Below are 55,783 nucleotides of genomic sequence, written 5' to 3' on the forward strand. Positions count from 1 at the left end.
CCGAGTACCACGAACCGGTGTGCTCGTCGTATTTCGACACCGCGTCCGCGAGGCCGATCGGGCTGGGCGGAAGAAGGGACGCGTCATCGACGAGCCCTGCATACAGCGGAGGCACCATCGTCGACACAAAATCGAACCTAATGGACGCCGGGAATTGTCTCCAGCCTTACTTTCGGCTGGTCACCACCAGCACCTCGGCGACCGCGGCGAGGATCATGCCGGTCACCAGGGTGGCGACCCCACCGACGCCGGCATAGACGAGCAGGAACAGCGGCGCCCCGAAACTCAGATAGACCGCCACGGCGAGCCTGCGGTTGCTCGACCGCAGCCGTCGCAGCACCACCCCGCCCGGTTCCGGCAGCCGGCTGCTGAACCAGATCACCACGGCACCGAACACCAGCACGCCGATCATGCCGGCCCAGACTCGCGAGATCCCGGCGCTGACCAGGGTCATCGCGGCGGTCAGCACGGAGACCACGAGGGTGCCGCCGGAGGCGTACTGGACGGTTTCGCGTACCGCGTCAGCGGATTCCTGGGAGACGTCGAGGACCTGGCGTGACGGGCGCGAGACGGGGAACGGATCGACGGATTTTTCCGGCTTTTTCGGTTCTTCGGGGTTTTCCCACGGTTCCGGGGTTTCCCACGGTTCTGGAGTTGCCGAAGCCTCTGGAGTTTCCGGTGGCACCCCTAGGGACGCCTCTTCGGCCAGGTCCTCGAGAGCGCGGGCCCATCGGCGGCGCTCGAACCGGACGATGCCCACCTCGCTGGCGGCATCACCGATCGTCGAGTCCAGTTCCAGCGCTTCCGCGTACGCCCTCTGCGCCAGATCGAAGAGCCGCAGACGCGCCGCCACGACGGCCAGGACCAGGTGCGCCTCGCCCTCCGAGGGAGCGACCCGGACACCGTTCCACGCGGCGTTCAGCGCCTCCTGCCCGTTGCGTGCCTCGCTGAGCAGGGCTGCGCCGGTGCGTTGAGCGTACGGATCGGTGGGGTGATCTCGCAGAATCGCCTCGGCGATCCGGGCGGCGTCACCGAACCGCCTGCTGTCGGTGAGCGCCATCGCCCGCACCACGAGCGAACCGAGTGACGGAGGCGTAGCCGACGCGGCCCGGTCGGCGGCGGCCAGAGCCTGGTCCGGCTGCTCCGCGGCAAGGTGAATGGTCGCGAGCGTGGTGAGCAGCTTGGCCTCCTGAGGCGCGCTGCTCAAACCGGCCGCGATCTCCTCGGCGGCTTCGTCGTAACGGCCGAGGTCGGCGAGGAGGAACGCCCTCTGCCGGTGCTCTTCAGGCGTGGTCTCGGGCTCCATGGGGGCGGACACGCTGCCGAGCGTAGGCGGTCTACCTGAAGATCACGTGAGTCGGGGTGAGCCGGCACACCACACGCACCACGTCCGCGCCGTCAGCGGTCCACGGCTCGTTCGCGTACTTGTAGCTCAACTCGCTGATCAGGTCACCCTCGTCGTCGACAAGGCTGACCGTGCCGTCGACGGTGAAGTAGGAGTACGGCTGCGCCGGGTCGTACCCGCAGATCGAGACCCGCGAATCCCGTTCCATGTTTCGGGTCTTCTGCCGTCCCCGCACGGTCGAGAAGACGATGTCCTCACCGTCGCGCTTCACCCAGATAGGCGTCGACTGAGGCGAGCCGTCCGCATTGATCGTAGTAAGCACCACATAAGTGGGATTGTCGATCAGCGCCCGGGCAGCTTCCGGCAGCACAGCGGTCATGCCAGTGATCATGCCCGATGACCCGCTACACCCACCCGTGACAAGCACCACCACCAAGATCCAAGCGGGGGAGCGCTAGGCGGTGGGGTAAACCATGGCCACCGCGATGCCGGCCAAGCCCTCGGCTCGGCCGGTCAGGCCCAGGCCGTCGGTGGTGGTGCCGGCCACTGTCACCGGGGCGCCGACCGCGTCGGAGAGAACCTTTTCGGCCTCGGCGCGTCGTTTGCCGATCTTCGGGCGGATGCCGATCACCTGAATCGACACGTTGCCGATCTCGTATCCGGCCGCCCGCACCCGGGACGCTGTCTCGGTGAGCAGCGCCACCCCGGCCGCGCCGGCCCACTCGGGCCGGCTCGTCCCGTAGTTGCTGCCCAGATCACCCAGCCCAGCCGCGGAGAGCAGTGCGTCGCAGGCCGAGTGCGCCGCAACATCAGCGTCGGAGTGCCCGGCGAGCCCGGGTTCCCCCGGCCAGCGCAGACCAGCCACCCAGCAGGGCCGATCGGCGTCAAAGGCATGAACGTCGGTACCGACACCAACCCGCGGAACGATCACCCCGCGAGCGTACGCGGCCCAACCCGACACCCGGGCTCCGCGGCAGCCCGCCGCTAAACCGCGTCCGGGTCGCTGACCGTCAGCAGGTGGGTGGCCAGTGCCAGGTCCATCGGCCGGGTGATCTTCAATGCCAGGTCGGACCCCGCGACACACCGCACCACGAGCCCCAGCTTCTCCACCGCCCCCGCGTCGTCCGTGTGCAACCCGGCCGCAGCCGCATGCGCCGCACGGAGAACGGACGCCCGGAAACCCTGGGGCGTCTGTACGGCACGCAGCACCGACCGGTCGACCGTCCCGAGCACGTCACCGTCCCCGGAGACCTCTTTGATGGTGTCGACCACCGGAAGGGCCGGGATGACAGCGTCGGAACCGGAGCGAACCGCCGCGGCGACCCGTTCAAACAATGAGACCGGGGCGAGGCAGCGCGCCGCGTCGTGAACAAGCACGATGCCCAGCGAAGGCGGCACGACGGCCAGCGCCGCGGCGACCGACTCCTGGCGCTCGGCACCACCGGCCACGACCACAACCGGGGCGATCGGAGCGAGCAGGGCACCCACGGCATCAACCTCGGCCGGCGGCGCCGCGACCACGATCATGGCGACCGACGGCGACGCGGCGATGCGGCGAATCGCGTGGACCAGAAGCGGCTCGCCGTCGAGCAGCCGCAGCGCCTTGGGAGCGCCGGGGCCGAGCCGCAAACCGGCTCCCGCAGCTGGAACGACGACCGCGACGTCACCGCGAGCACTAGGCTGCGCGGTCACGTCGCGGTCGTCGGACACAGTTTTGAGGAGTGTTTGCGTCGGGTGGATCAGGCCTCGGTGAGGACCTTGTCGAGAAGCACCTCAGCCTCGTCCTTGGTGCTCTTCTCAGCGAGGGCCACTTCACCGACCAGGATGTCGCGCGCCTTTGCCAGCATGCGCTTCTCACCTGCGGACAGGCCACGCTCACGCTCACGGCGCCAGAGGTCGCGGACGACCTCAGCAACCTTCAGCGGGTTGCCGGAGGCGAGCTTCTCCAGGTTGGCCTTGTAACGCCGCGACCAGTTGGTCGGCTCCTCGGTGTGCGGAGCACGCAAGACGTCGAAGACCTTGCCCAGGCCTTCTTCGCCAACCACTTCGCGCACGCCGACTTCTTCGGCGTTCTCAGCGGGCACCCGAACAGTCAGATCGCCCTGGGCGACACGCAGAACGAGATACTGCCTTTCAACGCCCTTGATGACCCTAGTCTCGATTGCCTCGATGAGTGCGGCCCCGTGGTGGGGGTAAACAACGGTCTCGCCGACACTGAAAACCATAGGTTCGAAACCCCTTTCGCTGTGTCTAGGGTAACACGCCCAGGCGGCAGTGTCTCGCCCTGGCGGTCACTGTTAGTGCAGCTCAGGGGGCCTGTGATGGGGCTTTCTCCCGCTTGACACCGGCGCGAGAAGCTGCCTGCGTGACTTAGAGTGATCGGTGCGTGACGGTCCACGCCAGCGAGTCGGAAATTCCGGACCTGATGGCTTTGTCAGATCAAGCTTATCGCTAAGGTCCGCAATGACGCACCACTGGCGATGCGGCCCCGCTTGCGGGACGCTGGACGAGAGTTCCCCGACCGAAGCAAGATCTGGTCGGCCAGGGGGGAGGTTGAGTCATGGCAGGCGCGAGCGACAACGGCGGCTGGCCGCCTGACGGCGGTGCCAACGGCGATCTTCCCGACCTCCCCGAGGAGTGGGGGGTCATCGTCATCCCGGACGACCTCTCGGAGCTTTCCGAGGAGGTCGAGGCGGTCCGGGCCGAGCTGGACACGGCCGCGCCCCTCACCGGCTGGCAGCGGTTCACCCGCCGCCCGGCGGTGCGCCGGCTGAGGCGTCTTGGCGCACTCACCATTCGCACTCCGGCCTTGATCATTTCGATGGCCGTCCTGGTCACCGTGGCCAGTCTGTTCGCTTCGGCATGGCCCGGCCCGGCGCGCCAACCGGCTACTCAGCGCACGGCCAGCACGACCACAACACCGTCCGACAAGTTGCCCGCGCTGGATCTCATCGGGACGAACGGGCAGGCGGTCTCGATTCGCAACCGACTACCCGCGGTAATCATCCTGACCGACGGTTGCGCCTGCGAGAGCCTCGTCACGGACACCATCGCCTCGGTCAAATCGGACACCGCGGTCATCGCCGTCGCGTCGGCGGCGCCCTCGGCCGCGCCGAGCACCGGCCTGACCTATCTGCCTCAGGCGCAGACCCCGCAGGCCGACGGCAAGTCGGTCAGCTTCCTGCGCGACCCGACCGGCAGTCTGCGGCGGCATTTCCATCTCGGCGCTCCGGACGGCACGGCGGCGGTCCTCATCGCCGACAAGTCCGGCAAGATCGTGCGGCTGCGGGACCGGATCGCGTCGGTCGAGGAGATCCGGCCCGACCTGGCCCGTCTGTAGCCAAACGACAGAACCCGCGACAACCGCCAGCTCAGACAATTCGACCAAGATCAAAAATACTTGGGTACGCACAAAGCACCCGGGCCCTCAAGAAACAACAGTCACCAGCTCAGCCGCTGAAGCGTGTACCGGAACACGACCGGCCCCGCCTCCTCCACGCTGATCCGCAGGTGGAGTTCGCTAGCCAGCCCGACACTGAACACCTCGGGCGTCCGCGACCCCGAGCACCGCATCCCCCGGCCGGTCTCGTCGGCACCGAGGCTCACCCGGACCCGGCTGCCGTCGTCACCGGCGCAGACCACCGAGACCAGGAACTCGCCGCTGCCGACCTCGGCGACCTCCTCGTGACCGTCGCCGTCAGCGAGCGCCAGAGTGCCCGCCATCTGCTGATCCCCGGACTCAGGCAGCAGCTGCTCGGCGACGAGCTGCCAGCCGAGCAGCCGCTCGTCGACCGGCTCGCGTGGGGTGGCTCGCCACCACCACGCCGCGCCTGCGATCAGGATCATCGCCGTCAATAGGTGCAATACGGCCCCGCGGCCCCGTTCCGCGCTCACGCTCCGAGAGTAGGGCCCTCCAGAAGAGTGACATAGAGCGTGAGCCCGGGACCAAACGCAAGCATGACGATTCGCCGTGGTGGATCTTTTCGGCGGCGCAGCGCGTCGAGGACGAGCAGCACGGTTGGTGAGGAGCAGTTCCCGTAGGAGGCCAGCACGCCCCGGGAGGCCGCCAGCGCCGCGTCGTCGAGCCCCAGTTGCTCCTGCACCACGTCGAGGATCTTGGGACCGCCCGGGTGGATCGCCCAGCCGTCGACGTCGGTCACCTGAAGGCCACGCCGTGCCAGCACGTCGTCGACGAGGTTCCGGACGTGTGCTGCGAGCACCACCGGTACCTGCGGCGACAGCCCCATCCGGAATCCGGCGTCGGTGACCTCCCACGTCATGTGATCAGCCGTCGTGGTGTCCGTGACGGCGGCGACCTCGCTGATCGCGTACCCAAGATCGCCGGAGGCGGAAGGGGTGACCACGCACGCGGCCGCCGCGTCCGAGAAGAGCGCGTGCGAGACGATCTGTTGAATGTCGGTGCGGGTGCCCGGCGGCTGCAGGTGCAGGCTGGTCAGCTCCGCGCAGAGGAGCAGCGCCGGCTTGCCGCGGGCCACCACGAAGTCGCTGACCGTCCCGAGGCCGGGCAGAGCCGCGTAACAACCCATGTGCCCGACGAAGAGCCGCTGCACGCTCGGCGACATGCCCATGTCCCGGGCCAGCAGGATGTCGAGTCCGGGCGTGGCGTAACCGGTGCAGGAGCAGACCGCGAAGAGGCCGAGCTCGTCCGCGGCGATGCCGGCGTCGGCAAGCGCGCGGCCGACCGCCGCTTTGCCGAGCGGGATGGCTTCCACCTGATAACGGCGCATCCGGCGCTCGGTTGACCAGCCGGAGACGTCCTCCAGCAGCGGGCTGATCACCGCCTGCCGGGTACGCACACCGGAGTTCGTGAAGATCCGTTTCGCCAGAGCCCGGCGTGCGCCGGTGTAGTGCTGCGCGAAATAGCCCTCCCAGAGGTCCTCCTGAACGGCCGACGGCGGCAGGGCGATGCCGAGCCCGCTGAGCCACGCGGTCACCATCGCGGGACCGCACCGTCGGAGTCGGGGTCGCCGCCGAGCGCTTCCACACCGAGCCAGTCGGCGCAGACGTCGCTGGTGGCCGGCTGCAGCGAGCCGGCTCGGGCATCCCGATAGAGCCGTTCCAGCGGATGACCGCGCCGCATGGCCGAGGCGCCGGCGGCTTCCAGCATCGACGCGGCGACCTCGGCCGCGGTCGTGCCGGCCAGCAGTTTCGCCCGCCACACCCAGCGGTTCGTCTCGGTGTCGCCGGGCGCTTCGTCGACGCGCCGGGCCGCTTCCTGGACCGCGAGAAGCGCGGCGGAGACGGAGGCGTCGGCCCGGCCGATCCGCGCCCGGACAGCGGGCAGATGGGATAAACCGCGCTGCTTGACGTGATCGACTGCCGCGTCCACGGCGGCCCGGGCGACACCCACGTAGACGGCGGCATACGAAGCCACCATCCAGTGCGGCGCCACCTGCACGGCCACCAGCGCCAGCCCTTCCAGGCCGCCGAGCAGCGCCGACGCCGGAACGGTCACGTCGATGTGCAGGTCGTGCGAGCCGGTGGCCCGCATGCCGAGCGCGTCCCAGGTCTGCTCGACGCGCAGCCCACCGCCCGACGGGACCAGAAACTGCGAGACCTGAGTGGGATCGCTCGCGCTGCGAGCGGCCACCAGGTACGCGTCAGCGTGCCCAGCCCCCGAACAGAACGACTTGGACCCGGCGATCCGATAACCACCGTCCACCGCTTCGTAGCTGGTGGTCAGTTCCGACAGCCGGGAGCCGGCGCCGCGTTCGCTCATCGCCACGGCGTACCAGTTGCCGCTCGCCGCCGCCTTGAGGTGGTTGTCGCGGGCATCAAGCGCCTCCTGCGGCAGGCCGAGCGCGTCGGCGAGGACGTCAGTGATCCCGCCGAGCGCGCCGGTCACCGAGGCGTGCATGTTGAAGACCAGCGCGGTGGCGCCGTTGCCACGAGCCAGTTCGTACGCGATCTCGGCGTACTCCGCGAAGCCGGCGCCGGCGCCTCCGAGCCGGGACGGGACCATCAGCCCGAAGAATCCGGAGTCGCGCAGGTCGGCGAAGTCGTCGACGGGGAAGGTGCCGTCTCGGTCGGTGGCGGCGGCACGGGCGGCGAACCGCGGTGCGAGCCGGCGGGCCTCATCGATCATGGCGGGTACCCACTCCTTGGTAGAGAACCGCTGTGGAGAAGGTCGGAACGATCTTTCCGGCGCTGGGATCACGTTTCAGCACCAGCCAGCGGAACAGGCCGGAGACCGTCGGCCGGACCCCGCGGGTCCGCAGGGTCACACCGTGCCGGGCGAACTCGGATCGCAGAAGGCCCGGCGGCACGAACAAGGCCGGGTCGTGCAGGCCGACCGGCGCGACGCCGAGCCGCTCCCCGAGCGTCACCGTGATCAACCGCGAGAGCACGGTGTCGTTGACCGTGTCGATCACCACGAGACCACCCGGGCGCAGCACCCGGGAGAGTTCGGCGACCGTGCCGGGCAGGTCGGTGACGTGTTCGAGGATCTCGCCGGCGACAACGACGTCAGCACTGCCGTCCTTGAAAGGCAGCCTGGTCACGTCGCCGTTGACGGGTGCGAGGCCGCGCCCGGACGCCTGGCCGAGACCGATCCGGCCCAGGTCGACGCCGACGTGCCGGTACCCCTTGTCGCGGACGTGCGGCGCGAGCAGCCCGCCGCCGCAGCCGGCGTCGAGCAGGACCCGCCCGGGCCCGGCCGCATCCGGGATCAGAGCCGCGCGAGCAGCGGCCAGCCAGTGCAGCACCTCGAAGTCTCCGCCGGGTCGCCACCACTCGCCGGCCAGGTCGTCGTACTGACGGGGGTCATTGCGCTGCATCGACAGCATGCGATCGAGACTGGCACGGGTTCGGCAGATCCACCACACTGCCAGTCATGTCACGCGCCCTCGCCCTGCTGCGGGCGTCGCATCCGGAACCGGGCGGCGCCGTCACCCTGGCGATGGCCCTGCTGGCGCTCGGTGCCGGGCACCGCGGGTGGCGGCTGGTCGCGGTGGTGCTCGCAGTGGCGTTCACCCAGCTTGCTGTGGGGTGGATCAACGACTGGCTGGACGCGGATCGGGATCGGCAGGCCGGTCGGCGGGACAAACCGGTGGCTTCGGGCGCTGTCTCCGCGCGTACCGTCGGGATCTTTGGTCTTCTCGCGGCGCTCGCGATCCCGCTGCCGGCGCTGGCGCTCGGCGCCGCGCCCACGATCCTGATCTGCCTGGTCGGGGTCTTCGCCCTGCTCTACGACTGGCCGTTGAAGTCGACGCCGCTCTCGGTGGTGCCCTATCTGGTGGCGTTCGGCCTGCTGCCGGCGTTCGTGGTGGTGTCGCTGCCGGGCAATCCGGCGCCGCCCGCCTGGCTGATCGCGGCGGGCGCGCTGCTCGGCGGTGGCGCGCACTTCGCCAACGTGCTGCCGGACCTCGCCGACGACGCCGCGACCGGCGTGCGGGGCCTGCCGCACCGCATCGGCGCGCGAGGTTCGCAAGTGGCCGCCGCGGTGCTCCTTCTGGGTGCGACACTCACGCTTGTGTTCGGACCACCCGAACGTCCGTCGTGGGCAGGCTGGGCGGCGGCCGCGGCCTCCGTCGTGGTCCTTCCCCTTGGTGTGTACGCGTCGAAGCGCGCGAACGGCCGGCCGGTAGCGCTGTTTCGCGCGGTGATGGTGGTGGCCCTGATCGACGTCGTGCTGCTGGTGCTCAGTGGATCTTCTTTCTGGTGACGCTTGATCTCCACAGGCACCGGATGGATGGGTCGGCGCACGCGGCCGATCGCCGCCCATTAGGCTGATCCAACACCTTGGTGTCTCTATTTGGAGGATCGTGATGCGTCCCCTGGGAACCCGTCGCGCCGGTCTGGTCGCGGGTGCAGCCACGGTCGCTGTGCTGGCGCTGGCCGGGTGTTCGGCCGGTCAGGTCGCCGAGACCGCACTGCTGGACACGCCCATCGGCGGCGTCGACTCGCAGACGACGGACGGCAGCGTCTACGTCCGCAACCTCCAGGTGGCGTACCCGGGGCTCGAGGGCTACAAGGCGGGTGCGAACGCTCCGCTGGAGCTGAGCCTTTACAACCAGACCAACGAAGAGGTCACCGTCTCGATCACGAGCCGCGCGATCGAGCAGAGCCAGGTCGTCTCGGCCAGCCAGGTCGGCGTGGTCAGCGGCGGCGCTCCGAGCGCCGGGGTTTCGTCGGCTCCCGCTGCCGCTTCGTCCGAGCACGCTTCCGAGGACCCGTCGGCGCACGCTTCGACCTCGGCTTCCGCCTCGGTCTCCGAGTCTGCCTCCGAGGCGCCGTCCAAGGCTCCTTCGGCCTCGCCGTCGCCGTCCGTCTCGGTGGCGCCGGCCCAGTTCAAGATCGGCGCGCAGGGTTCCCTCCTGTTCCGCCCGACCGACGCGGCGCAGCTGCAGGTCATCGGCCTCAGCGAGGAGCTGCTGCCGGGCGCCTCGGTCAACCTGGTCTTCGAGTTCAGCAACAACTCCGAGTCGCTTGAGCTCCAGGCGCCGGTCGCCAACCCGCTGACCCCCGGTCCGCGCGAGGAAGGCAACACCGAAGAGGAGCACTGAGCGGTTTTGTCGTACGCCTGGGCTAACTTGTCCGGGTGACGACCTCTCGCGCGACGGCCAAGGCACCCCGGGCCGCATACGTCTGTGACGCATGCGGCCACCAGCCACCCAAGTGGATGGGGAAATGCCCTGAGTGCGCCGAGTGGGGCTCGATCATCGAGTCCACCGTCTCCACGCCTCTGGTCTCCGGCCGGGTCGTCAGTTCCCGCATGCCGTCCGAGCCGGCCCGGCCGATCGCCCAGATCAGTGCCGCGCCGGCTCGTGCTGTCCCGACCGGGGTCAGCGAGCTCGACCGGGTCCTCGGCGGTGGCCTGGTCCCCGGCGCGGTGGTCCTGCTCGCCGGCGAGCCCGGTGTCGGCAAGTCCACCCTGCTGCTCGACGTGGCCCAGCAGTGGGCGGCCGGCGCCGGCACCCCGGCGCTGGTGGTCAGCGGTGAGGAGTCGGTGAGCCAGGTCCGGCTGCGGGCCGAGCGCCTCGGCGCCCTGCACGACAAGCTCTACCTCGCAGCCGAAAACGATCTTGGCACGGTGATCGGCCACCTCGACGCGGTCAAGCCCGGCATGCTCATCCTCGACTCGGTGCAGACTTTCGCCGCTCCCGGCACCGAGGGTGTGCCCGGCGGCGTGACCCAGGTCCGCGCGGTCACCGCCGCCCTCGTCTCGATCGCCAAGGAGCGCGGCATCGCCACGGTTCTGGTCGGCCACGTGACCAAGGACGGTCAAGTTGCCGGCCCCCGGGTCCTGGAGCACCTGGTCGACGTCGTCCTGCACTTCGAGGGCGACAAGCATTCGTCGCTGCGCCTGGTCCGCGGGGTGAAAAACCGGTTCGGTGCGGCCGACGAGGTGGGCTGCTTCGAGATGCACGAGGGCGGCATCACCAGCCTGCCCGACCCGTCCGGCCTCTTCCTCACGCGTTACCTGGAGCCGGTCCCCGGCACCTGCGTCACGGTGGCGATGGAGGGCCGTCGCGCCCTAGTCACCGAGGTCCAGGCGCTGATCGGCGCCGAGGTGCAGGGTTCACCCCGGCGCACGGTCTCCGGCCTGGACGGCGCCCGGCTCGCCATGGTGCTGGCCGTCCTGGAGCGCCGCACCAAGCAGCTCAAGCTCTCCAACCGCGAGGTCTTCGCGGCCACCGTCGGCGGCATCCGGCTCACCGAGCCCTCGGCCGACCTGGCGATGGCGCTCGCCGTCGCGTCCGGCGGCCTCGACCTGGCGATGCCGCCGACCCTGGTGGCGATCGGCGAGGTCGGCCTGACCGGCGAGATCCGCCGGGTCGGCGCGGTCGGCCGGCGGCTGGCCGAGGCTGCCCGGCTCGGCTTCCGGGTCGGGCTGGTCCCACCGGGCTGCGGTCCCGACGCGACCACCGGGGTGCCCAAGGGCATGCAGGTGATCGAGGTGGGCGACCTTCGCTCGGCATTGCAGAGCGCGGCCAAAGCGGCCGCCGACCACGGTTCTCGGTGACCCACAGTGACGATTCATCACGCTACGGAGCATTCATCGAACCACGCCTCGTTGGCGTGGATGACAGTCCGTAGAATGTCCAGGTGCCGCTCGACCGCGATGGTTCCAAGCCCGCCGCCAGTTCAACGCCGCGCGTGGGCGTCAACGGCCGCACTGTGACGCCACCGGCCGGCCCCGGCCTCACCGGCGGCGCCAGTGATCCGCTGCGCGCCAACCTGGCCCTGATGGCGCCCGGCACCGCGCTGCGCGACGGTCTCGAGCGCATCCTGCGTGGCCGCACCGGCGCGCTGATCGTGCTGGGTTACGACTCGGTCGTCGAGAGCATCTGCACCGGCGGCTTCCCGCTCGACGTGGAGTTCTCGGCCACCCGCCTGCGCGAGCTGTGCAAGATGGACGGCGCGGTCGTGATGTCCAGCGACGGCACCCGCATCGTCCGGGCCGCCGTGCACCTGATGCCCGACCCGTCGATCCCCTCCGAGGAGTCCGGCACCCGGCACCGCACCGCCGAGCGGGTGGCGAAACAGTCCGCCTTCCCGGTCATCTCGGTGAGTCAGTCGATGCACATCATCGGCCTTTATGTGAACGGTCAGCGCCACGTCCTGGACGACTCGGCCGCCATCCTCTCCCGGGCCAACCAGGCGCTTGCCACCCTCGAGCGCTACAAACTGCGCCTCGACGAGGTCTCCGGCACCCTCTCCGCCCTGGAGATCGAAGACCTGGTGACCGTGCGGGACGCGGTTGCCGTGGTGCAGCGGCTCGAAATGGTCCGCCGGATCGCCGACGAGATCTCGGGTTACGTCGTGGAGCTCGGCACCGACGGCCGGCTGCTCGCCCTCCAGCTCGACGAGCTGATGGCCGGCGTCGACGCCGACCGCACCCTGGTGATCCGCGACTACCTGCCGGGCGGCCGCAAGGCCCGCACCCTCGACGAGGCCCTGGTCGAGCTCGACCTGCTCACCGCCACCGAGATGATCGACCTGGTGGCCGTGGCGAAAGCGATCGGTTACCCGGGCGCTTCGGACGCGCTGGACGCGGCCGTCTCCCCGCGCGGTTTCCGGCTGCTCGCCAAGGTCCCGCGTCTGCCGGCCCAGATCGTCGACCGCCTGGTCGATCATTTCGGCAGCCTGCAGCGCCTGCTGGGGGCCACTGTCGAAGATCTGCAGGCCGTCGAGGGGGTCGGCGACGCCCGTGCCCGAGGGGTCCGCGAGGGCCTGTCCAGGCTGGCCGAGGCGTCCATCCTCGAGCGGTACGTGTAGTGAACTAACTCACTGCACTCACCGAGAGTGACCCGCTCAGGCGCTCGTGGACGGTCCGGTGGTGGGCGAGCAGCTCGTCGGTGACGGTGACGCCCAGCCAGAGGACACGGCCGACGAACTGGCCGACGAAGTCCATGCTGAGGGTGAGGCCCGGTACGCCCTCGACAGCCGCGACGACCGCTTCCGGGTCCATCCGATGTGCCGCGGCCAGCGAGACGGGCGGGCGGTGTTTCGCGTTGAGGGAGCCGAGGCTGGGGATGCCTTCGGCTTCGAGTGCCTGCCAGAGCGGGCGGATCCGGCGCGTCGCGTGGACGTCCAGGTACAGCTCGAGTGCGGCGACCAAATCTGTCAGGCGGCGATTGTCACGACGACCGGGGCGCTGATCAGCTGGCCGAGGCGGCCGCGCAGTTCGTAATCGCCGGCCGGCGGGATCGGGCCGGAGGCGACGTTGTTGGCGCACTGGCTGGACTCGCGGCCGTTCCAGGTGACCATGTACTCGCGCTCGGCGCCCGGTGCGAACGCGCGGACGTCGCCGCCCGTCGCGGCGCTGCATTTGTCGGACGACCAGAACTTCTGGGCGCCCTGCTCGACGTAGAGCTCCTGCGGCTCGGCGCCGACGTCACGGGTGCAGGTACGCGTACCAATGTTCTTGATCTTCAAACGGATCTCAAGGGGCACGCCGCGCTTGACCGTGGTCTTCGCCGGAATCGGCGTCACCGAGATCTCCGAGTCCGCACAGGCGCCACCGTCGGCGGGCACAGCGGCGGTGGTGGCAGTGTTGGCTGTGGTGGCTCCGGCGGCCGGAGGTGTCGTGCCCGTGTCCGTCGCGCCGGGCAGCAGATCGCCGTCGTCGGCCGGGTCCCGGGTAAGCAGGTCCGCCGGATCGGGCAGGGCCGGGCCGCCGGCCGGGGCACTGTCCAGGAACGAGGGTGTCTCCGCCGGCGACGCGGTGTCGGGTGCCGGTGTCGGGTATTGCGACGACGCGTTCTTGGTCTTCGTGTCCTTGTCGTCCTCACCGGAACACGACACGAACATCACGATTACGCCGAGCAGAACCGCGCCCAGCACGACCGCACGCCGACGCCAGTAGACGCCAGGTGAGAGGGGACCAACCGTCGCACGCATGATGCCGCTCACGGTAGACCTGTGCCGCCAGCGCCATGCACGCGACGCGCCGGTTATGCGACACCAACTCGCGAACCGTTCGTTAGAGATAGACCTTGCGCTGGTAGATGGCGTGCGCACCGGCGACCCGATCGAGGAACAACCTGCCGCCGCAGTGATCGATCTCGTGTTGCAGCGCTCGGGCCTCGAATGCGTCGGTCGTGATGGTCACGGGTTCGCCGGTGCCGGGTAGCTGCGCCTCGACCACGATGCGCGCGGCGCGTTTCACGTCGCCAGTGAGGTCCGGCACCGACATACAGCCCTCACGGCCCGGGCGCCAGCGGCTCGCCTCAATGATCTTGGCGTTGCAGAGGACGAACGTGCCGTTCGTGGTTACCGCTTTCGGGTGATCTGTGACGTCGACGCAGAAGACTTGGACGCCGACGCCCACCTGAGGAGCGGCCAGCCCGACACACCCCGGCGAGACTCGCATCGTGCTGACCAGATCGGCGGCCAGCGCCACGATCTCCGGGTCGGTCGGGTCGACCTCCTGGCCGACCGAGCTGAGCACGTTCGCGGGGGCGGTGACGACCGGGCGTACCTGGCCTTCCGGCCCGGTCCACTGCACACTCACAGGATCTCCGACTCGGCCCGTCGCAGCGTCACGTCGACACCCAGCTCGGAACCCGCCACGGCGAGTTGCTCGGCGAGTTGATCGGCGGCGCCGGGCGGGAGGTCCACTTCGGCGACCAGGACGTAGAGCGGGCCGGTGAGCCGGGTCGTCAGGTCGGTGATGTTGCCACCGGCGGCGGCGACAACCCGGGTGACCGCGGCGACGATGCCGAGGCGGTCGACGCCGTGGACGCTGAGGATATAGGGGTCGCCGGTTCCCGCTTTATCGCTCTCCGGCGCGATTTTTCGTACGGTAGCCAGCAATCCGACCGTTTGTAGAACGGCCTCTGCTTCTTCAACCGTCGGCCCGTTGCAGATCAGGGTCATGGCGAAGTGCCCGCGCAGACGGGTCATCGTCGAGTCGGTGAGGTTAGCCCCGACTCCGGCGAGCGCCTCGGTGATGTCCGCGACGATGCCGGCTCGGTCCGGGCCGATGACGGTGATGGCAAGCTCCTGCACCCGCTTACAGTAAACGGGCTATGACTCTCGCCGACGCAGCCATCGCCTGGTACGACACAAATGCCCGAGATCTTCCGTGGCGGACGCCATCCACTACCCCGTGGGGGGTACTCGTCAGTGAGGTGATGCTCCAGCAGACCCCGGTGATCCGTGTGGAACCGGCGTGGCGTTCCTGGATGACCCGCTGGCCCACCCCCGCGGCACTCGCCGCCGACCCCGCCTCCGAAGCGATCCGCATGTGGGGCCGGCTCGGTTACCCCCGCCGCGCCATGCGCCTGCACGCCTGCGCCGGCGCGATCGTGGAACGGCACGGCGGCCGGGTGCCCGACGATCTCGAACAGCTGCTGGCGCTGCCGGGCGTGGGGACGTACACCGCCCGCGCGGTGGCGACTTTCGCTTACGGCCAGCGTCACCCGGTCGTGGACACCAACGTACGCCGAGTCGTGTCCCGCGCCGTCGAAGGCAAACCGGACGCCGGCCCGGCAACAACAACCGCCGACCTGGTAGCGATGGCCGCACTCCTCCCCGAGGACGTACCCCGCGCCGCCCGGGCGAGCATCGCGTTCATGGAACTGGGCGCGATCGTCTGCACGGCCCGCTCCCCGAAATGCGTCGACTGCCCATTCCACGACGTCTGCGCGTGGCGTCTTTCCGGCACCCCGCTGCCGGAGGGCCCGAGCCGCAAACCACAGCGCTACGCCGGCACCGACCGCCAGGTCCGAGGCCTGATCCTCGAAGTGCTCCGGCACACCACCGGCCCGGTCCCCCGCCAACGCCTCGACCTGGTCTGGACCGACGAGGTGCAACGCACCCGAGCCCTGGCAGGCCTCCTGGAAGACGGCCTGGTCGAGCCGGTTGGCCCCGACAACTTCGCCCTCGCCGGCGACACCCCGAAAACCGAAGTCCAACAGCTCTTTTAGTACGCCTAATTCAGTGGCTTCGGCCGGTCAGCAGTGACGAACATGTGGGCGTGCGAGAAGTAAGAGCAACGTTCGATGAGCACTTTATCGTCGTTTATCAGGCTTATTCGGATGCCATTGCGGACGCGGCGGTGAGAGCGGGCCGTTTCGTCACCCCGTTCAAACGGGACCGGATGACCTGGATCAAGCCGTCATTCCTCTGGATGATGTACCGCTCCGGCTGGACCACCAAGCCCGGCCAGGAGCGAATCCTGGCCGTCTCGATCACACGCGAGGGCTTCGAGAAGGCACTGGCCGGGGCCGTGCACAGCAGCTACGAGCGAAACACATACCCATCCCGAGCCGACTGGCAGCACCAACTGAAGGCCGCACCGACAAGAGTCCAGTGGGACCCGGAACGAGACCTGCACCTGCGCCCACTACCCCACCGCTCACGCCAACTTGGCTTGAGCGGCGCAGCGATAAACAGCTACGCAGACGAGTGGACCATCGCGATTACCGACATAACTGACCTGGCGCGCAAAATCCACTCCCACCTGACCCAGAACAACGAGCCAGCAGCAAGAGCCCTGCTACCCCCAGAACGCCCCTACCCCCTCCCGTTTAGCCCATAACCCCGCGCATCGACCAAAAGCGCGAGCCGCACCGAAATCGACACCAAACGCCGCCGCTCCCAATTCTTGACAAAAGCACCCACCTGCGAAGAGCAACCATCCGCAGCCAAGAACATCCCTCGCGATCTTGAGTAATCCCACACCCCAGAACGTCCAAAATCGCTCAAGATCCGAACGGGGGACCGACCGCCGCGGGCAAAGCAACCACCCGACACAACCAGCCCGACGCCGCAGGCACCCGGCCAGCACCGCGCTCCGCCAAGCAGACTCGCCGGGCCCCACAAACGACCAGGCGCGCCGACCGGGTCCACACAGGCCCACGCCGACAGGCCCACGCAGACAGGCACCCAACAGGCTGCGGCAGGGCGCGGGCACGACAGCGCGCACTCCAGGCGCAGACAGAGGGCGAGCCGGACGCGAGGGCGCTCGATGGGCGCGAGGGCGCTCGATGGGCGCGAGGGCGCTCGATGGGCGCGAGGGCGCTCGATGGGCGCGAGGGGGATGGACCACGCAGGGATCAAGCCTGACCGCCCTGCGTGGGCCATCCCGGCCCCAAAACCGTCAGAGCCGGCAGCAAAAAACGGCCCGACCGCGGAAAGAACCGCGGCCGGGCCGGAAAGCACAAACCTCACTCCTCGGTAGTGGTAGCCCCGAGATCAGCCGGCACAGCATCCGGAACCGACACACCACGGTCAGCCCCACGGAACACCAGCTTCGACTTCTCGAACTGGGCCGGGTCGCCCTCGCAATCCACCACGACGATCTGGCCAGGGCGCAGCTCGTTGAAGAGGATCTGCTCGGACAGCGTGTCCTCCAGCTCGCGCTGGATGGTCCGGCGCAGCGGGCGGGCGCCGAGGACCGGGTCGAAGCCCTTGGCCGCCAGGTACCGCTTCGCGCTGTCGGTCAGTTCGAGACCCATGTCCTTGTTCTTCAGCTGGCCCTCGATGCGAGCCGTGAAGATGTCCACGATGTGAAGGATTTCCTTCTCACGCAGCTGGTGGAAGACGATGGTGTCGTCGATACGGTTCAGGAACTCCGGGCGGAAGTGCTGCTTCAGCTCGTCGTTGACCTTGATCTTCATCCGCTCGTACGACGACTCCTCGGCCTCGGAGGCCTGGAAGCCCAGCGAAACCGCCTTCGCCACGTCGCGCGTGCCGAGGTTCGTCGTGAGGATGATGACCGTGTTCTTGAAGTCGACGATCCGGCCCTGGCCGTCGGTCAGGCGACCGTCTTCCAGGATCTGGAGCAGCGTGTTGAAGACGTCCGGGTGGGCCTTCTCGATCTCGTCGAAGAGGACCACGGAGAACGGCTTACGACGAACCTTCTCGGTGAGCTGGCCGCCCTCGTCGTAACCGACGTAGCCGGGAGGGGCACCGACGAGACGGGACACCGTGTACCGGTCGTGGAACTCGGACATGTCGAGCTGGATCAGCGCGTCCTCGGAGCCGAAGAGGAACTCGGCGAGCGCCTTGGACAGCTCGGTCTTACCGACACCGGACGGACCGGCGAAGATGAACGAGCCGGAGGGGCGCTTCGGGTCCTTCAGGCCGGCACGCGTACGCCGGATCGCCTTCGAGACCGCCTGCACCGCGTCCTCCTGGCCGATGACCCGCTTGTGCAGCTCATCTTCCATGCGGAGCAGCCGAGAGGTCTCTTCCTCGGTCAGCTTGTAGACCGGGATGCCGGTCCAGTTGCCCAGGACCTCGGCGATCTGCTCGTCGTCGACCTCGGACACCACGTCCAGGTCGCCGGCCTTCCACTCCTTCTCCCGCTGCGCTTTCTGGTTGAGGAGGGTCTTCTCCTTGTCGCGCAGCTGGGCGGCGCGCTCGAAGTCCTGCGCGTCGATCGCGGACTCCTTGTCGCGACGCACCTGAGCGATGCGCTCGTCGAAGTCACGGAGGTCCGGCGGCGCGGTCATCCGGCGGATGCGCATCCGTGCGCCGGCCTCGTCGATCAGGTCGATCGCCTTGTCCGGCAGGAAGCGGTCCGAGATGTACCGGTCGGCCAGCGTCGCGGCCGCGACCAGGGCCGCGTCGGTGATGCTGATCCGGTGGTGCGCCTCGTAACGGTCGCGCAGGCCCTTGAGGATCTCGATGGTGTGCGCCAGGGACGGCTCGCCGACCTGGATCGGCTGGAAGCGGCGCTCAAGGGCCGCGTCCTTCTCCAGGTGCTTGCGGTACTCGTCCAGCGTGGTCGCACCGATGGTCTGGAGCTCACCACGTGCCAGCATCGGCTTGAGGATCGATGCGGCGTCGATCGCGCCCTCGGCGGCGCCGGCGCCGACCAGGGTGTGGATCTCGTCGATGAACAGGATGATGTCGCCGCGGGTGCGGATCTCCTTGAGAACCTTCTTCAGGCGCTCTTCGAAGTCACCGCGGTAACGGGAACCGGCCACCAGAGCGCCCAGGTCCAGGGTGTACAGCTGCTTGTCCTTCAGCGTCTCGGGCACCTCGCCCTTGATGATGGACTGCGCCAGACCCTCGACCACGGCGGTCTTGCCGACACCCGGCTCGCCGATCAGCACCGGGTTGTTCTTGGTGCGGCGGGAGAGCACCTGCATGACCCGCTCGATTTCTTTCTCCCGGCCGATGACCGGGTCGAGCTTGCCCTCGCGGGCGGCCTGCGTCAGGTTGCGGCCGAACTGGTCGAGAACCAGCGACGTGGACGGTGCGGCCTCGCCGGTCGCGGCGCCGGCGGCTGCCGGCTCCTTGCCCTGGTAACCCGAGAGCAGCTGGATGACCTGCTGGCGGACCCTGTTCAGGTCGGCGCCGAGCTTGACCAGCACCTGGGCGGCGACGCCCTCGCCCTCGCGGATGAGGCCGAGCAGGATGTGCTCGGTGCCGATGTAGTTGTGGCCAAGCTGGAGCGCCTCGCGCAGCGAGAGCTCCAGAACCTTCTTGGCCCGCGGCGTGAACGGGATGTGCCCGCTCGGCGCCTGCTGGCCCTGGCCGATGATTTCCTCGACCTGCTGCCGGACTCCCTCAAGCGAAATGCCGAGGCTCTCCAGAGCCTTTGCGGCAACGCCTTCGCCCTCGTGGATCAGACCGAGCAGGATGTGTTCGGTTCCGATGTAGTTGTGGTTGAGCATCCGGGCCTCTTCTTGGGCCAGGACGACAACCCGTCGCGCTCGGTCGGTGAACCGCTCGAACATGCCCTCGTGCTCCTCACGTGCCGTGCGCCAATGAACTGGCGGGGCCAGCGCGCGGGCATCGGTGATACCCGTGCTGTGACTACTCTATCGCCGCTGACGGGCTCTGCTGGGCGCTCACAGCCCTTCGGAACGATCCGCAACGTTGATTTAGCCAACTTCGCACGCTCAACGGCTGTTCCCCCACCCGAACGTGTACGCGTACAGCGAAATCGCGACGATCCACAGCCTGTGGAAAACCCACCCTCGCCCTGTGGATAACTTGGGGACAACCGCCGAGGACAGCCGCCCGAAGGGCCAGCCCCGGAAGACACGGAGAGGGCGCACCCCCACATGGGGATGCGCCCTCATCGCCGAGGGACCAGAAATCGGTCAGGCCCGGCCGGGGCCTTTCGCGTGGAACTCGTCCACGATCTCCTGCGGGATCCGGCCCCGGTCGGAGATGTCCTTCCCCGCCTTCTTGGCCCACTCGCGGATCGCCTTGTTCTGCTCGCGGTCGGCGGTGGCGCCGCCACGCCCACGCGCCGCCCGGCCACCGACGACCACGCCGCCGCGCGCGACCCGGCTGCCCGCGTTGAGGTAGGGCTCGAAGACCTCCCGCAATTTCGCGGCGTTCTTCTCTGACAGGTCGATCTCATACTGAATGCCGTCGAGCGCAAACTTCACGGTCTCGTCGGCGTCGCCGTTGTCGAGGTCATCGACCAGCTTGTGAATGATCTGCTTGGCCACGCGCCGTTATCCTCCCGAACACAGGTTCTCTCCCCAGCAATGGGAAGACAATAACGCCAGGGGCGTATCGGCCGTCAATGGCGGGGGCAATAATGCCGAGCGACTACTCCGGCCGGACCAAGGGGAAGAGGATCGTTTCCCGAATGCCAAGGCCGGTGAGCGCCATCAACAGCCGGTCGATTCCCATTCCCATGCCACCGGTCGGTGGCATTCCGTACTCCATGGCACGCAGGAAATCCTCGTCCAGCTGCATCGCCTCGGCGTCGCCGCCGGCCGCGAGCAGCGACTGCGCGTGCAGTCGTTCGCGCTGTACGACCGGGTCGACAAGTTCCGAGTACGCCGTAGCGAGCTCGAATCCACCGATGTAAAGGTCCCACTTCTCGGTCAGTCCGGGGGTGGTCCGGTGCGCCGCGGTGAGCGGGGCCGTCTCCTCCGGGTAGTCGCGGACGAATGTGGGCGCCTGCAACTTGTGCTGCACGAGGTGCTCGAAAAGTTCCTCGGCGAGCTTGCCCGCGATCCACTTCGGATCCACCGAGAGCTGCACCTTTTCCGCGTACCCCTGCAGGGTGGCCAGGTCGGTGCCGACCGTGACCTCCTCGCCGAGCGCGTCGGAGATCGCGCCGAAAAGGGTGATCTCCGCCCACTCGCCGCCGAGGTCGACCTCGGTGCCGTCCGCGTGGGTGACCACGTGCGAACCGGAGACGGCGACCGCGGCCTCCTGAATCCAGTGACGCACCTGCTCCTGCATCACGTTGTAGTCGGCGTACGCCTGGTACGCCTCGAGCATGGCGAACTCCGGAGAGTGCGTGGAGTCCATGCCCTCATTCCGGAAGTTGCGGTTGATCTCGAAGACACGCTCGATGCCACCGACCACGGCGCGCTTCAAAAACAGTTCCGGCGCGATCCGCAGATAAAGATCGGTATCCAAAGCGTTGCTGTGCGTCACAAACGGGCGGGCCGCCGCACCCCCGTGCAGCAACTGCAACATGGGTGTTTCAACTTCGAGGAAATTGCGGCGGAACAGTGACTCACGCAGGCTGCGGACCACTGTCGAGCGAGTACGAACGACGTCACGCGCCTGCGGCCGGACGATGAGATCCACATAACGTTGCCGAACCCGGGTTTCCTCGGAAAGCGGCTTGTGCGCAACCGGAAGCGCGCGCAGCGCCTTGGCGCTCATGGCCCAGGAATCCGCGAGCACGGAAAGCTCACCACGACGGCTGGTGATCACTTCACCGGTGATCGCGACCAGGTCGCCGAGGTCGACGATCCGCTTCCACTCCTCGAGCGCCTCGGCACCGACCTTGTCCAGCGAAAGCATCGCCTGGAGTTCGGTGCCGTCGCCGGCGCGCAGCGTGGCGAAGCAGAGTTTGCCGCCGTTCCGCACGAAGATCACTCGGCCGGTGACCGACACGGTGTCGCCGCTGGCGGTGTCGGTGGGCAGCTCAGCGTACTTCGCGCGGATCTCCGCGAGCTCGGCGGTCCGGGGGACGTTCACCGGGTACGGCGGTACGCCCTCGGCCAGCAGCCGGTCCCGCTTCGCCCGGCGGACCCGCATCTGCTCGGGAACGTCCTCGGCGGGGTCGACAACTGGCGTGTTCTGCTCGGTCACGGCTCGACTTCCTGGTAGCTACTGGTCAGGACCTGAGAAAGCGTACTCAGAGCCCCTCAAACGTTCCGCTCATATACCATCCGCAGCCCGATCAGCGTGATCATCGGCTCGTGCGCGGTGAGCGTGTGGCACTCGTCCTTCACGAGCCAGGCCAGCCCGCCGGTGGCGATCACCGCGTTGACCGGGCCGATCTCCTCGATCATCCGCTCGACGATCCGGTCCACCTGACCGGCGAAGCCGAAGTAGAGCCCGGCCTGGAGACATTCCACGGTGTTCTTGCCGATCACCGATTTCGGCTTGGTCGGCTCCACCTTGCGCAGCTGGGCCGCGCGGGCCGCCAGCGCGTCGAACGAGATCTCGATGCCGGGTGCGAACGCGCCACCGAGGAACTCACCCTTCGCGCTGATCAGGTCGAAGTTCGTGGTGGTGCCGAAGTCGACAACGATCGACGGTCCGCCGTAGAGCGCATGCGCCGCGAGCGTGTTGACCACCCGGTCGGAGCCGACCTCCTTGGGGTTGTCGATGGCGAGCTGCACACCGGTTTTCACTCCCGGCTCGACGACGACGCTCGGCACCTCGCCGTAGTACCGCTTCAGCATGGTGCGCAGGTTGCGCAGCGCGGCCGGCACGGTCGAGCACGCGGCCACCCCGGTGATCTCCACGGCGTCACCGGCGAGCAGCCCGCGGAACATCAGCCCCAGCTCGTCAGCGGTCGAAGCGGCGTCGGTCTTGATCCGCCAGTTGTGCACCAGCTTGTCGCCGTCGAAGGTGGCCAGCACGGTGTTGGTGTTACCGATGTCAATACAAAGCAGCACGTTGTCGGCCCCTAAGAATCACAATCAAGACCCCTATTTTGTACGGGGTGAGCGCCTCAACGCGGCCGCAGGTCCAAGGCGATGTCGAGAATCGGTGAGGAGTGGGTGAGCCCGCCGACCGACAGGTAGTCCACTCCTGTCGCGGCGTAGGCCGCAGCGGTCTCCAGAGTCAGGTTCCCGGTCGCCTCCAGCTCGGTCTGCTCACCGACCGCGGCGACCACCTCGACGAGCTGTTCCGGCCGCATGTTGTCGCAGAGCAGGAACGTGGCGCCGGCCGCGACGGCTTCCTTGGCCTCGTCGAGGGTGGTCACCTCGACCTGCACCGCAACGTCCGGGAACGCCTCGCGCACCAGCTGGTACGCCGCCGTGATGCTGCCGGCCGCCAGCTTGTGGTTGTCCTTGATCATGGCGACGTCGTAGAGGCCCATCCGCTTGTTGGTGCCGCCGCCGACCCGGACCGCGTACTTCTCCAGGACCCGCAGGCCGGGAGTGGTCTTGCGGGTGTCCAGCACCGTTGCCTTGGTGCCTTCGAGCTGGTCGGCCCACTTGCGGGTGTGCGTGGCAACCCCGGACATCCGGCTGATCAGGTTCAGCGCGGTGCGCTCGGCGGTCAGCAGCGAACGGGTCGGTCCGGTGATCCGGGCGAGCACGTCGCCTCGGCGTACCCGGTCGCCGTCGTTCGCCACCTGTTCGAAGGTCGCCGTCCCGGAGGACGTGATCGCGAAGACCTCGGCCGCCACGAGCAGGCCGGCCACCACGCCGTCGGCCCGGGCCACCAGCTCGGCCGTGCCGGTCTGCCCGATCGGGATGGTCGCCTCGCTCGTCACGTCGCGCGGCGGGTCACCAAGATCTTCGCCAAGCGCGGTGAAGACGATCCGCTGCAGCTCGCCGAGATCGATTCCGGGTGTCGTCACGCTGTGCCTCCTTCGGCGTGCTCTCCTGGCCCTTGCTTCGCTGCGGTGCAGTCGATCACGCCATCTCCTCGAACTTCTGGGTGATCATTCCGTCCGGGCCGATCGCGTCGAGGAGGTGGCCGCGCCACTCGTCGGCCGCGGTCGGGTGATCCTCACGCCAGTGGCAGCCGCGCGTCTCGCGGCGGGTCTGCGCGTTGGCGACCAGCACCGACGCGACGGTGAGCAGGTTCGTCGCCTCCCAGGCCGCGGTGTTCGGCCGGGAGCGGTGCTCGGCGAGGCGGCTCAGCTCCTTGGCTGCCCCGGCGAGCGAGTCGGCCGAGCGCAGCACGCCGGCGCCCCGCGTCATCGCCCGCTGCAGCTCGGCGCGGATCGCCGGGTCGGCGACCCAGGCGGGTCCGGCGTCGGTGCCGGCCGGCTCGGCCTGTGCCGGCGGCTCGCTGCCGATGTCGTCGGCGATCCGCTTCGCGAAGACCAGGCCTTCCAGCAGCGAGTTGCTGGCCAGCCGGTTGGCGCCGTGCACACCGGTGCAGGCAACCTCACCGCAGGCGTACAGCCCGGGGATGCTGGTGCGGCCGTGCAGGTCGGTGCGGACGCCGCCGGAGGCGTAGTGTGCGGCCGGCGCCACCGGGATCAGCTCGGTGGCCGGGTCGACGCCGGCCGACCGGGTGGACGCCATGATCGTCGGGAACCGGTGCTCCAGGAACTCCTTCCCGAGGTGCCGGGCGTCCAGATAGACGTGATCGGCGCCGGTGGACCGCAGCACCCGGTAGATGCCCTTGGCGACCACGTCACGCGGCGCCAGCTCGGCCAGCTCGTGCTGACCCACCATGAACCGTGTGCCGGTCTCGTCGACCAGGTACGCGCCCTCGCCCCGGAGCGCCTCGGAGATCAGCGGCCGCTGTACCGAGTTGACCGCTCCGGAGACAAACGACGTCGGGTGGAACTGCACGAACTCGATGTCGGTCACCTCGGCGCCGGCCCGCAGCGCGAGCGCCACCCCGTCACCGGTGGAGACCGACGGGTTCGTGGTGGAGGAGTAGATCTGGCCCATCCCGCCGGTGGCCAGCACCACGGCCCTGGCCAGGATCGCGCCGACACCGTCCTCGCTGCCCTCGCCGAGCACGTGCAGGGTGAGCCCGCAGGCCCGGCCGTCGGCGGCGCGCAACAGGTCGAGCACGAGCGCGTGCTCGACGAGGCGGATCCACGGATCCCGGTGCACCGCCTCGTGCAGGGCGCGCTGCACTTCAGCGCCGGTTGCATCACCGCCGGCGTGCACGATCCGGTCGGCGCGGTGCCCGCCCTCGCGGGTCAGCATCAGCGAGCCGTCCGGGTTGCGGTCGAACTCGGCGCCGCGCCGGATCAGCTCCCGGATCCGGGCCGGCCCCTCCTCGACCAGGACGCGGACCGCTTCCGGGTCGCAGAGGCCGACTCCGGCGATCTCCGTGTCGTACGCGTGCGCCTGCGGGGTGTCCAGCGGATCCAGCACCGCGGCGATACCGCCCTGCGCCCAGCGGGTGGAGCCGTCGTCGATGTTCACCTTGGTCACGACGGTGACGTGCAGGCCCTGCTCGCGCAGGTGCAGCGCGGCGGTGAGGCCGGCGATCCCGGAACCGACCACGACGACGTCGGTGGTCTCGGTCCAGCCCGGTTCGGCAGCGGCGACCCGGCGAGGCAGCGCCGGTAGATCCGCGAGAGGTGACATGTGTCCAAGTACACTCCGCCCGCTCGGATCCGTCGCGGCGGGGGCACCTTCAGTGGTCACGGTTACTTGTACTGGACGGGCAGAGCCTTCGTCCCCTTGCCCCGCAGCGAGCCGGTCAGAGCCGCGCCGTCGAGCCACAGATAACAGCGGACGTTGTGATCACCCTGCGCCCACACCTCGGCGTTGCCCGGCAGCGAGACCACACCGGTCCGATACCGCAGATCGGCGTCGTCGGGCACGGCCGCGTACTTCGCCACCAGGGTCCGGCAGCCGTCGTGGAACTCGTCCCAGTTCGCGCCGCCCTTGGGGTACGCCGCGGTGGCCGGAGCTTCCCAGACACCGACGAACTCGGAGTTGTGCGTCTCCTCGCAGTCGGCGGCCGGCATCGTGTCGATGGCGCCGGCGCTGTCCAGCCCGATGGCGTAACAGGTGAGCTCGAGCCCTGAGGTGTCCGAGGCCAGGGCGCCACGCAGGCTGCCCTTGCGCTGCACCAGCGCGCCGTCGTCCTCGATCGAGTCCAGTTCGACCAGCTCACAGCGGAACCAGCGGGATCCACCGGTCCAGGCGGCCGGTGAGGGGTTGGTGACACCGATCCAGAGCCGGGCCTCGCGCCAGGGGCCGCCCACGTACTCGGTCGCCTGCGCGTCGCAGGTCCGGTACGCGGCTCGGCCTCCGGCAGTGGTGCCGGCCGGCGGGGTTTCGGTCTCGGCGGCCGCGTCGGTGTACTCGCCGATGAACACGGTCTCGGTGCGATGCGCCACCGAGCAGTCCGCCTCCTCATAGGTGGACCGCGGACCGGAGACGGCGAAGTTGGCGAGGTGACACGTCTCGGCGACCGGCAGGAAGCTGGTCGCCGGAGCCATCGCGCCCCAATTGTTGATCAGGTCGCCGTCGACGTTGCCGCTTCCGCCGCAGCCCGCGGCGAGCAGCACGGCCGCGCTGATCGCGGCCATCCCGGACCGTCGCCGGCCACGCCGCCGGTGTCGCATGAACCTGCCTCCCACAACGCCGCCGGTGTCCGATTTATCGATCGTATGACGATCTGTACGGATACCGGCGACGTTCTGGAAAGTTCGCGTTACAAAGGCTCCCCTGTACCCGGTGTCAGTTGGAGTGCGACGTTGTCGATCAGCCGGGTGCTGCCAACCTTGGCGGCCACCAGCAGGCGGGCGGCACCCGACCCGGGCGCGGCGCCCAGATCTGTTCCGGTCAGCGCGAGGTAGTCCACGCGTACCCCTGGCTCCTCCGCCAAGATCTTGTGGGCGACGGCCAGGACCGAGTCGGGGTCGCTCTGCGCCGCGCCCTCGCGCAGAGCGCGAGAGAGCGCGAGCGCGGCCAGTCGCTGGTCCGGCGAGAGAAATCGGTTCCGGCTCGAAAGAGCAAGACCATCAATCTCCCGTACGGTCGGAACGCCCACGATCTCGACGCCCATCTCCAGGTCAAGGGCCATCCGGCGGATCAGTGCGAGCTGCTGGAAATCCTTCTCGCCGAAGTACGCGACATCGGCATGCGTCAGCATCAGCAGCTTCTGGACCACGGTGAGCATGCCGGCGAAGTGGCCCGGCCGGCTCTCGCCCTCGAGGATCTCGCCGAGCGGTCCGGGATGCATCGTGATCGACGGCGCGCCGCCGGGGTACACGTCGTCGCGGCTCGGCGCGAACACCACGGTGACGCCCTCGTCCCGGCAGGCCACAAGATCGTCGTCGAGGGTGCGCGGGTACTTCTCAAAGTCCTCGTTCGGCCCGAACTGCAGTGGGTTCACGAAGATCGTCACCACCACGAAAGCGGACCGCTCACGCGCCACCCGCATCAGCTGCCGGTGTCCTTCGTGCAGTGCTCCCATGGTCATCACCACTGCGATCTCACCCGGAGCCTTCGCGAGCTCGGCGGCCAGCGCGGCACGGGTGTGTACGAGAACGGTCACGCGGGACTACCCACCTTCGCTCGGTAGAGGATCTCCAGAAGTGCTTCGGCGTCGTGCGGACGCAGCCGGCCGGAAGCGATCGCCCGGTCCGCGGTGCGCCGGGCCATCGCCAGATAAGCCGGGATGGCCTCGGCCGGCATCCGGCCCAGATGCTTGGCGACCGTGCCGGCGTCACCCCGGGAGACCGGGCCGGTCAGCGCGGCGTCGCCCATCCGCAGGGCGTTGTCGAGGGCCGCGGTGAGCAGCGGCTCCAGCACCCGGCCGGGCTGCTCGACACCCGCCGCGCGCAGCAGGTCGGCGGCCTCGTTCACGAGCGTGACCAGGTGGTTCGCGCCGTGTGCCAGCGCCGCGTGATAGAGCGGCCGGGAATCCTCGGCCACCCACTCCGGCACCCCGCCCAGGTCGGCGACCAGCCGGGTGGCGAACGCCCGGTCGGGGGTCGTCACGCCCCAGGCGATGCCGGGCAGCCGATCCAGGTCGGAGTCCGCTCCGGTGAAGGTCATCGCGGGGTGCAGGGCCATGCCGTTCACATCGCCCAGAACGGCGAGTCCGTGAGCCCCGGACGTGTGCGCGACGACCTGGCCGGGACGCAGCGCGCCGGTCGAGTTCAGGCCGGCCACCACGGCGGCCAGAGCATCGTCGGGAACGGCAAGCAGCAACAGATCGGAAGCAGCGCGGGCGACGTCGTCAGCAGGCAGGATCGCGGCGTCCGGTAGCAGGCGGGCCACCCGTTCCCGGGAAGCGGCGGAGACCGCCGCGGCGGCGACAACCCGGTGCCCGGCCGCGCTCAGCGCCGCACCGAGTACGGCGCCCACCCGGCCGGCGCCGATGACGCCGACGGTCAAAGCGTTCATCTCTGGATCCAGTCCTCAGCTCGGGGTACCGGTCGAGCGCCAGTATGCGCCGAATTAACACGCCCGTAGCAACAGCGTGTGGCAAACCGCACCGGGCTCATATCGGCCACACCCTCGGCCGGATTTAGGCTGAGCCGCATGTCCATCGGCTGGCGGCCGGCGATGCGGTCGGCCCTTTACGGAAGCGACGGCTTCTTCGTCCGCGCCGGGAGCGGCCCGGCCGGCCACTTCCGTACCAGCGTGCACGCGTCCCCGCTGTTCGCCGGGGCGCTGCTTCGAATCGTCGAACGGCTCGACGAAGCCCTCGGCCGGCCCCGGACGTTCGACCTGGTCGACGTGGGCGCCGGGCGCGGCGAACTGCTCACCGTCCTGCTCGCGCTGATGCCGTCCGATCTGGCCGCCCGGGTACGCCCGATCGGCGTGGAGATGGCACTCCGGCCGGACCGGCTGGATCCGCGGATCCGCTGGCGGACTGGCGTGCCGGACAGCGTGACCGGCCTGCTGATCGCCACCGAGTGGCTGGACAACGTCCCGCTCGACGTCGTGGAGACCGACGAGCACGGCAACCTGCGCAAGGTGCTGGTGGACCGGCGGACCGGCGCCGAGACGCTGGGTGGCCCGGCCGACGCGGCCGACCTCTTCTGGCTGAAACGCTGGTGGCCCGGCCCTGGACGGATCGAGATCGGCTGGCCCCGGGACGCCGCCTGGGCCGATGCCGTGGCCTCGGTGCGGCGCGGGGCCGCGCTCTGTGTCGATTACGGTCACCAGCGCTCCGAACGGCCGGCCCTCGGCACGCTCACCGGGTATCGGGACGGGCGTCAGGTGCCGCCTGTTCCGGACGGCAGCTGTGATGTCACGGCACATGTGGCTATGGATGCGGTGGCGGGTGCGGCCGGTTACGCGTACCAAATGGTCAGTCAGCGTGAGGTGCTGAAAGCGCTCGGGGTCGACGGCGCGCGACCACCGCTGGAGCTTGCCCGCACCGACCCGGCGGCGTACATCCGCGCTCTTTCCGCGGCAGGCAGCGCCGCCGAGCTGATCGATCCGTCCGGGCTGGGCGCACATTGGTGGTTGTGGCACGAGATAGGTCCGGAGGTTCGTGGGAGCATCTTGCAGTGAACGATGACCTGCGGGAGATGACGGTCGGGACCGGTGCCGGGCTCGACACGGCCGACATGGTCCTCAACATCGGGCCGCAACATCCGTCGACTCACGGCGTGCTGCGGCTCAAGCTCAAACTGGACGGCGAACGGGTCGTCGAGTGCGAGCCGATCGTCGGATACATGCACCGCGGCGCGGAGAAGCTGTTCGAGGTCCGCGACTACCGGCAGATCATCATGCTGGCGAACCGGCACGACTGGCTTTCCGCGTTCTCCAACGAACTCGGCGTCGCCCTCGCCGTCGAACGGCTCATGGGCATCGAGGTGCCGGAACGCGCCGTCTGGCTGCGGATGGCGCTAGCCGAGCTGAACCGGGCGCTCAACCACCTGATGTTCCTCGGCTCCTACCCGCTGGAGATCGGCGCGATCACACCGATGTTCTACGCGTTCCGGGAACGAGAAACCCTCCAGGCGGTGATGGAGGAGGTCTCCGGCGGCCGGATCCACTACATGTTCAACCGGGTGGGCGGCCTCAAGGAGGAGGTGCCGGCCGGCTGGACCAAGCGGGTCCGCGAGGCCGTCGCCGCGGTCCGCCGCCGGCTGCCCGACCTCGACCGGCTCATCCGCAAGAACGACATCTTCCTGGCCCGGACCGTCGGCGTCGGCGTCCTCACCGCCGCCGACGCAGCCGCCTACGGCGCCTCCGGACCGGTCGCGCGCGCCAGTGGTCTAGATTTCGATGTACGCCGGGACGAGCCCTACCTCTTCTACGACCAGCTGGAATTCCCGGTGGTGACCCGCCAGGCCGGCGACTGCCACTCCCGTTTCGAGGTGCTGCTCGACCAGACGTACGTCTCCCTGGATCTCGTGGAGGCCTGCCTCGACCAGGTCGACCGGATCGGCGGCCCGGTCAACGTACGCCTGCCCAAGGTGGTCAAGGCACCCGAGGGCCATACGTACGCGTGGACCGAGAACCCGCTCGGGGTGAACGGTTATTACCTGGTGTCCCGCGGCGAGAAAACCCCGTGGAGGCTCAAGCTGCGCACGGCCTCCTATGCGAACGTGCAGGCCCTGGCGACGCTGATCCCGGGCTGCCTGGTGCCCGACCTGATCGCCGTCCTCGGCTCGATGTTCTTCGTGGTGGGCGACATCGACAAATAGCCGGGCTACGGCTGTCGTTGCCGCTCTGCCCCGAGCTTGATCTTGGCAAAGGGTGGGCCAGCGCTCGGGTTTTGCCGTTCGTGGACCGGTGGCAGGCTCGGGGCGGTGTCTCGGTGTCTCGGTGTCTCGGTGTCTCGGTGTCTCGGTGTCTCGGTGCGAGGTGCCGCTCAGAGATCTTGTGCGGTTTGGGCGGCTGATCGACCACAAGTGCATGAGTTTGCGGGACGGTTGTCCGTGGCATGTCGGTGAACGCGTGCTTCACAGTTCCGACCGTGGTGAACGTGTGCTTCACAGTTCCGGCGTGGTGAGCGTGGCGAGCGTGGTGCTGGTGCTGGTGCTGGTGCTGGTGCTGGTGCTGGTGCTGGTGCTGGTGCTGGTGCTTCGCCGATCTTGTGGAGTTCGGCGAACCGTTTGTGCGTAACTCCGCAAGATCGGCTAGGCCTGTTCGATCTTGTGGAGTTGTGCAGCCACGTCTGCGGAGAAGTCCACAAGATCGAGTCGGCGCGGCCCGGCGCGGCCCGGGGCAGCACGGGCAGCACGAGGCAGCACGGGCAGCACGAGGCAGCACGGGGCGGGGCAGCGCGGGGCGACCCGGGGCAGCGAGGACAGCCGCCGCTTGCCAAGATCGGCGCTGAGAACCGGATGAACTACGGCCGGGCTACTTCAGCGGTCGGTGTTGTAGCCGCCGTAATTCGCGAAGTCCTCCAAGGAACCGACGTTCGTGTCGTTCGCGGACGGACGGTGGCGGCGGGCCTTGTATTCGCCGGACGGCTGGTCCTCGTAACCCTGATCCGGGTAGCCCTGATCCGGGTAGCCCTGATCCGAATAGCCCTGGTCCGTGTAGGCCGGGTCCTGGTAGGCCGGGTCCTGATAACCCTGGCCGTCGTAACTCTGGCCGTCATAGCCCTGGCCGTCGTAACTCTGGCCGTCATAGCCCTGGCCGTCGTAGCCCTGGTCCTCGTAGTCCCGGCCGTCGTAGCCCTGGCCGTCGTACGCCTGCTCTTCGTAGCCGGTGTGGCCGCCGTACTCGTTGGCGCCGGCGTAACCGCTGGCCGCGCCGAAGTCGTCGTTCGGGGATTCCGGGCGGCCGTACTGGGTCCCGGGGCGGACAGCGGCCGCCGCACGGGGTGGGCCGGGCGGAGGTATAGGACCGGACGACATGGGACCGGACTGCGGCAGTGGACCCGACGAGTGCGGCCCCTGCGGAATCGGACCGGCCTGCATGGGACCGGCCTGCATGGGACCGGCCTGCATGGGACCGGCCTGCATCGGACCGGCCTGCATCGGACCGGGTGGGACTGAGGCGGCGGCGCGCGGTGGGCCGGGTGGGACTGAGGCGGCCGCCCGAGCAGGGCCTCCAGGGCCGGGCGGCGGGACAGCGGCGCCACCACGAGGGCGCGGAACCGGGCCGGGCGGCATGGTGTTCGGGCCGGGCCCGTTCATCGGCCCGCCGTGCAGAGGAGCCCCACTCATCGGAGCACCCGGCATGCGCGGGCCAGGGACAGGAGCGCCCGGGGGCGGGCCGGTTACCGCTGCTGAGCGGACCACCGAGGCGGAACCGGAAGGCACGGACGCCGATCCAGAGGGCACCGATCCAGAGGGCACCGAGGCCGAAGCACGGCCCGCGGGCGCGCCGCCGGGCATCCGGGCCGGAGAGACCGGACCGGCCGAGCCGGCCGCCGGGCCACGAGAACCGTATTCGCTCTGCTCGAAACCGTCGTAAGCCGGCACCTCGTCATAAGAACCGTCATAAGAGTCGTCATAAGACTGAGCACCGTCATAAGACTGAGCACCGTCATAAGACTGAGCACCGTCGTAAGACTGCCCATCGTCGTAGGACTGGACGGCACCGCCGTAGACCGGCCCAGCCTCAGACTCGTACCCGGAATTGTCATAAGCCGACTGCGGAGCGTAACCGGCATCCGGTGGGGTGACCGCGACCTGAGCTCGGCCGCCCGGATTGCGCGGGGTCAGCGGCGGGCGAGGCGCCTCCGAGACTGCCGGAGCCGCCGCATAGGCGGCGAATTCGGACCGCATCTGCTTGCGGAGGTTCTCCACCTCCTGGGCGACGCGGTCCTCGACATCCATCCTGAGCAGCACCGGATCAGCGCGGATCAGCACTGATGCGCCGACCAGCACCACGCTCACGGCGATCAGCAGCAGGGCGAAACGGATCGAGGTGTTGCCGCCACCGATCAGTACCACTGCGGCCGCCAGCGGCGCGAGGACCACTCCGCCCCAGAGGAGGCCACGGAGCAGCTTCGCGCTGGGTCCCGCTTGCGGGTCGCGTTCCGGCATGGGCGCAGATGTTACCGAGAGTGCGCCCCAATAAAAACGGCCGAGCAGTCGAACGGCACAAATGACCCATGACCACCGGGCGATCCGGCTGGTTTCCGTTTGGGCGGAAGCCAGCCGGAAGCACTACCGGGTGCCGCGCCAGCCGCCGAGGGTGGCGAGACCGATGATCCAGCCCACGAAGAGGCCGTAACTGGCGCCGGAACCGGCCGCCTGGAACGCGCCGAGCAGGGAGGGGTTGCTGAGGAACAGGGTGGTGAGGAGAGCGGCGAAACCGCCCGCGAAGATGTACGAGGCCCAGCCGGCGAAGAACTGGCTGATCGTGCCTCGGGCCCGGGCCAGCTGGGAGCCGGGCAGCAGGTAGAGGAAGAGCGCGGTCAGCACCACGAGCAGGATCGCCTTGAGGTCGCCGACGATCACGTCGCGCAGCGAGTCGTCGGTGTCGAAGCTCCAGTGCGGCCAGGCGAGCAGCCGGAGCCACCAGCCGCCTGCCGTGTCAGGGTTGGTGTTCTCCAGAGCCCAGTCGCTGTACCAGGGGCTACCGAAGACGAGGACGAGTATCAGCGCGGCGAGTGTGCCCGCACCCGGTGCGGTCTTGTATCGATTCCCGAGAGCCATGGCCCCGCTATTCCCAGCGGGGCCAGGCTCTCAAACGATGAACGTCACTTGCTCAGGTAGTCGATGAATGCGGCTCGCAGCAGCGGTTCCGCCTCGCCGAGGTCGCGGCCCTCGAACTCACGCCAGAGCGCGACCGCCTCGTCGACGGTCGGCCCGATCGAGTTGAGCGCGCCGTCCAGCGAGGCGGCCTCGTCGGCGTCCGGCAGGTGCCGCAGCACCGACCAGTAGAACTTGACGTCGTGGCGTTCCCGGGCGAGGGCGAAAGCCCGTTCCCTCAGCACCTCGGTAGGCAGGGCGTCCAGTTCAGCAAAGGTCGGCGAGGTCATGACCAACAGCATAATCAGCGCGTCTGACCCCACGGGCCGTCGTCCCAGCGGTCGCTGGGCGCCGGCTGCGGGTTGCCGGGCTGGTTCCAGGTCTCCGGCCGGTCCGGCGACCAGGTGCCGTTGCTGGCGGCGGCGTTCCACTCCTCGCCGGTGCCGGCCGGAAGCGGCCGGCCGTACGTCTCGACGAGCCGGGTGACGATCAGGCCGGCTGCGAAGACGCTCGCGGCGATCGCGAACAGCGCGATGTCGAGCTCGCGGAGGTCCTCGTAGTCGAGGAAGAGCGTCATTGCGGTCACCGCGAACAGCGTGCCGAAGATCCCGCCGCGCCGTCCGTACGCGCTGGTGCCGCCGAGCAGCGCCAGGCCGAGTCCGATGCCGGTCCACTCCAGGCCGGTGCCGGGTACGACCGGGTCGGCCGAGCCGGCGGCCAGGATCGAGCCGGCGCCGACCGCGAAGAGCGTGGAGAGCAGCAGCGCGATGACCACCGGAACCGCGGTCTTGGCGCTGCCACGGCGGGCCGCGTCGCCGTACGGCCGGAAGCCGCCGACCCAGCGCCGGATCGGGCCGATCGCGCCGAGGCCGCCGCCGAGCAGGGCCAGCAGCGCGAAGCCGCCGAAGAGGAGGAAGGCCTGCCCGGTGGGGTCCCAGTCGCCCTGCACCACGACCGGCGCGACGCGCAGCTGGGAGTAGACGATCACGCCGAGCGCGGCAGCAAGCGTCGCGGCCCAGCCGGGCACGTGCAGCGTGACGACGACGACCGCCACGATCAACGCGCCGGCCGCACCGATGATCAGCGCCGGGACCAGGGCCTGAAGCAGCCCCTTGTCACTGTTCTCGGCGAACTGGAACGCGGCGGCCAGCGCGATTGGGCCGATCGCGAGGTTCGGTACGCCGGCCCGGAGGCTGAGCCCCGCGCCGAGAGTGAGCAGACCGATCGCGGCGCCGGTGACGAGCAGCGAGTCGAGGGCCGGACGCTGGAGCGCGGCCGAGTCCTCGCGGAAGAGCAGGAAGCCGATGACCGCGGTGGCGACCAGCAGCACCACTTCCCAGCCGAGGTGGACGCCGAGACGGTCGCGACCGTCCTCCTCCACCGCGGCGAACGAGCCGGTGGTCACCGGTGCGCGCAGCGACTGGTCGAGCGTGTTGCCGGCCGTGTCGTCGTACTGCACCCGGCGCCGGTAGGCGGCCGGATCCGTCTCGGTCTGGTTGGTTTGTTGGCGGAACGTGGTCTCGTCGTAAGACATGTCCGCGCCTCCTTACGCCTCCGCGAGCGGTTCGAGGCGCACGCTACTCCGGCCAGAAGCCGCCCGCCGCAAAGCATACGGATACGACATGGCCTCAGTTCAGAGCCTATGTGGCGTTGATGGATGTCAACGCCGCTCGGTCGGCCGCCCGGAGTCGTCGTCCTCGCGATCGGGCTGTTCCGGCACCCGGCAGGACCGCTCCAGCCAGAGGGCCGCGCCGATCAGCGCGAGCGCCGCCACGAGCCCGCCGGCGGTGGCCGGGATGTCGTCGCGGGCCGCCTTCGTCGGTTCCAGCAGCAGCCAGGTGAGCAGACCGGCGGAGAAACCCGCGAAGATCGCGCCGACCAGAGAGGACGCTTTCGCCAGAGCGACGTACCGCGCCACGGCGAGCGGCTCGACCGGGAGCGCGCCGGGCTTGCGCTGGATGCGCGCGCCGGTGTTCTGCGCGAGCATCGCCTCGGCGACCGCGAGGACCGCCAGGATCAGCGCCGGCGTCCACGGCAGCGAGGGCAGACGCGAGTAGGAGAAGCTGAGCAGCAGCCAGCCCACGGCAGCGGCGGCCAGGCCGGCCACCACGAGAACCGAGATGCTCGTCGGTCGCAGGGACGGGTCGGGACGACGCCCGTCTTGGGGGTTGGCGCTCACTTCATCGACTCTAGCGAGTAATCGGGTCGCGGGCTCATCGCGGCGAGGTCGGCAGTGGTCTCCGGCGTGTCCAGCAATGCGGCGATCGGGCCGTGGCCGGGCAGCACGTCGTCCGGCCGCAGATCGAACCACGGCCGCAGCACGAAAGCACGCAGGTGGGCGCGCGGGTGCGGAAGCGTCAGCTCGGCGTCGTCGCTGATCACCGGGGTGCCGTCGTTCTGGCGTACCGCGATCACGTCGACGTCGAGCGTGCGCGGCCCGAATCGCCGCTCCGGGTCACGGACCCGGCCTTCGGCCGTCTCGCACGCCTGTGCCCGCTCCAGCCAGTCGCGCGCGGTCGCGCTCCGATCGTTCACGATCAACACCACATTGAGGTACGCGGGCTGCGCCGTGTCTCCCCACGGTGGTGTCTCGTAGACGCCGGAGATCGCCGTGACATGCGAGCCGAGCTGGTTCACGGCGGCCAGCAGGTGCGCCCGCCGATCGCCGAGGTTGCTGCCCAGCGAGAGGACCGCCTCGGTCACGAGCTGCTCCGGCTCAGGGTGACGCTGACGTCGGCGAACTCGTGCGGGATCGGCGCCTGCGGCTTGTGCACGGTCACCTCGGCGGCCAGCACCCGCTCGTCGGCGAGGCAGACGTCGAGCAGCCGGTCGGCAAGTCGTTCCAGCAGGTTGACCGGCTCACCGGTGAGCACCTCGACCAGCCGGCCGGCCAGCTCGCCGTAGTGAATGGTGTCGGCCACGTCGTCGGAACGGGCGGCCGGGCCGAGATCCAGGTCGAGACGCACGTCGACGACGAAGTCCTGTCCCTGCTCCCGCTCGAAGTCGTAGACGCCGTGGTTGCCCCGTGCGCGCAGTCCGGTCAGCGTGATCCGCCCGGTCATCGTTCCTCCGTACGCGTACCCATGAATGTCGGTGAGCCGGTGGCGCGCCAGACCGCGAGCGCGTCCGCGGTCGCGCCCACGTCGTGGACCCTGACCCCCCACGCGCCGGAAGCGACCGCCAGTAAAGAGGTGGCGAGAGTGGCCGCCTCGCGGCCACCGACCGGCCGGGGTGTGCCGTCCGGGCCGGCGAGCAGGCGGCCGAGGTAGGTCTTGCGGCTGGCCGCGAAAAGTACCGGGAAGCCGAGTCCGGTCAGCTCGCCGAGGTGCGCGGAGAGCGCCCAGTTGTGCTCCGGGAGCTTCGCGAAGCCGAGACCCGGGTCGAGGATGATCCGGCCCGGGTCGACGCCGGCCGCGATCGCGTCGTCGGCGCGCTCCCGTAGTTCGTCGCGGACCTCGGCCACCACGTCGGAATAGACCGCGAGCTTCTGCATCTCGCGGGAGTGGCCGCGCCAGTGCATCAGGATCCAGGGGCAGCCGGCCGCGGCGGCAACCGAGGCCATCCGCGGATCGGCGAGCCCGCCGGAGACGTCGTTGATCACCACGGCGCCGGCTTCGAGGGCCGCCTCGGCGACCGCGGCGCGCGAGGTGTCGATACTGACCGGTACGCCCTCGGCGAACAAGCTCCGGATCACCGGAACGACGCGAGCGATCTCGGTCGGCGCGTCCACACGCTCCGCTCCAGGCCGGGTCGACTCGCCACCGACGTCGATGACGTGTGCTCCTTCGCGAAAAAGGCACATGCCGTGTTGAACCGCGGCGTCGATGTCGGTGTATCTCCCACCGTCAGAGAAAGAGTCCGGCGTGACGTTGAGGACGCCCATCACTACCGGGTGATCCAGGCGGAGCAGTTCAGCACCTGTGAGCTGCGCGTCCAGCGGCGAAGTCGGCACATCAAGAGGGTACGGGGCAGCAGGTTTTCGAACAGGTGTACGATGCCACGTGACTGAAATTCACGCGCTCCTTCACCTTGGGTAACGAAACGGGCGCTTGTTGCTCGCAAGTACGAGCCGTACTCTTCGGATCTGGGCATCATGAAGTGACCGAAGAGAGCAGACGAGCATGGCAGTGCCCGAACGGCTCACTCGACGTGGTGAGCGCGAGGTAGCACCATATGGGCGTTGCCGTACGGCTTCACAACTGCAGCGTGTCCGTACCCCCCTTACCGGACACGGGGAGGTTTACCGATGATCGCCACCGAGCTCACCATCCTGGCGGCTGAGCCATCAGGCAGCATCAACACCGAAGGAATCGTCACCTTCTTCGCGAGCAACATCGCACCGATCCTGCTAGCGGTGCTCGGCGTGATCTTCATCGGCCGCGCCAGCCGCGGCGAGATCTCGAAGGTCCTCACCAGCTCGGCGATCGCGATCGTGGGCCTGGCGTTCATCGCCGGGGCGGCCACGCTCTTCTTCGTCGGCGAATCGATCATCAAGCTGATCTTCAACTGAGATGCGGCTCCGGACCGACGACGACATCTACCGGGCGCGCCTGGTCTATCTGGGCCCGCCCGGGTACACGCTGCCCATCCATCTTCCGTACGCGCAGTACGGGATGTTCGTCGCGCTGGTGCCGCTCTTCATGTTCCTCCACTACCTGATCACGCTCGACTTCGACCCGTTCCCGGCCTGGGAGATCGCCCTCGCCATGGTCACGACGTCGTACGTGTTCCGGCATGTCGACCCGGACCGGCCGGCCCGCGTCGTCATCCGCACCGCGCTCACCGACTGGCGCCGCACACGCGAGCCCGCCGTGGAGCAACGCGATCCGAGACTTGTCGCCACTCGCATCCGCGTCCGGGAGGAGTTGGTATGACCAGTTGGAGTGTTTGCGAACTACCGGCTGTCGCCGCCGCACGCACCACTTGGGTCGGCGCATGACCGGAACTCCTCCGCACGGGCATCCCCGCGCGGACGCCTCGCCCGCGAACAGGCAGAGTAACGGTGTGCACCCGGACAATTACTCCTCGCCCGATTCGCTGGACAACTCCGAGGAGCTCGTTGCGGCACCCGGGCACGGCGGCGTCGGCGTCTTCCAGGCGCCCCAGCCGGTCCGGCCGCGCAGCACCGGGGTCGACACCACCATGGACATCGACTCGCCCTTCCTCGACCTCTTCGGCGGAACAGCCACACCGGCGCGCACTGGGAGTACCCGTGCGAGTGATCTTTACGCGGAACCGCCGGATTCCGATCCGGACCGTGGCTTCGGGTTCAACGACCGGGCGGCCACTCCGGTTGCCCCGCCGGCCGAACAGCTGCCTCCAGCGGTAGAACCACTTCCGCCGGTGGACAAGCCGCAGATCGCACAGCCGCAGGTTGCTCGGCCGCCCGTTGCTCAGCCGTCTGTTGCTCAGCCGTCTGTTGCTCAGCCGTCTGTTGCTCAGCCGTCTGTTGCTCAGCCGTCTGTTGCTCGGCCGCCTGTCGCCATTCCGCTGCCGCCGGCTGTGGCGCCGGAGACGCCTGTCGCGATTCCGCTGCCGGCTGCCGAGACGCCGTCCGCGCCTGCCGTGGAGGAGACGCCGGGGTGGAGCGGCGCGCCGTTCACCAGGGCGCCGGCCGGGCCGGAACCCGACTACTACTCCGAGCCCGAGCCGGTCTCGCAGCCGTTCCCTCCATCGTTCGACCAGTCGTTCGATCAGTCGTTCGATCAGTCGTTCGAGCCTTCATTCGGGCCGTCGTTCGCGCAGGAGCCGGCCCAGCGGGCCGAGCCGGTGCCGGATGAGTTCGACTTCAGCGAGTTCGACAACTGGCCGCCGGCAACCGGGTCCACGGCTGCTCCGGCGGCCGTCACGCCCGCGCCGGAGGTGCCGCGTCCCGCGGCCGTGGAAGCGGTTCCCAGCCCGGCTTTCTGGCAGGCGGCCCCTCAGGCTCAGGTCGCGAGTTCTCTACCCGTACCCGTCCCTGAGAAGGCACCGGCCCGGCGCCCGGAAAAATCTCCCGCGAAGCGGGAGAAAACCGCGAATCCGGTCAGACAGCGCAAGGACGAGAAGGCAGCGGCGCTGCGTCCGCAGAAGCTGAAATTCAGCGACCGCGACCCGGCGATGGAGCTGGCGATCAGTGAGATCGCCGGGCATCTGACCTTCACCCAGAGCACCGTGACGGCGTGGTACTACCTGCCTGAGGTGCGCTGGGCCTTCCGGCCCGACGCGGAACGCGAGGCGCTGCTCAGCGCCATCTCCGAGCAGTACGCGGGACTCGCCGGCTTCCGTCTGCACCTGCGCCGGACCACCCGGCCATTCCCGGCGGACGAGTGGGCTCGCACTGTCGATTCGTTCACCGCGAAACCGCTGCCTGACGTGCACGGCGGCACCTCGTGGTCCGATCACCTGGTCGCGGCCCAGCGCCACCTGCTCTCGGTCAACCATGCCGAGGGGCAGACGTTCCTCGGCGTCACGTTCGCGCGCCGCTCGCTCGGCGACACGTTCTCCGAGCGCATCCTGCGGATGTTCGGCAAGGGCACCTCCGACGGCGAACGCCGCAAGCTGGGCCGGACCGTCGAGCAGTTCGACGAGGTGCTCAACGCGTTCGGCATGCGCGGGCGCCGGGTCACGCCGCAGGAGCTGGAGTGGCTGCTCTACCGCTCGGTGGCGCTCGGCATGGCCCCGCCCGGGTTGCTCTCCCCGGTGACCAACGGCCACTGGGAGACCGGCGACCTGCTCGCGCTCACCGAACAGGTCGAGCGTTACCGCACGCCGTACGGTTCGACGGTCAAGCTGGTCAACCGGATGACCGGCGAGGAACGGCATGTCGCCGTCCTCTCGGTCGGCCGGATGGAGCCGCTGGAGATCCCGGAGAAGCACGAGCCGTGGATGCACTTCCACGAGCGTCTGCCGTGGCCGATGGAACTCTCCTCGCGGATCGACATCCTCGGCTCGAACAGCTCCTTCAAGAACCTCGAACACCGGCTCCGGATGATCCGCTCGCAGCAGCTGGATTACGCCGAGCACGGCATCGACGCACCGCCCGAGCTGGAACGCCTCGCCAAGCGCGCCCTCGTGATCGGCGACGAGATGACCACCGGGCTGCCGGTCGAGTCGGCTCGTGCGCACGGCTGGCATCGGCTCGCGGTCAGCGGCGCCACTCGCGAGGAGTGCCTGGAACGCGCACGGCGGCTCATCCAGCTCTACTCCCGGGAACTGCGGATCTCGCTGCAGCACCCGAAGAGCCAGGACCAGCTCGCTCGCGAGTTCATCCCCGGCGAGCCGATCGCCAACACCGGTTATGTACGCCGGATGCCGGTGAAGCTGCTCGCGGCGGCCCTGCCACAAGCCGCTTCCAACGTCGGCGACCGGCGGGGTGACCTGATCGGGCGTACCGCGGGAACCTGCCGCCGGCCGGTCTTCCTCGACCTGCACTTCCCGATGGAGGTGCGGGAACGCTCCGGCCTCGGCGTGTTCGTCGCCGAACCCGGTGGTGGCAAGTCGACGCTGATGGGCGCGCTCGGCTACCTGAACGCCCGCCGTGGTGTCCAGGTGACCCTGCTCGACCCGTCCGGGCCGCTCGCCCGGCTGTGCCAGATGCCCGAGCTGCGACCGTACTCACGGGTGCTGAACCTGACCGGTTCCGAGCAGGGGACGCTGGCCCCATACGCCTTGATTCCGACCCCGATCCGCTCCGAGTTCCCGACCGGCCCGTCCGGCGACCGGGAATTCGAGATCGCCGTCTCCAACGCCCGGGCCGAGCGCCGCATGCTCGTCCAGGACATCTGCTCGATGCTGGTGCCGCCGCAGGTCGCCAAGGAAGCGTCCACCGCGACACTGCTGCGTCACGCCGTCCGGCAGGTGCCCGCCGAGGAGACTTCTACGCTTGACGACGTTGTGCGTACGCTCCAGAGCCTCGACGACGACGAGGGCAAGGAACTGGCAAACCTGCTCCTCGACACCGCCGAGATGCCGCTCGCGCTGCTCTTCTTCGGCCACCCGCCGCCCCACCTGCTCGGCGCCGACGCGGCACTCACCGTCATCACCATGGCCGGCCTCCGCCTCCCCGACCTCAAGATCGAGCGGGAGTACTGGTCGGCCGAGGAATCCCTGGCCCTGCCGATGCTGCACACCGCACACCGGCTCGCCGTCCGCCGCTGCTACGGCGGCTCCATGTCGTCGCGCAAGATGGTCGGCCTGGACGAGGCACACTTCATGGAAGGCTGGCGCTCCGGCCGATCCTTCCTGGTCCGCCTGGCCCGCGACTCCCGCAAGTGGAACCTGGCGGCCCTGGTCGCCTCACAGAACCCGCGGGACATCCTCGGACTCGACGTCCAAAACCTCGTCTCCACCGTCTTCGTCGGCCGAATCGCCGAAGACCAGGAGATCGCCTCCGAAGCACTCCGGCTCCTGCGGGTGCCGGTTCATGACGGGTACGAAGCGACACTCGCCTCGCTCTCCCAGGTGGACACCTCCTCCCAGCACCGTCTGGGCTTCCGCGAGTTCGTGATGCGGGATGTAGACGGGCGGGTCCAGAAGGTCAGAGTCGACGTGTCGTACGTCGAAGGGCTGCTTGAACATCTGGACACGACACCGGGGGTGGCACCCCAAGCGGTGGTGCCGCTCCCGTCCGACCTGGAGGTTTGAGATGGTGCGGCGGGGGTTGGCGCTGGTAACGGCGATGATTGTCGTCGCGGTGGCATCGATCGCTTGGGCAGTGGCGGCACCGGAGCGAGCGTTTGCGGCGCCAGCTAAAGCGCCGGGTGGCCTTTGCAGCACGGAGGAATGGCAGGGGAATTTCAGATCCTGCGTCAGCCGCCTTGCTGACGTCACTGGGGACCGTGCCGACTGCCTTCAGCCACCGACCCCTAACACGCCGGATTCAGGCCTTGCCGGCTGGTTCGCGGAACGCCCGGAGTCTTCAGACGGGCTCGGTTATGACGGTCTTTATAGCAAGTACGGATATGCGGGATATAATTACACGACTTATGATCTAGAAAATGGCTGCGCCTCAACTTTAATAGATCCTGAGTATAAAGTCGAAACTACGATCGCCAACGGCGAGTTTATGATCGCAACGGCGATCATTGGCGCCTCAAACGCACTCCGGGAGCGCGCCTGGGATCCGGCAAGCCTCTGGAGTTGGGCTGACACCCTAGTCGACGAAGCCACGCGAGCGGTGTACGAAAAAGTATTCTCCGTATTTGGCACCATCACACTCGCCATCATTGGCCTGTATCTAATCTGGCGTTCGCAGCAGGCAGACATGGGGGCAGCGACAACTACTGCCGGCTGGGCCATTCTAATCATGGTTGTCGTGACGGCCATTGCAGCATGGCCGGTTCGTTCTGCAAATATCGCCGATCAAACGCTGATCACTAGCCTAAGCGTAGTTCACGATGCGGTAGGACCACGTGCCCAGGAAGTGGATCCAAGCCAATGCGACGATCCCACCCCTGGCGCATGCGACGATGACCGTGCCCCCGCGGTGCGAGCAAGTGACACCGCGACCGAAACAATCCTGTATCGCAACTTCCTACGCGGACTATTGGGCTCAGCAGATACCGAGACCGCCAAGAAATATGGACTCGCCCTGTACGACGCCAAGTCGATTTCTTGGCAAGAAGCCGAGAAACTCCGACAAAACCCTCAGACGCGCGATGCATTGATCACTCAGAAGAAAGATCAGTGGAAAAAAGTAGCGGACCAGATCAAGCAGGAAGACCCTGAGGCATACCAATATTTGCAGGGGGTCAACGGCATGGATCGAATCGGGGCCGGATTTATTGCCGTCCTGGCCGCGATCATGTTCGCAATGTTCGATCTGACTGCATCTATTTTGGTCCTGCTAGGATTCCTTGTTTTCCGTTGGGCTGTCATCGCAGCTCCCGTTCTCGGAACCATCGGACTTTTACGACCTGCGAGCAGCGGAATCCGGCGACTCGGAAACGCGGTTGTCGCCTCGGTATTCAACATCGCGATTTTCGGCACCGGCGCAGCGATCTATCTATTCGCAGTAGACCTGATCATGAACACAGCCAGCCTCCCCGGCTGGCTTCAAGTTGTCTTGGTTTGGCTCTGCGGTGTCGTTGGATGGCTTCTTCTTCGCCCATACCGACGCGTCACGCAACTCGGCGGCAAGGACAGCGCCGCAGCGATCGCATCAGCAGGGTCCTGGCATCGCCGTTTCTTCCGTGATGTTCGTGAAGCCGCGAAACTCGACGTCGCCGAGGACGGTGGAACTCGGGAGCCGCTGTTCGGCAGAGACGGTCGAGCTATCTTTGCCGAACAGCAGCGCCTCCGCCCGGAAGCTCGACTCGAAGATCCGTCGCACTCGGCAGCGACACGCTCCGAGTCTGCCAGCGGCACTTCCACGAGTGTCGCCGTTCGTCCAGACGGCAGCGAAAGACTTTCCGACCAACTCGTCCCCGCGGAACGGACAAGTCGGAATATACCCACACCGACTCGATCGTCGCGTTCCGCGCCGGAGTGGACCGAGCCGGATGCTACAGAACGGCCTGCCTCGTATTCGATTTACCGGCCGGAGACGGGCTCGACCACCCAGGAGCCTGCTAGCCCGCGGATACGTTCCGAGGCTCGGTGAGTGGTGTGGCTGGGCTGATCGAACGCATCCTCACCGGGATCTTTCGGTCTCGATGGGGCGTAGCATTCGTTCTCATCACGATTGTTCTCGCGATAGTGGGTATCGGTCGCGTGTTTTCGGACGGGGACGACACATCGCCGTCATTGATCGGTGTTAGCCCTGCCCCTGCCATCAGCATCGACCCGGCCGAGGATGACAGCGTTGTCTCGTCTGAACCTCCCCCGACCCCTAAGAACACCCCGGGTCGGGCGCAGCCGGAAGCAGTGGCCTATGCCTTCGCCTCAGCATGGGTGAATCACGAATCGGTCAGTGCCCCAAAATGGCGTGACCGACTCCTGCCGAACTCAACCAAGAATCTATCGGATCAGCTCCGTGGCGTTGACCCGGCCGGGGTACCGGCCGAACGTGTGATCGGACGGCCTGAGTTGGTGGCGGTCAATGAGACCATGGTGAACGCGATTGTCACCATGGACACTGGAAAGCTGAGCCTCCGGCTGGTCTCACCGGAGGGGCACTGGCTGGTCGATGGCATCGACTGGGAGTCGGCGTGAGAGTTCCGCGGCCTCGCAAGATAGTCCTGCTGATCTCCTTGGTCGTGACATTCGTCCTGCTCTGCTGCGGCGGCACTGTGGCAGCTCTGCTGCTCGGTGGTGTCGGAGATGATGAGCAGAGCAGCTTGAACGCGGCGCTGGGCTGCGGCAAAGGCGGACCCGTCGATCCGGACTCAAAGCTGCCGCGGATCCGGCCCTATGGCGCTACTCAGATCCGCAACGCTGCCACGATCATTAATGTCGGTGCTGATCTTCAGATGCCGCCTCGAGCCTGGGTGATCGCGGTGGCTACCGCGATGCAGGAGTCTCGGCTTGTCAGCCTCGGCCATCTTGGTGCCCGGAATGACCACGACTCGCAGGGTCTCTTTCAGCAGCGGCCGAGTTCGGGTTGGGGTACGCCGGAGCAGGTGCGGGATCCGGTCTACGCGAGCACCAAGTTCTACGAGAAGCTGAAGACGGTCGAGGGCTGGGAGACGATGCCGCTCACCCGGGCTGCCCAGGCTGTGCAGATCAGCGCGTACCCGGACGCATATGCCAAGCATGAGCCGATCGCTACCCAGATCGTCAATATGCTCGCCGACGGTGCTGCTGCGGCGGTCGGCAGTTCGGTCACCATGATCTGCGCGGCGTCCGGTCAGATCGCGGCCTCGGGCTGGACGATTCCGCTTCGAGCCGGTGTCGGCTCCGGCTTCCGCAGTCCGGAGCGTCCGAACCACCAGGGCGTCGACTTGAGCGTCGATAAGTACACGCCGATCGCGGCGGTCGCTAGCGGCGTCGTTTCGATGGTGAAGTGCGATGAGGACTTCAAGGGACGCAAGAGCTGCAATGTGGATGGTTATCCCGGGAAGGGCGGGTGCGGCTGGATGGTCGAGATCCAGCACGCCGGGAACGTCATGACCCGTTACTGTCACATGGTGCAGAAGCCATTCGTACGGGAGAATCAGCAGGTCGCGGCCGGTGATGTGATCGGCCGGGTCGGCTCCAGCGGCAACTCTTCCGGGCCTCACCTGCACTTCGAGGTTCATCTGAACAATGACCGCTCCAGCTCTGGGGCCATTGATCCGGTGCGTTTCATGCGTGAGCAGGGGGCAGCGCTGGGCGGCGAGGGATGAGCGACGGATTTCCGGACCCGTTCGCCATGAATGCGGAATGGGCGTTGGACGCGCCTCGGCCTGTGGTTCCTACGCCGGCCACCATGGGTGGGCAGCTGCGGGGAAAGCGAGTCGTGATCGGTTCGCCCGGGCTTGGCTGGCGGGGTGATTTGCGCGCCGACGAGAAGGTGGTCCAGGGAAGCCGGACCTATGTTCCGGTGATGGCGGAGTCCGAGTGGTACCGCGCCGAGGCCGAACAGACTGAAGTGTTCGCCGCGCTGGTGCCGGTCGATCGGGTTTGGGTCGAGGAATACGGAGTGGCTGGCACTACACCGGCCTCACGCCCTAAGGAACCGCAAATGGTTTCCCTCGACGAGCCGCCTCGACGTCCACCAGTCGCGGCTACCGAGGCTGATTTCCTCACCGGCCGACGCGTCGCACGGCTGCTGGAGGATGGCGGCGAGCAGCGAGACGTTCGTGCGGTTACTGAGCTCTACACCAGCGACGACGGCGAGATCTGCGCGCGGATCACCGAGGAACTCGACTGGTACCGCTGGGGCTGGGACGGCCGCACGCCCAAGACCTTGGAAGTCCCAGCGCACCTCCTTTGGATCGAATAGACGTTACAAGGGCTTGGTGGCTCCGCAAACGCGCCAGGCGCCGTTTGTCTCAGTTGCTCGAAATATCCATTCCTCACTTCTACTGCTGTTGAGCTTTCCGCCTGAGGCGCTAGAAATTGTCAATTGAGTACCGACGTCCTCCTGGCCCGCGCCAATCGAGGTGCGAACTAACGCGCCCCAGCTGGCGGAAACAGTGACACCAAATTTTTGCTCCCGCTGGATCATCTCGTCGCGAAGCCTCGTGATGGATGCGAGATCTGGATTGTCACACGTATACAAGCGAACTTGCTGATCATCACGATTTACAAGAAATGCCAATAAAAAGCTATCTGTGACGGTGTCTGGGGCAGTCCGATCGATCTCCGTTGCGTCGTCGTATAAGACGAAGAAGATGCCGGCGCCGCCTAAGCACAACAACCCCAAAACCCCAGCCGTCAGCGCCAACAACAGCCGGGCCCGGCGGCTCCTCAGCCGTCCGCTCTTCAAGCCCGTCGCACCCGGCCGGCTTCCGTCAGATGTCACCACGGTCTCGGCCTCCCACCCTCAGACGGACCCGATCGCATACCCGCGACACTAATCCACCCCCAGAACGTGGAAGTCCACAGCGAACCCCCAAAACCTCTGGATCTCCACAATGGCGTTCTTCACGACGGCCAGCTCCTGCTCCGAGACTGCCACCGAGTCGTCCCACACCGGCGAAGGGGGCAGGTAGAAGCCGTACGAATGAAGGCCTCGATCCACTGGCAGGTGCATGACGTGGCCCAGGTACTCCACCCGCATCGTTTCCCGGTCGACGGTCCCCAGCACCACCCCGCTGTCAGTTCGCGCCGCCTGGCTGCGTAGCTCGTGAACTGCCATCTCACGCTCCGACCGGGTCGATGGTGGTGAGCCGGGTGGTTGCCGGGTTCTCGAACAGCGCCCGGCGCTCCACAGCGTTCCAGATGCCGTCGGCGCGCGGGTTGTGCGCGAACGCGGTCACCTCGCCCACCGCGGTTGACGCGTACCTCTCGGAGAGCCGGCTCCAGATGTCCCTGGCCTGCGTCTGCCGTACGGGTGACCCGTCCTCGAAGAGCCGGAGCCCGTCGAAGCCGGCGCCGCCCGGGGTTTTCTCCAGCGTCACTGACGTCACCCCGTCCGTGTTCTTCTCGGCGAATACCCGCATCGGCGTACCGTCACCGGCTCGTCCGGAGTAGAAAGTGGCGCCATTCGCCGGGCTGCGTACGTCGGCCTGCTCGACCTGGCGCATCAGCCGGTGGAATTCGGAGTTCTGCCCGAAGTGCCGGGCGAGCTGTCCGGCGTTGCGGGCGACGGCCGCGCTGCCGGCGTGCTGGAGCAGGTCCGCCGCACGGGTGAACATCTGCGCGATTTCGCCTTCGACCATCTGGAGCGAGCGATGGATGAGTTCGCGGCAGGCGAGCCGGGTGGCGGCGACGAAGACCGGAACTTCGGCGAGGGTGGCGCCGGCCGTGACGAACGCGGTGGCGACGGCCTGGCCGACCTGGAACGACAGGATGGTCAGCTGGGCGATGTACGCGGTCTTGAGCGCGACGGTCACGCCCGCCATGGCGATCAGCCCGGCGCCGATCAGCTCGACCGCGGTGGCGGCGTCGGTGAGGCGCCGGCCGGGACCTTCGCCGCCGTTCCACCACTGTTCGAACGCCTCGACGGAGGCGCCCTCGTTCTCCCTCCAGACCCGGCGCGCGGCGGCGTCGGCCTCGGCCAGGTGCGCCCGCAGCCGGGTGCCGTGTTCGATCCAGGCGAGCCCGTCGGCGTGCAGCCGGTCCTCGTCGGCCTGCGGCCAGCTCAGACCGATCAATTCCAGAGGCTCGACCAGCGAGGATGGCAGCTCGATGGTCATGTCACACCGGCCGAGATCTCAAAGGCAGAGGCCTGATCGGCCGACGCCACCGCATGCGCCTGCAGGGTCAGGCTGAGTGCGGCGTCACCCATCTGCTGTACGTACGACCCGAGCGCACCGAGCGCATGTCCGAGCACCGCCTGATACGCGATGGCGAACGTGCTGCCGCTCTCGTCATCCCCCCACGGGTTCCCGGAGCCGGCGACGGTGTTCTCCAGCACGGCCACGTCGTCGGCCATCCGCTGAGCGACGCCGGCGAGTGCGCTGCCGGCCGAGACCACCACATCGGTATCAAAAACGATCATGGCCGGTTCGCCCTCCGGGTGATGTCGTACAGCGCGGTGGAGAGCTCGGCGAACCGCCGCTCGGCCATCGCGGAAGCGTCCGCGACCTGATCCTCGAAGGCCCCACCACAAGAGAAGCCCAGATGCGACTGCGCACCCGAAAACGCCGCGATCAGCCCGTCCCGCAGCTCGGAAACCGGCAGAGCGGTCACTCCCGGATCGAGGAACAGGTCCCAGAGCCGCCCGTCCTCGGTCAGCTCGACCCGGATCCACCCGCCGGCCGCCTCGCCCGCAACGACGTAGTTCGCGTCCATTGCCGCCTCCACATGCACGTGACCCTGTGCAGGTGGATACCCCCGCGCCACGCTTCGAGTTCAATCGAACACGCAACGCGAAGGTCAAACCCGGCACGAAAACTGCGACCGGGTACGCAACGCGGCACTCGACCGGGCCTGGGATAGGTTTTAACCGCGGACAGGAGGTGGTGGCAGTGGCTGATTCGACTCTGCGGGTCCGGCAGGCCGCTGCTTTGCACCGGCAAGCGGTGGCGACAGTGGACGCGGCCGCTGCGGCGATGGAGGCTTACGCTCCCGCCGCGGCCGACCCACGGGAGCAGCACCGGATAGCCGATCGCCTGCGTGCGGTGGCGTCCCGGCTGGTGCCCGGCTGGCTCGGCGTGACGCTTGACGCGATGACGCCGCGAGGACCGCTGGGCGGCGAGCAGATTCCGCAGTTCGTCCGGGTCGGCATCGCCCAGCCGCTGGACGACGTCCGTTTCCCGGCTGTGGTGCCGCTGCTCGGCACCGGCCATCTGACCATCGACGCGACCGCCACCGACCCGCGGGTGTTCGCCCTGCTGCGGTCGCTGCTGGTCCGCCTGTTCGCTTCGGCCCCGGCCGGCTCGCTGCTGGTCCGCGCGGTCGACGGTGTCGGCGGCGGTTCGGTCTTCGCGCCTTTCGAGGAGCTCGCCGACGCCGGCCTGATGTCGCCACCGGCCACCGACCGCCAGGGCCTGCGGGACGTGCTGTCCGAGGCAGAGAAGTGGCTGCGTCCAGCACGAAGCAAAAGGGGCGACAACACCCGCCGCTCGCAGCGCGACCGGATGATGCTCGTGGTCATCGCCAGCCTGCCGGAACTGACCGAGGGCGAGGAACTGCGCCGGATCGCGGCTCTGGCGCAGCAGGGCCCGGATTCCGGGCTGCATCTGATCGTGGCCGGCTGGCCGCCTCCCCCGCTCACCGCTGAGACGACGCAGGCGCCGCTGCCACGGACCACCCCGATCTCGGTACGAAACCCGTTCGCGATCATCGGCGACCCGCCGGGCGGGACCTTCGGGTCGATTCCCGGTGCGCTGTGGCTGAACGCGCCGGTCTTCCTCGACGAGGAGCCGCCGGCCCGCCTGATCGACGCGGTCTGCCAGGAGCTCGCGGCCGACTCGGCGGAGGCGTCCCGGGTGACGCTCACCGACCTGCTCCCGGAGCCGTCCGAGGCGCTGTGGAGCGGTGACGCGGCGGCCGGCCTGGAGACCGTGGTGGGTCGTCATGGCGACGTGCCGCTGGTGCTGCGGTTCAACGACCTGACCCCGCACTGGATGGTCGGTGGCCGTTCCGGCGCCGGCAAGACGGCATTCCTGATCAACGTGCTGTACGGCCTCGGCGCTCGGTACAGCCCCGACGAGCTCGCTCTCTATCTGCTCGACTTCAAGGAGGGCGTCTCCTTCGCCGAGTTCGTGCCGACGCAGCGGGATCGCACCTGGCTGCCGCACGCCCGCGCGGTCGGCGTCGAGTCCGATCGGGAGTACGGCCTGGCCGTCCTGCGGGAACTGGACGCTGAGATGGGCCGGCGCTCTCTCGCGTACAAAAGGGCTGGGGTTTCGCGCTTCACCGATCTGCGGGTGGTCGCGGCCGAGGAGGGCCGCAGCCAGCCACTGCCGCGGGTGCTGTGTGTGATCGACGAGTTCCAGGTGCTGCTGGCAGGCAACGATCCGACGGCTGCCGAGGCGGTGACACTGCTGGAGTCGCTGGCGCGCAAGGGCCGGTCCTACGGCATTCACCTGGTGCTGGCGAGCCAGACCGTGCTCGGCGTCGAGGCGCTCTACGCGAAACGTGACTCGATCTTCGGCCAGTTCCCGGTGCGGATCGCGCTGCCGGGCGGCGGTGACGTGCTGGAGCCGACGAACGACTCGGCAGCCGGCCTGCCGCTGGGCAGCGCCGTGGTGAACACGGCAGGCGGCCTGGGCGGCCCGCGCGGCGCGACCCGCGGCCACGAGCGGGTGGTCCGGTTCCCCGATCCGCACGCCGATCAGGAACTGCTGAGCGACCTGCGGCACCGCCTGTGGGGTGCACGCGACCAGGAGGCGCAGCCACCGAAGGTCTTCGCCGGTTACGCGCACCAGCATCTCGCCGACGACCCGACGTACCGTGCGGCGCTGACCGGCCGGTCCTCGCGCCCGACCGCGCTGGTTGGCCGTGTGATCGACGTGAGCCTCTCCACTGCCGCGTTCCCACTGGACTCCTCGCCCGGTCGGCATCTGGCGATCCTCGGCTCGCACAGCGGCGGCGCGGAGGTGCTGGACGCGGCGGCGCGCAGTGTGGCTGCGTGCCACGCGCCGCGCTCCACCCGGTTCGTGATCGCTTCGCTGGTGGCCGAGGGCGACGCTCTGGCGGCCGCGCTGGCCACCGAGATCGGTCACCGTCAGGAAGTGGTGGTGGTCGACGCGGCCGGCCTCGCCGCCGAGCTGGACGCCGATCGTCCCGGTTACCGGGTGGTCTTCGGGATGGACGCGGCGCCTCCGGGCAGCCTTACCGGGCTGCGGCAACTGCTGCGCGAGGGACCGAGCCGGGGCGTACACCTGCTCTCCTGGTGGCGCGGCGTACGCCGGTTCAGCGAGGAGATCGGCGGCAGCATGGGCCGCGAGGACGTGGCCGGCCTGCTCTTCCTGAACGTGCCGCAGAGCGACGTGACGATGATGCTGAGCCGCCCGGTGGACTGGCACCCCCGGGCAAACAGGGTTCTGCTGCACGACCGGCACACCGACCGCACCGTGACAGTGGTCCCGTTCCTCGCTCCCGAGGAGGGTGACGCCCCATGACCGAGCAGGCCGAACAGGCCGAGCAGCGCGGTTTGGTGCCGGTACAGGCCGCCCCGCCGCAGGCTGTGCCACCGCAGGATGGCCCGTGGGCGGACTACCTCGCCGCCGCCCGCGATCTGGACGCCGTCCGCCGGGCCGCCAGCTCGATGGCGGGCGAGCACGCCGAGACGGTCACGGCCGCACGACAAGAGCTTTCTTCGGTACGCGCGAGGCTCTCCCCGCAACGAGCACGATTGACACGTGATTTCGGCGTACCCGATCTGGATCTGACGCCGCAGCCGGAAGACCAGGCTGTGGCAATGGCGAAGGTGGCCGGCGGGCCGGCCGCCGTGCTTGCCGCGCTGCGTGAAGCGCGCGTGACCGCCGACGCTGCGGATCATGCTTTCATCGGCCCGGCGCCGCTCGGCCCGCACCGGCCCTACGGTCGCAACCTGCTGGTCTACGGTCCGTTCGCCGCGGTGGTGCTGCTGGTGCAGGTGATTCTGTTCCTGCTGGTCGGCTCGCCGCCGGACTACGCGCTGGTGTGCGCGCTGAGCATGCCGCTGCTGGCGTTCGGGCTGGGGTGGGCCACGATCGGCTTCGTCTACGAGGACGAGGGTGTCAAAGTCGACCGCACCCCGGTGCTCGGCGTGATCGTGTGCCTCGTGCCGGTGCTGCTGACCTGCGCCGGCCAGGGACTACAGGCGCTCTTCAACTAAGAGATGGGCAGGAGCGATGGCTAGTGTCGAAGAGGTCAAGGTCAACGTCGCAGCTTCGGTGGACGGCGCTCAGCGGGCCGTCGCCGGCATCCAGCAGGCATCGGATCAGCTGGATCAGTCCCTGGTGCTGCTGCGGATGACAGCGGTGGGATCGTTCCACCCTGCCACCGCCACCGCCATCGCCAATCTCGAGCAGGCGAAAAGCAGGCTGGAGGAAGCGGTCGCGCTGACCGTGTCCGCGATGGACTCGGCCAACACGTTCCGCAGCCTTATCTAGCGTTTATCAAGGCCATTGCCTCGGCGCGGACCTTGCCGTCGGTCTGGAACGCGCCGCGCACCGCTGAGGTGACAGTGCGCGCGCCGACCTTGCGGATGCCGCGCATCTCCATGCAGAGGTGCTCGCACTCCAGGACCACGATGGCGCCGCGGGCACCGAGCTGCTGCATCAGCAGATCGGCTATCTGCGAGGTGAGCCGTTCCTGGACCTGCGGGCGGCGGGCGAAGACCTCGACGAGCCGGGCCAGTTTCGACAGGCCGGTGATGCGCCCGTCGGTGCCCGGGATGTAACCGATGTGCGCCACACCCTTGAACGGCAGCAGGTGGTGCTCACACATGCTCTGCACCTCGATGTCGCGGACCAGGACGAGTTCCTCGTGGTCCGCTTCGAAGGTGGTGGTGAGCACGGACGCCGGGTCGACCCGGAGGCCGGCGAAGAGTTCCGCGTAAGCACGGGCGACCCGGGCGGGCGTGCGTTCGAGACCGTTGCGGTCCGGATCCTCGCCGATCGCGATGAGGATCTCCCGGATCGCTTTCTCGATCCGCCCGAGGTCGACGGCCTGCTCGACCGGGGTTCCGGTGAGCTTGCCGTCGACCAGACGGGCGGCGAGATAGTCGAGTTCGTCGTGCGCGATGGCTAGTTGCTGCCTTCCGAACCATTCGCGTTCGGGTTGGTTCCGACCGCGATCTGACCGTCTGCCTCGGCCTGAGCCTTCAGCTTCTCCCGCTCGGCGGGAGTGAGCACCGGCGGCGCCTCGGACGGCAGACGCTTGCCGAAGCCGTTGAACGGCGACATCGGCGGGCGTTTCGCCACCCGGGCACAGATCCGGTTCATGTCGTCCTGGGTGATGGTCTCTTTCTCCATCAGCTCCAGGACCATGTTGTCCAGGACGTCGCGGTACTCGACCAGGATCTCCCAGGCCTCGTCGTGAGCGAGCTCGATGAGCGCGCGCACCTCCGCGTCGATGTCGGCGGCGACCGAGTCGGAGTAGTCCTTCTCGTGGCCCATGTTGCGGCCCATGAAGGGTTCGTCACCACTCGTGCCGTACTTCACCGCGCCCAGCTTGGAGCTCATGCCGTACTGCGTGACCATGGCACGGGCCAGGGCGGACGCCTTTTCGATGTCGTTGCCGGCGCCGGTGGTGGGCTCGTGGAAGACGAGCTCCTCGGCGGCCCGGCCACCCAGCGCGTACGCCAGGGTGTCGATCATCTCGGCACGGGTCTGTGTGTACTTGTCCTCGGTCGGCAGGACCAGGGTGTGCCCGAGTGAGCGGCCACGAGGAAGGATCGTCACCTTGTGCACCGGCGCGGAGTGCGGCAGTGCGTACGCCACCAGGGCGTGTCCGCCCTCGTGGTACGCGGTGATCTTCTTTTCCTTGTCGCTCATCGCCCGGGTCCGGCGCTCGGGGCCGGCGATGACCCGGTCGATCGCCTCTTCGAGGAACTCGTTGGAGATCGCCCGCTTCTCGTTACGGGCGGTCAGCAGCGCGGACTCGTTGATCACGTTGGCCAGGTCGGCGCCGGAGAAACCGGGCGTGCGGCGGGCCACCGCGTCGAGGTCGACGTCGGGCGTGAACGGCTTGCCCTTGGCGTGCACCCGCAGGATGGCCTTGCGACCCTCCATGTCCGGGTTGTCCACCGGGATCTGCCTGTCGAAACGGCCCGGGCGCAGCAGCGCCGGGTCGAGGATGTCGGGCCGGTTGGTGGCCGCGATCAGGATGACTCCACCCTTGGTGTCGAAGCCGTCCATCTCGACGAGCAGCTGGTTGAGCGTCTGCTCGCGCTCGTCGTGACCGCCACCCATGCCGGCGCCGCGGTGCCGGCCGACGGCGTCGATCTCGTCGACGAAGACGATCGCCGGAGCGTTCGACTTGGCCTGCTCGAAGAGGTCGCGGACACGGCTCGCGCCGACACCCACGAACATCTCCACGAAGTCCGAACCGGAGATCGAGTAGAACGGCACACCGGCCTCGCCGGCGACGGCGCGGGCCAGCAGCGTCTTACCGGTACCGGGCGAGCCGAAGAGCAGGACGCCCTTCGGGATCTTCGCGCCGAGAGCCTGGTATTTCGCCGGGTTCTGCAGGAAGTCCTTGATCTCGTGCAGCTCCTGGACGGCCTCGTCGGCGCCCGCCACGTCGGCGAACGTCGTCTTCGGCGTGTCCTTGGTGATCATCTTCGCTTTGGACTTGCCGAAGTTGAGCACCCGCGAGCCGCCACCCTGCATCTGCGACATGAACAGCAGCAGCAGGATCACGAGGATCGCGATCGGGAGAAGGTTGATCAGCAGGCTCAGCAGAATGTTGTCGCCGGAGACCTTGGCGTCGACCGTCCCGGTGATGCGTCCGGCGGCTTTCGCCTGCTGGATGTCATCCCAGATCTGCTCGGTCACCCCGTACGGGTACTGAGTCTCGATCTTGTCGGTGGTCTTGCCGTCGAATCGCTCGGCGGTGGCCAGCTCGATCTGGAGCGTCTGCTCCTTGTCCTTCTGGACGACCTTCTTGATGCCGGGCTGGTTGAGTCGCTCGAGGGCGACCGAAGTATCAACCCGCTGGTAGCTGGGACCACTGGTGAAGAATGAGCTCAGCGCGACTACGCCGATGATCACCAGAATGATCCAGACCACCGGGCGGCGGAAGAAACGCGTACGTTCCATACTGTTGTCGGGCGCCAAGCGCCCGGACCCTCCTGATCGGCCGTCCTGGTCACCTCAACGTCACCGCCCTCAGGCGGCCGCCGGGTTTCCGATCACCTCTTGTAGTGGTGGTGAATCGGGCCCGGCCCCTCCGGCACATGTGACACCACGCCATTGGTCACTCGACCGTACACCGTAGGTACCGGTTACGAACCCGTGAGCCCGGAGGGGCACCCCGCAGTACCCGCCGGTAAACATGGGCGGTATCGGTTCAAAACTGCCCATAATGACGCTTACTGTGAACACGCTGGGAAAGCGGTTCAGCTACGGGCGTACACCTCGGGCTTGAGCACCCCGACGTACGGCATCTCCCGGTAACGCTCAGCGAAGTCCAGGCCGTAACCGACCACGAACTCGTTCGGGATGTCGAAGCCGACGTACTTCGTCGGTACCTGCACCTTGACCGCGTCCGGCTTGCGGAAGAGGGCGACCACCTCGACGCTCGCCGGGGAGCGCGACTCCAGGTACTTCATCAGCCAGGAGAGTGTCAGCCCGGAGTCCACGATGTCCTCGACGACGAGCACGTGCCGATCGGTGATGTCCCGGTCCAGGTCCTTGAGGATGCGCACGACACCCGAGGAGGTCGTCCCCTGCCCGTACGACGAGACGGCCATGAACTCCATCTCGGTCGAGGGACCTTGCCGGCCGAGCGAGCGGGCGAAGTCGGCCATGAACATGACCGCGCCCTTCAGCACGCAGACCAGGAGGATGCCGTCCTTGACGTCCGCGTGGTCCGCGGCGACCTGTTTGGCCAGCTCATCGATCTTTTCTCGGATC

Annotated in this window: 59 protein-coding genes (2 of these 59 cut by a window edge); 20 read left to right on the forward strand and 39 right to left on the reverse strand. The window is 68.2% G+C overall.

Features of this window, described 5'->3' with window-relative positions; translation table 11 throughout:
* The 6 genes from ACQP2E_RS36770 to ACQP2E_RS36795 all read right to left on the reverse strand — a co-directional run.
* On the reverse strand, positions 1–115 hold the 5' end (the start) of the coding sequence (locus ACQP2E_RS36770) for a hypothetical protein (protein WP_433834222.1). It extends 716 nt beyond the left edge of the window; 115 of the gene's 831 nt are visible here — the first part of the coding sequence; it begins with the start codon at positions 113–115; its stop codon lies off the left edge, out of view.
* 51 nt (positions 116–166) lie between these two features.
* Positions 167–1,318 carry a hypothetical protein gene (locus tag ACQP2E_RS36775; RefSeq protein ID WP_433827549.1) on the reverse strand — a complete coding sequence of 384 codons (1,152 nt, stop codon included), beginning with the start codon at positions 1,316–1,318 and terminating at the stop codon, positions 167–169.
* Positions 1,319–1,337: 19 nt separating this feature from the next.
* The gene (locus ACQP2E_RS36780) at positions 1,338–1,724 is read right to left on the reverse strand and encodes a PPOX class F420-dependent oxidoreductase (protein WP_433827550.1); all 387 of its coding nucleotides are present in this window, start codon (positions 1,722–1,724) and stop codon (positions 1,338–1,340) included.
* Positions 1,725–1,799: 75 nt separating this feature from the next.
* Positions 1,800–2,276 carry a 2-C-methyl-D-erythritol 2,4-cyclodiphosphate synthase gene (gene ispF, locus ACQP2E_RS36785; RefSeq protein ID WP_433827551.1) on the reverse strand — a complete coding sequence of 159 codons (477 nt, stop codon included), beginning with the start codon at positions 2,274–2,276 and terminating at the stop codon, positions 1,800–1,802.
* A 53-nt stretch (positions 2,277–2,329) separates the two neighbouring features.
* Positions 2,330–3,037: a 2-C-methyl-D-erythritol 4-phosphate cytidylyltransferase gene (ispD, locus tag ACQP2E_RS36790; RefSeq protein WP_433834224.1), complete on the reverse strand. Its 708-nt coding sequence runs from the start codon at positions 3,035–3,037 to the stop codon at positions 2,330–2,332.
* Between the two features lie 47 nt (positions 3,038–3,084).
* Positions 3,085–3,570, reverse strand: coding sequence for a CarD family transcriptional regulator (locus tag ACQP2E_RS36795; protein WP_014447856.1), 486 nt, complete (start codon positions 3,568–3,570; stop codon positions 3,085–3,087).
* A 335-nt stretch (positions 3,571–3,905) separates the two neighbouring features.
* Here ACQP2E_RS36795 and ACQP2E_RS36800 point away from each other — a divergent pair, with 335 nt between their 5' ends.
* Positions 3,906–4,685 carry a hypothetical protein gene (locus ACQP2E_RS36800; protein WP_433827552.1) on the forward strand — a complete coding sequence of 260 codons (780 nt, stop codon included), beginning with the start codon at positions 3,906–3,908 and terminating at the stop codon, positions 4,683–4,685.
* A 101-nt stretch (positions 4,686–4,786) separates the two neighbouring features.
* On the opposite strand, the gene ACQP2E_RS36805 is transcribed toward ACQP2E_RS36800, so the two are convergent.
* The 4 genes from ACQP2E_RS36805 to ACQP2E_RS36820 are packed head-to-tail and all read right to left on the reverse strand — an operon-like array spanning position 4,787 to position 8,151.
* On the reverse strand, positions 4,787–5,191 hold the full coding sequence (locus ACQP2E_RS36805) for a DUF6023 family protein (RefSeq protein ID WP_433827553.1): 405 nt from the start codon (positions 5,189–5,191) through the stop codon (positions 4,787–4,789).
* Between the two features lie 44 nt (positions 5,192–5,235).
* Positions 5,236–6,303 (reverse strand): type III polyketide synthase, encoded by a 1,068-nt coding sequence (locus ACQP2E_RS36810; RefSeq protein ID WP_433827554.1) that lies wholly within the window; start codon positions 6,301–6,303, stop codon positions 5,236–5,238.
* Positions 6,297–7,451, reverse strand: a complete 1,155-nt coding sequence (locus ACQP2E_RS36815; RefSeq protein WP_433827555.1) for an acyl-CoA dehydrogenase family protein — start codon at positions 7,449–7,451, stop codon at positions 6,297–6,299. The genes ACQP2E_RS36810 and ACQP2E_RS36815 overlap by 7 nt, the downstream gene beginning before the upstream one ends.
* On the reverse strand, positions 7,441–8,151 hold the full coding sequence (locus tag ACQP2E_RS36820) for a methyltransferase domain-containing protein (protein ID WP_433827556.1): 711 nt from the start codon (positions 8,149–8,151) through the stop codon (positions 7,441–7,443). The genes ACQP2E_RS36815 and ACQP2E_RS36820 overlap by 11 nt, the downstream gene beginning before the upstream one ends.
* 47 nt (positions 8,152–8,198) lie before the next feature.
* Here ACQP2E_RS36820 and ACQP2E_RS36825 point away from each other — a divergent pair, with 47 nt between their 5' ends.
* The 4 genes from ACQP2E_RS36825 (at position 8,199) to disA (ending at position 12,586) form a co-directional block, all read left to right on the forward strand.
* Entirely contained in the window at positions 8,199–9,029 is an 831-nt protein-coding gene (locus tag ACQP2E_RS36825) for a UbiA family prenyltransferase (protein ID WP_433827557.1), read from the forward strand.
* 103 nt (positions 9,030–9,132) lie between these two features.
* A complete protein-coding gene (locus ACQP2E_RS36830) occupies positions 9,133–9,870 on the forward strand; it encodes a hypothetical protein (protein WP_433827558.1) in 738 nt (245 codons plus the stop codon).
* Positions 9,871–9,905: 35 nt separating this feature from the next.
* Positions 9,906–11,330 carry a DNA repair protein RadA gene (gene radA, locus ACQP2E_RS36835; RefSeq protein ID WP_433827559.1) on the forward strand — a complete coding sequence of 475 codons (1,425 nt, stop codon included), beginning with the start codon at positions 9,906–9,908 and terminating at the stop codon, positions 11,328–11,330.
* Between the two features lie 134 nt (positions 11,331–11,464).
* Positions 11,465–12,586 carry a DNA integrity scanning diadenylate cyclase DisA gene (gene disA / locus ACQP2E_RS36840; RefSeq protein WP_433834226.1) on the forward strand — a complete coding sequence of 374 codons (1,122 nt, stop codon included), beginning with the start codon at positions 11,465–11,467 and terminating at the stop codon, positions 12,584–12,586.
* A 4-nt stretch (positions 12,587–12,590) separates the two neighbouring features.
* On the opposite strand, the gene ACQP2E_RS36845 is transcribed toward disA, so the two are convergent.
* From ACQP2E_RS36845 to ACQP2E_RS36860, 4 genes are all read right to left on the reverse strand, one after another.
* Entirely contained in the window at positions 12,591–12,929 is a 339-nt protein-coding gene (locus ACQP2E_RS36845; protein ID WP_433827560.1) for a hypothetical protein, read from the reverse strand.
* A 5-nt stretch (positions 12,930–12,934) separates the two neighbouring features.
* Positions 12,935–13,711 carry an adhesin gene (locus ACQP2E_RS36850; protein WP_433827561.1) on the reverse strand — a complete coding sequence of 259 codons (777 nt, stop codon included), beginning with the start codon at positions 13,709–13,711 and terminating at the stop codon, positions 12,935–12,937.
* Positions 13,712–13,793: 82 nt separating this feature from the next.
* Positions 13,794–14,324 (reverse strand): peptide deformylase, encoded by a 531-nt coding sequence (gene def, locus ACQP2E_RS36855; RefSeq protein ID WP_433827562.1) that lies wholly within the window; start codon positions 14,322–14,324, stop codon positions 13,794–13,796.
* The gene (locus ACQP2E_RS36860; protein ID WP_433827563.1) at positions 14,321–14,821 is read right to left on the reverse strand and encodes a glycine cleavage system protein R; all 501 of its coding nucleotides are present in this window, start codon (positions 14,819–14,821) and stop codon (positions 14,321–14,323) included. The genes def and ACQP2E_RS36860 overlap by 4 nt, the downstream gene beginning before the upstream one ends.
* Positions 14,822–14,841: 20 nt before the next feature.
* Here ACQP2E_RS36860 and ACQP2E_RS36865 point away from each other — a divergent pair, with 20 nt between their 5' ends.
* Positions 14,842–15,741 carry an A/G-specific adenine glycosylase gene (locus ACQP2E_RS36865; protein WP_433827564.1) on the forward strand — a complete coding sequence of 300 codons (900 nt, stop codon included), beginning with the start codon at positions 14,842–14,844 and terminating at the stop codon, positions 15,739–15,741.
* Positions 15,742–15,791: 50 nt separating this feature from the next.
* Positions 15,792–16,355, forward strand: coding sequence for a DUF4291 domain-containing protein (locus ACQP2E_RS36870; protein ID WP_433827565.1), 564 nt, complete (start codon positions 15,792–15,794; stop codon positions 16,353–16,355).
* Positions 16,356–16,983: 628 nt separating this feature from the next.
* On the opposite strand, the gene ACQP2E_RS36875 is transcribed toward ACQP2E_RS36870, so the two are convergent.
* The 9 genes from ACQP2E_RS36875 to ACQP2E_RS36915 all read right to left on the reverse strand — a co-directional run bounded on the left by ACQP2E_RS36875 (position 16,984) and on the right by ACQP2E_RS36915 (position 28,053).
* On the reverse strand, positions 16,984–19,506 hold the full coding sequence (locus ACQP2E_RS36875; RefSeq protein ID WP_433827566.1) for an ATP-dependent Clp protease ATP-binding subunit: 2,523 nt from the start codon (positions 19,504–19,506) through the stop codon (positions 16,984–16,986).
* A 369-nt stretch (positions 19,507–19,875) separates the two neighbouring features.
* Positions 19,876–20,232: a histone-like nucleoid-structuring protein Lsr2 gene (locus ACQP2E_RS36880; protein WP_433827567.1), complete on the reverse strand. Its 357-nt coding sequence runs from the start codon at positions 20,230–20,232 to the stop codon at positions 19,876–19,878.
* Between the two features lie 103 nt (positions 20,233–20,335).
* A complete protein-coding gene (gene lysS, locus ACQP2E_RS36885) occupies positions 20,336–21,844 on the reverse strand; it encodes a lysine--tRNA ligase (protein ID WP_433827568.1) in 1,509 nt (502 codons plus the stop codon).
* Between the two features lie 56 nt (positions 21,845–21,900).
* The gene (locus tag ACQP2E_RS36890) at positions 21,901–22,659 is read right to left on the reverse strand and encodes a type III pantothenate kinase (protein WP_111649689.1); all 759 of its coding nucleotides are present in this window, start codon (positions 22,657–22,659) and stop codon (positions 21,901–21,903) included.
* A 56-nt stretch (positions 22,660–22,715) separates the two neighbouring features.
* The gene (gene nadC / locus ACQP2E_RS36895) at positions 22,716–23,573 is read right to left on the reverse strand and encodes a carboxylating nicotinate-nucleotide diphosphorylase (protein ID WP_433827569.1); all 858 of its coding nucleotides are present in this window, start codon (positions 23,571–23,573) and stop codon (positions 22,716–22,718) included.
* Positions 23,574–23,628: 55 nt separating this feature from the next.
* A complete protein-coding gene (locus ACQP2E_RS36900) occupies positions 23,629–25,275 on the reverse strand; it encodes an L-aspartate oxidase (protein ID WP_433827570.1) in 1,647 nt (548 codons plus the stop codon).
* A 62-nt stretch (positions 25,276–25,337) separates the two neighbouring features.
* On the reverse strand, positions 25,338–26,264 hold the full coding sequence (locus tag ACQP2E_RS36905; protein ID WP_433827571.1) for a septum formation family protein: 927 nt from the start codon (positions 26,262–26,264) through the stop codon (positions 25,338–25,340).
* An 89-nt stretch (positions 26,265–26,353) separates the two neighbouring features.
* Positions 26,354–27,199 (reverse strand): pantoate--beta-alanine ligase, encoded by an 846-nt coding sequence (gene panC / locus ACQP2E_RS36910; RefSeq protein ID WP_433827572.1) that lies wholly within the window; start codon positions 27,197–27,199, stop codon positions 26,354–26,356.
* Positions 27,196–28,053 (reverse strand): Rossmann-like and DUF2520 domain-containing protein, encoded by an 858-nt coding sequence (locus ACQP2E_RS36915; RefSeq protein ID WP_433827573.1) that lies wholly within the window; start codon positions 28,051–28,053, stop codon positions 27,196–27,198. Before ACQP2E_RS36915 ends, panC begins: the two co-directional genes overlap by 4 nt.
* Positions 28,054–28,191: 138 nt before the next feature.
* Between ACQP2E_RS36915 and ACQP2E_RS36920 the strand changes: the two genes are divergently transcribed.
* From ACQP2E_RS36920 to ACQP2E_RS36930, 3 genes are all read left to right on the forward strand, one after another.
* On the forward strand, positions 28,192–29,172 hold the full coding sequence (locus ACQP2E_RS36920; RefSeq protein WP_433827574.1) for an SAM-dependent methyltransferase: 981 nt from the start codon (positions 28,192–28,194) through the stop codon (positions 29,170–29,172).
* A gap of 17 nt (positions 29,173–29,189) precedes the next feature.
* Positions 29,190–30,314, forward strand: a complete 1,125-nt coding sequence (locus ACQP2E_RS36925; RefSeq protein ID WP_433834228.1) for an NADH-quinone oxidoreductase subunit D — start codon at positions 29,190–29,192, stop codon at positions 30,312–30,314.
* 283 nt (positions 30,315–30,597) lie between these two features.
* A complete protein-coding gene (locus tag ACQP2E_RS36930) occupies positions 30,598–30,735 on the forward strand; it encodes a hypothetical protein (RefSeq protein ID WP_433827575.1) in 138 nt (45 codons plus the stop codon).
* A 242-nt stretch (positions 30,736–30,977) separates the two neighbouring features.
* Here ACQP2E_RS36930 and ACQP2E_RS36935 read toward each other — a convergent pair whose 3' ends face one another.
* The 8 genes from ACQP2E_RS36935 to folP form a co-directional block, all read right to left on the reverse strand.
* Complete coding sequence (locus tag ACQP2E_RS36935; RefSeq protein WP_433827576.1) at positions 30,978–32,612, reverse strand: hypothetical protein; 1,635 nt, start codon at positions 32,610–32,612, stop codon at positions 30,978–30,980.
* A gap of 123 nt (positions 32,613–32,735) precedes the next feature.
* A complete protein-coding gene (locus tag ACQP2E_RS36940; RefSeq protein WP_433827577.1) occupies positions 32,736–33,227 on the reverse strand; it encodes a hypothetical protein in 492 nt (163 codons plus the stop codon).
* A gap of 44 nt (positions 33,228–33,271) precedes the next feature.
* Positions 33,272–33,565, reverse strand: a complete 294-nt coding sequence (locus ACQP2E_RS36945; protein ID WP_433827578.1) for a hypothetical protein — start codon at positions 33,563–33,565, stop codon at positions 33,272–33,274.
* A 2-nt stretch (positions 33,566–33,567) separates the two neighbouring features.
* Positions 33,568–34,797 (reverse strand): ABC transporter permease, encoded by a 1,230-nt coding sequence (locus ACQP2E_RS36950; protein WP_433827579.1) that lies wholly within the window; start codon positions 34,795–34,797, stop codon positions 33,568–33,570.
* Between the two features lie 126 nt (positions 34,798–34,923).
* A complete protein-coding gene (locus tag ACQP2E_RS36955; protein WP_433827580.1) occupies positions 34,924–35,442 on the reverse strand; it encodes a DUF3180 domain-containing protein in 519 nt (172 codons plus the stop codon).
* Positions 35,439–35,966, reverse strand: a complete 528-nt coding sequence (folK, locus tag ACQP2E_RS36960) for a 2-amino-4-hydroxy-6-hydroxymethyldihydropteridine diphosphokinase (RefSeq protein ID WP_433827581.1) — start codon at positions 35,964–35,966, stop codon at positions 35,439–35,441. The genes ACQP2E_RS36955 and folK overlap by 4 nt, the downstream gene beginning before the upstream one ends.
* Complete coding sequence (gene folB / locus ACQP2E_RS36965; protein ID WP_433827582.1) at positions 35,963–36,325, reverse strand: dihydroneopterin aldolase; 363 nt, start codon at positions 36,323–36,325, stop codon at positions 35,963–35,965. The genes folK and folB overlap by 4 nt, the downstream gene beginning before the upstream one ends.
* Positions 36,322–37,146, reverse strand: a complete 825-nt coding sequence (gene folP, locus ACQP2E_RS36970) for a dihydropteroate synthase (RefSeq protein ID WP_433834230.1) — start codon at positions 37,144–37,146, stop codon at positions 36,322–36,324. The genes folB and folP overlap by 4 nt, the downstream gene beginning before the upstream one ends.
* Before the next feature lie 363 nt (positions 37,147–37,509).
* Between folP and ACQP2E_RS36975 the strand changes: the two genes are divergently transcribed.
* The 7 genes from ACQP2E_RS36975 (at position 37,510) to ACQP2E_RS37005 (ending at position 46,107) form a co-directional block, all read left to right on the forward strand.
* Positions 37,510–37,773, forward strand: coding sequence for a hypothetical protein (locus ACQP2E_RS36975; RefSeq protein ID WP_111649674.1), 264 nt, complete (start codon positions 37,510–37,512; stop codon positions 37,771–37,773).
* Between the two features lies 1 nt (position 37,774).
* Positions 37,775–38,137 (forward strand): hypothetical protein, encoded by a 363-nt coding sequence (locus ACQP2E_RS36980; protein ID WP_111649673.1) that lies wholly within the window; start codon positions 37,775–37,777, stop codon positions 38,135–38,137.
* A 61-nt stretch (positions 38,138–38,198) separates the two neighbouring features.
* Positions 38,199–41,888 (forward strand): ATP-binding protein, encoded by a 3,690-nt coding sequence (locus ACQP2E_RS36985; protein WP_433827583.1) that lies wholly within the window; start codon positions 38,199–38,201, stop codon positions 41,886–41,888.
* A 1-nt stretch (position 41,889) separates the two neighbouring features.
* Positions 41,890–43,845, forward strand: a complete 1,956-nt coding sequence (locus ACQP2E_RS36990; RefSeq protein ID WP_433827584.1) for an MFS transporter — start codon at positions 41,890–41,892, stop codon at positions 43,843–43,845.
* A gap of 5 nt (positions 43,846–43,850) precedes the next feature.
* Positions 43,851–44,396 (forward strand): hypothetical protein, encoded by a 546-nt coding sequence (locus tag ACQP2E_RS36995; protein WP_433827585.1) that lies wholly within the window; start codon positions 43,851–43,853, stop codon positions 44,394–44,396.
* Complete coding sequence (locus tag ACQP2E_RS37000; RefSeq protein ID WP_433827586.1) at positions 44,393–45,508, forward strand: M23 family metallopeptidase; 1,116 nt, start codon at positions 44,393–44,395, stop codon at positions 45,506–45,508. Before ACQP2E_RS36995 ends, ACQP2E_RS37000 begins: the two co-directional genes overlap by 4 nt.
* Entirely contained in the window at positions 45,505–46,107 is a 603-nt protein-coding gene (locus tag ACQP2E_RS37005; protein WP_433827587.1) for a hypothetical protein, read from the forward strand. Before ACQP2E_RS37000 ends, ACQP2E_RS37005 begins: the two co-directional genes overlap by 4 nt.
* 3 nt (positions 46,108–46,110) lie before the next feature.
* On the opposite strand, the gene ACQP2E_RS37010 is transcribed toward ACQP2E_RS37005, so the two are convergent.
* From ACQP2E_RS37010 to ACQP2E_RS37030, 5 genes are all read right to left on the reverse strand, one after another.
* Positions 46,111–46,593 carry a hypothetical protein gene (locus ACQP2E_RS37010; RefSeq protein WP_433827588.1) on the reverse strand — a complete coding sequence of 161 codons (483 nt, stop codon included), beginning with the start codon at positions 46,591–46,593 and terminating at the stop codon, positions 46,111–46,113.
* Between the two features lie 87 nt (positions 46,594–46,680).
* Positions 46,681–46,965, reverse strand: a complete 285-nt coding sequence (locus ACQP2E_RS37015; RefSeq protein WP_433827589.1) for a hypothetical protein — start codon at positions 46,963–46,965, stop codon at positions 46,681–46,683.
* A gap of 1 nt (position 46,966) precedes the next feature.
* A complete protein-coding gene (locus tag ACQP2E_RS37020) occupies positions 46,967–47,965 on the reverse strand; it encodes a hypothetical protein (RefSeq protein WP_433827590.1) in 999 nt (332 codons plus the stop codon).
* Positions 47,962–48,270, reverse strand: coding sequence for a hypothetical protein (locus tag ACQP2E_RS37025; RefSeq protein ID WP_433827591.1), 309 nt, complete (start codon positions 48,268–48,270; stop codon positions 47,962–47,964). The genes ACQP2E_RS37020 and ACQP2E_RS37025 overlap by 4 nt, the downstream gene beginning before the upstream one ends.
* On the reverse strand, positions 48,267–48,563 hold the full coding sequence (locus ACQP2E_RS37030) for a hypothetical protein (protein ID WP_433827592.1): 297 nt from the start codon (positions 48,561–48,563) through the stop codon (positions 48,267–48,269). Before ACQP2E_RS37030 ends, ACQP2E_RS37025 begins: the two co-directional genes overlap by 4 nt.
* A gap of 167 nt (positions 48,564–48,730) precedes the next feature.
* On the opposite strand from ACQP2E_RS37030, the gene ACQP2E_RS37035 reads away from it, so the two are divergent.
* From ACQP2E_RS37035 to ACQP2E_RS37045, 3 genes are read left to right on the forward strand one after another with little or no spacing between them, the layout of a single operon-like run.
* Positions 48,731–51,340, forward strand: coding sequence for an FtsK/SpoIIIE domain-containing protein (locus tag ACQP2E_RS37035; RefSeq protein WP_433827593.1), 2,610 nt, complete (start codon positions 48,731–48,733; stop codon positions 51,338–51,340).
* Positions 51,337–52,038 carry a hypothetical protein gene (locus tag ACQP2E_RS37040; protein WP_433827594.1) on the forward strand — a complete coding sequence of 234 codons (702 nt, stop codon included), beginning with the start codon at positions 51,337–51,339 and terminating at the stop codon, positions 52,036–52,038. The genes ACQP2E_RS37035 and ACQP2E_RS37040 overlap by 4 nt, the downstream gene beginning before the upstream one ends.
* A gap of 16 nt (positions 52,039–52,054) precedes the next feature.
* On the forward strand, positions 52,055–52,315 hold the full coding sequence (locus ACQP2E_RS37045) for a hypothetical protein (RefSeq protein WP_433827595.1): 261 nt from the start codon (positions 52,055–52,057) through the stop codon (positions 52,313–52,315).
* Here the strand turns inward: ACQP2E_RS37045 and folE are convergent.
* The 3 genes from folE to hpt all read right to left on the reverse strand — a co-directional run.
* On the reverse strand, positions 52,308–52,949 hold the full coding sequence (folE, locus tag ACQP2E_RS37050; RefSeq protein WP_433834232.1) for a GTP cyclohydrolase I FolE: 642 nt from the start codon (positions 52,947–52,949) through the stop codon (positions 52,308–52,310). The genes ACQP2E_RS37045 and folE overlap by 8 nt on opposite strands.
* Before the next feature lie 2 nt (positions 52,950–52,951).
* On the reverse strand, positions 52,952–54,967 hold the full coding sequence (gene ftsH / locus ACQP2E_RS37055) for an ATP-dependent zinc metalloprotease FtsH (protein WP_433827596.1): 2,016 nt from the start codon (positions 54,965–54,967) through the stop codon (positions 52,952–52,954).
* 299 nt (positions 54,968–55,266) lie between these two features.
* Positions 55,267–55,783: the 3' portion of a hypoxanthine phosphoribosyltransferase gene (gene hpt / locus ACQP2E_RS37060; RefSeq protein ID WP_111649658.1), read on the reverse strand. 59 nt of this gene lie beyond the right edge of the window; only the last 517 of its 576 coding nucleotides appear in the window; its start codon lies off the right edge, out of view — the gene reads right to left on this strand; it ends in the stop codon at positions 55,267–55,269.

The sequence above is a fragment of the Actinoplanes sp. CA-015351 genome, assembly GCF_050955685.1.
In the GTDB taxonomy this organism is placed as follows: Bacteria; Actinomycetota; Actinomycetes; order Mycobacteriales; family Micromonosporaceae; genus Actinoplanes.

Coding starts and splice junctions, on each gene's coding strand:
- ACQP2E_RS36940 (WP_433827577.1), bottom strand. CDS start 33,227: ATGGCTCTCGGGAATCGATACAAGACCGCACCGGGTGCGGGCACACTC.
- ACQP2E_RS37005 (WP_433827587.1), top strand. CDS start 45,505: ATGAGCGACGGATTTCCGGACCCGTTCGCCATGAATGCGGAATGGGCG.
- ACQP2E_RS36820 (WP_433827556.1), bottom strand. CDS start 8,151: ATGCTGTCGATGCAGCGCAATGACCCCCGTCAGTACGACGACCTGGCC.
- ACQP2E_RS37015 (WP_433827589.1), bottom strand. CDS start 46,965: ATGGCAGTTCACGAGCTACGCAGCCAGGCGGCGCGAACTGACAGCGGG.
- ACQP2E_RS37025 (WP_433827591.1), bottom strand. CDS start 48,270: ATGATCGTTTTTGATACCGATGTGGTGGTCTCGGCCGGCAGCGCACTC.
- ACQP2E_RS37030 (WP_433827592.1), bottom strand. CDS start 48,563: ATGGACGCGAACTACGTCGTTGCGGGCGAGGCGGCCGGCGGGTGGATC.
- ACQP2E_RS36925 (WP_433834228.1), top strand. CDS start 29,190: ATGACGGTCGGGACCGGTGCCGGGCTCGACACGGCCGACATGGTCCTC.
- ACQP2E_RS36900 (WP_433827570.1), bottom strand. CDS start 25,275: ATGTCACCTCTCGCGGATCTACCGGCGCTGCCTCGCCGGGTCGCCGCT.
- ACQP2E_RS37040 (WP_433827594.1), top strand. CDS start 51,337: ATGACCGAGCAGGCCGAACAGGCCGAGCAGCGCGGTTTGGTGCCGGTA.
- ACQP2E_RS36915 (WP_433827573.1), bottom strand. CDS start 28,053: ATGAACGCTTTGACCGTCGGCGTCATCGGCGCCGGCCGGGTGGGCGCC.
- ACQP2E_RS36980 (WP_111649673.1), top strand. CDS start 37,775: ATGCGGCTCCGGACCGACGACGACATCTACCGGGCGCGCCTGGTCTAT.
- ACQP2E_RS36800 (WP_433827552.1), top strand. CDS start 3,906: ATGGCAGGCGCGAGCGACAACGGCGGCTGGCCGCCTGACGGCGGTGCC.
- ACQP2E_RS37020 (WP_433827590.1), bottom strand. CDS start 47,965: ATGACCATCGAGCTGCCATCCTCGCTGGTCGAGCCTCTGGAATTGATC.
- ACQP2E_RS36975 (WP_111649674.1), top strand. CDS start 37,510: ATGATCGCCACCGAGCTCACCATCCTGGCGGCTGAGCCATCAGGCAGC.
- ACQP2E_RS36920 (WP_433827574.1), top strand. CDS start 28,192: ATGTCCATCGGCTGGCGGCCGGCGATGCGGTCGGCCCTTTACGGAAGC.
- ACQP2E_RS36990 (WP_433827584.1), top strand. CDS start 41,890: ATGGTGCGGCGGGGGTTGGCGCTGGTAACGGCGATGATTGTCGTCGCG.
- ACQP2E_RS36865 (WP_433827564.1), top strand. CDS start 14,842: ATGACTCTCGCCGACGCAGCCATCGCCTGGTACGACACAAATGCCCGA.
- ACQP2E_RS36805 (WP_433827553.1), bottom strand. CDS start 5,191: ATGATCCTGATCGCAGGCGCGGCGTGGTGGTGGCGAGCCACCCCACGC.
- folB (WP_433827582.1), bottom strand. CDS start 36,325: ATGACCGGGCGGATCACGCTGACCGGACTGCGCGCACGGGGCAACCAC.
- ACQP2E_RS37045 (WP_433827595.1), top strand. CDS start 52,055: ATGGCTAGTGTCGAAGAGGTCAAGGTCAACGTCGCAGCTTCGGTGGAC.
- ACQP2E_RS36950 (WP_433827579.1), bottom strand. CDS start 34,797: ATGTCTTACGACGAGACCACGTTCCGCCAACAAACCAACCAGACCGAG.
- ACQP2E_RS36935 (WP_433827576.1), bottom strand. CDS start 32,612: ATGCCGGAACGCGACCCGCAAGCGGGACCCAGCGCGAAGCTGCTCCGT.
- ACQP2E_RS36875 (WP_433827566.1), bottom strand. CDS start 19,506: ATGTTCGAGCGGTTCACCGACCGAGCGCGACGGGTTGTCGTCCTGGCC.
- ACQP2E_RS36830 (WP_433827558.1), top strand. CDS start 9,133: ATGCGTCCCCTGGGAACCCGTCGCGCCGGTCTGGTCGCGGGTGCAGCC.
- ACQP2E_RS36810 (WP_433827554.1), bottom strand. CDS start 6,303: ATGGTGACCGCGTGGCTCAGCGGGCTCGGCATCGCCCTGCCGCCGTCG.
- ACQP2E_RS36825 (WP_433827557.1), top strand. CDS start 8,199: ATGTCACGCGCCCTCGCCCTGCTGCGGGCGTCGCATCCGGAACCGGGC.
- ACQP2E_RS36795 (WP_014447856.1), bottom strand. CDS start 3,570: ATGGTTTTCAGTGTCGGCGAGACCGTTGTTTACCCCCACCACGGGGCC.
- ACQP2E_RS36850 (WP_433827561.1), bottom strand. CDS start 13,711: ATGCGTGCGACGGTTGGTCCCCTCTCACCTGGCGTCTACTGGCGTCGG.
- ACQP2E_RS36780 (WP_433827550.1), bottom strand. CDS start 1,724: ATGACCGCTGTGCTGCCGGAAGCTGCCCGGGCGCTGATCGACAATCCC.
- ACQP2E_RS36905 (WP_433827571.1), bottom strand. CDS start 26,264: ATGCGACACCGGCGGCGTGGCCGGCGACGGTCCGGGATGGCCGCGATC.
- folP (WP_433834230.1), bottom strand. CDS start 37,146: ATGGGCGTCCTCAACGTCACGCCGGACTCTTTCTCTGACGGTGGGAGA.
- ftsH (WP_433827596.1), bottom strand. CDS start 54,967: ATGGAACGTACGCGTTTCTTCCGCCGCCCGGTGGTCTGGATCATTCTG.
- ACQP2E_RS36815 (WP_433827555.1), bottom strand. CDS start 7,451: ATGATCGATGAGGCCCGCCGGCTCGCACCGCGGTTCGCCGCCCGTGCC.
- ACQP2E_RS36945 (WP_433827578.1), bottom strand. CDS start 33,565: ATGCTGTTGGTCATGACCTCGCCGACCTTTGCTGAACTGGACGCCCTG.
- ACQP2E_RS36985 (WP_433827583.1), top strand. CDS start 38,199: ATGACCGGAACTCCTCCGCACGGGCATCCCCGCGCGGACGCCTCGCCC.